The sequence below is a fragment of the Corynebacterium choanae genome (assembly GCF_003813965.1).
GTDB classification, from domain to species: Bacteria; Actinomycetota; Actinomycetes; order Mycobacteriales; family Mycobacteriaceae; genus Corynebacterium; species Corynebacterium choanae.
In genome coordinates, this window is sequence record NZ_CP033896.1 from 2,422,207 (window position 1) to 2,479,877 (window position 57,671).

Below are 57,671 nucleotides of genomic sequence, written 5' to 3' on the forward strand. Positions count from 1 at the left end.
TGAGATCAAAGAGTTCGTCACCGAATGCTATCTCCCCGATGCACTGGCGATTATGGGGGTCTATAAGGACTATTTCGATATTGGTGCCTCCAGTAATAGTTTCTTAGCTGTCGGCATGGCCGGCACCACCTATCGGGGCGCCCCGGACGGGATGGCTGTGTCGACGATGCACCGCGATATTCGCCCCGGCGTGATTTTGGATGGTGACTACACCACCTTGCACGATATTGACCCGGAGAAAATCAAGGAATATATCTCTTCGGCGTGGTACACCTATTCAGTCGGTGACGATGAAGGGCTGCATCCGCTAGCTGGGGAAACCACCGTCAACTACACAGGCCCCAAGCCGCCGTATGCGTGGCTCGCCGATAATGAGCGCTACACCTGGTCGAAGGCTCCCCGCTATGATGGTCGCGCTGTTCAGGTCGGCCCGGTTGCCCGAGTACTGCTTGCCTATCTACAAAATGAGCCGCGCACCCGAGAAATTGTCGACGGCGCCTTTGACAAGCTGGGGATTCGCGTCGAGCAGATGAATTCGACCGGTGGCCGCACCCTTGCCCGTGCGGTGGAATGTGTAACGAGTGCGGAAACACTTGTTGGGGATTTGCTGCCCCGGTTTGTGGCAGCGGTCAAGGGCGGCGACTATGACGTGTTTGATTCCTCAAAGTGGGAGCCCAAGACGTGGCCGAAGACCTGTGAAGGCTTCGCCATGATGGAGGTTGCCCGCGGCTGCCTGTCTCACTGGTGCACCATCGAGGATGGCAAAATCAAGAATTATCAGGCGGTGGTGCCCACCACGTGGCTTGCTGGTGGTCGCGACCCGAAGGGGCAGCTTGGCCCCTATGAGGAGGCGCTCGCTGGCAACCAGCAGCATCCGCTGGTGGATCCTACCCAGCCCCTGGAGCCGCTGCGCACCATCCACTCCTTTGACCCGTGCATGTCGTGTGCGGTGCATGTCACCGACATCGACGGCGACGATCTTGTGAAGGTTGTGACTCCATGAGTCGGCACACACTCCCCACTACGACCACAGCCAGCCGTCCCCGGCACCGGCTTACCGGCGGCGATGATCAACTCGTGGTCACCGTCAGTGAAACCTATTCGGCAAGGCGTTTAACGTCCGGGCGGCTGCTGGCAATGGCCGCGTGCACGCCAGCGGATTCTACTGATCCGGTCGATGAGGCGATTGTGGCCTCCCTTGCCACGAACCGTCCCGATATTGTGCGCATCCCGGTAGCAGCCGACAATTTTCACCCCGCCACCCCCGAGCGCCGCTATTCGCTGGCAAAAGTCACAGGTTTCTTAATCGACAAGAAACCACAGGACTTGATGGTGATGCGCGGCACGATTGATGCGGTGCTCGCACACGCCACTATTGACCGGGAAGAGAAAACCCCATTCTTAAAAACCGCCGAGTTTCTAGAGCGCACCGGTCTGCGCTGCCTGGCGGTTGCCAGCGCAGAAATCCTGCCTGATGGCACCCCCGGCGAATTCCATGTGGAAGGCTTTATCGCGCTGGCGCTCGAGAAGCTCTCCGATGCGCGCAAAGAGGTTGCCGGTAATCCGAATGCGTGGGTGCGAGTCAACCTGTGGTCGGCAACCTTGCGAGTCCAACACTGGGCAAACCTGGTGCTCATAGTTGCCCTGTCTATCACCGGCTACGTGATCATGGATCCGGGAATATTGCCGCAGCCGATGATCGACCCGGCAGGCCCCACCCCCTATCTCATGGGGACCATGCGGTTTATCCACTTTGTCTCCGGCTTCGGCTGGATTGTCCTGGCACTCACCCGCCTGTGGTTGGCTTTTGTTGCCCGCGACCGGCAGCTGCGCTGGCGCTCACTATGGCCGCTGAAAAGCAAAAAGGATGTGCAAGGGCTGATCGGCACCATCCGCTACTACCTATTTATCGATGCCCACGGTCCGGTGTATTTAGCCCACAACCCCCTTCAGCAGCTGGCCTACACCGCCATCTACGGGTTGTGCATTATCCAGATCTTCTCCGGGCTTGCGATCTATGGGCTCTACAACCACTACAACGGGTTCTGGCGGATACTGTCCGCACCAGCCGGGTGGATAGGTATCCCCAACATGCGCCTGATTCATGCGTTGATCATGTTTTTGATCTGGGTGTTTATCATCATCCACATTTATTTGGCGGTGCGCGCCGACTCTGTGGAACGCCACGGTGGAATCTCGTCGATGATCAACGGCGGCGTGTGGCTGCGCCGCGGCACCAAGCCGCTGGATGCACCGAAGGTCGGCTAGGAAACACAACACGCCAATCATGGTACGGCGCAGCAACAACGGTTGAAAAACCTCCGATACTCAACCCGGATTTCCACCGATCTCATCAAGTAGAAGCCTGGAGAATCACCATCAATCGTGGATACCATATTCAGTGTACAGATTTATCTCAACTTCGAAAAAACCTTCAAGGAGAGCACCGACACCATGAAGATAGGGGCTGTTTAATAATAGTTTAAACCACCCTGAATCACCCAGTTTCCCTGTGAATCCGGAGAAACGAAAAGACAATGATTCGTAAACTTTTTTAATACCTTTGCAGCTGTTTACTTAAGTATCAGCCTGGTGCTACACGGTGACGGATAAACATACCGTAACTTAAGGAAACAGCTCATGAGAAACCTCATCATTGCCAGCATAACGGTCTTTTTTATTCTTGGGCTCGTGATTGCTATCGCTGCCATCACGGGACATTTACGTTCGTTTCCGCCATCCTCCTCGAAACCAGGCGAACCCCATATGTTTGCTCTCTTCGAAGACGACTCCGATGCTGGTTCGTCGACGAAACCTGCTCCGGATCCAAAAGATATTCCGCCGATCGACACGCTTCAGCCACTGACTTCCACAATCCTCAGCCCGCAGGTCACCGCTACGACGGCCACGTATTCCGCAATGCAGCCAGCCAGCGGTCAGCAGGCAACCCTAGTCGAACCGATCGGCATCGAGTCAGCCGAGCATCTGCGACAACTTGCCTCCCCAATCGGAGCGGTGAAGTTTTATATCGATGGGGTGGCAGAGTTCCATAGCGCCGTATCGCACTGTGTCCGGGTCACCGACGACCAGGTCGATAGTGGCGCCATAGAACCCGAGCCGATCACCATGATCTCCCAGTTGATGATGGATCAACTCGGCAAAGACAAGTCCACTGATGGATGCTATGCCTCCTACGAGAACAACCGGCTCACCGTAGTCGTTGGTAACGGACGGCTGCCCCGATATACCGCGGTGCAGCTCGAGTTCAACCGCAGCCTGAAAAAGGGGAGCCTCTCCCCCTATGTGGAAACCTTCGGACTGCTGTTCACATCAGAGAAACAATAACTGCTGGAAACTTAGTCGACGCGCAAGTCCGTCGCGGGCAGCCCTACGTGGCTTTGCATCATTCACAGTAAGTCAAGCCACCCCTGGAGCTGCCCCGCATGAAGCAGCGATCTCAAGATGTAGTGGTCCAAACTCTGAAAACCCCAGGGCGGAACCCCGCAGATGCTCCAGCCGGCCATCGATTCGGTTCAACGGGACCGCCTGCATATCTCGTAGTCGAAGTCAGCCAGAATATCCTCACCGAACTTATTGGGCTCTCCGTTATTCGCTATCAGCAACGGATAGTTTGATCGCTCCTTGAGAATATTTTTCACTCATCGGCGATGATGAGCCGAGTAGATGTGCGCCATGAATGCACGGTGAGGAGTTGAGCTGGTGTTGCTCTGTTTTTGTTGACACCAAATAGGTGTAAATCTTCACCTGCCACGCTTACGTGGCTAACCGTGAGGGGTCCCCGTTTTTAGGTCCACTACGTTGTAGAGGATCTCACTATTTTTAAGCCAGCTTTGTTCATGCTAGCGAACTCCGCTGGGGTGCGATATCCCAGGGAAGAATGCCGGTGATAATGGTTGTGTTCCGCATGAAAATCAGCGATGAACACACGGTAGCTCCAACAATGATCCGAAATCATTTCTTACCAGGCATTCGTAGCGTCTACGGCGATGAAACAACTCGACCACACCGTTATTCCACGGAGTGCCTGGCGGGATAAACGCTTGTCCCCACACGGGTTCCACACAGCTGCTTCAACCATGAAAAGATACACCCCAAGGCCCGTTATCCATACGCAGCACCTCGGGTGTGCCACGGTGAGCGAAAACAATAGCTAGCTCCTGGCACAACCGGCCAGCTGTAATACACCGCTAAAACCAGGTCACACAGTGATGCGCGATTGAACTCACCTGTCATCGACGCGATTGTACAAGTCTTTCCATCGCTGGTTGTGTGGAACTTACAAATCGATACTCCACACCTGATTCGGTGCCGTGGGGCGGCCTGGTACCGGGGTAATCCCTTGGCCTAGACGACGTGTGATCCAACACTGGGGGCGTGTAAGTCCTTAACTAGCAACCACAACCGCCTCAACTTTCTTAATAGTGATGGCCATACCGCAGTCGTGTTTTCAGCCTGAGCCTGAGCACGTTTGAACCCATGACACGGGTGCTTGAGTGAATAGTCTCGAAGGATTCGGCGTAGATCCCTGATCTGGGTCATCAACGGTCTCTTTACGCTTGACCCGGCGAAACACACCCCGTGAGATCCCGACAATACTGCAGGCCAGCCGCTGTGAATAACCTTTTGCGTTGACCAAGTGTTCTACTACCCGGCGTTTGGAAACCGGGCTTAGAATTTTCCCTCCGCGACCTGCATGTTAAGCGTCGATCCGCAATATCTGTTCAGCGACGATCCGACCCAAGTGTTGCGTTTTCGTCGTTCAAGGGCCGTGCCGCTCCTGTCATAGCCTTTCGTGTCCATGCCGTTGTATTTTTTGCGCCAGTTGTACAGGGTTGCTTCCGATACACCCAGCTCGGCGGCGATCTCGACATTGCTCATCCCGGTAGAAGCCACCCCGCCTGTGCGCTGTCATTAGCGGACGATCTGTTTTACGGGGAACGGGTTTTACGGGTCGCGAGGTTCCCTTAGAGGGAGAGGGGTGATGAGGATTTTCGGTGATTGTAGTGCCGAAAAACCGGACGGTTCCGTACACGTTTCATGGCACCAAAAACGGGGTACCGGTCAACTGCAACAACCCTTAAAAACAGGGAGCCAGCAGACCGCAGCACAATCGTCAAGCAACCTTGATCGGGGGCGGCGCTTCGATTTTCTTTCACAGTAGAGCGCGAAAAATCAGCGACGGTACTAGGATGAAAAGCAGCGTAGCTTGATCTCGAAAATTTTGGCTTTCACGCGAAGTTTGCGCTGGCGCTCTCTGATCACCCTCGAACATCAGCGGCCTCCTGTGGCAATAATGAGCCTTCAAGATTAAGCCCTGAGCTACGGTCAAATAGTTCTCATAGAGTGGAATAATGGCAAAAAAAATTTTCTTAACTGTCGTTCTTACTTCTATAGCCATGATGGTTGGAACTGATATTTCTCATGCAGCGCCTGAGAAAACGGTTGAACCATTACCAACCTCAGCCATAGAGAGGGAAATCGCTAGCTTCTCTCCAGAACTCCCAGAGGATACCCTTGGGAATGTTGAAGACGGAGAAGAAATATTTAATGAGATAAAATATAGCGAGAATCCATGGCTGGACATTGAGCGGTTGAGTGATCGGGATGCATATTCACTTCTAGCTTATGTCAACACGCTTCCTACGCCACAAGGAAAGGTTCGATACCCTGGTGAAGGCAGCGACTTTTTCATGGCTCTCAACGAAAAGATCGCATGTGTTCGACAAGTAGGAGCACTGAACTGCTCGAAGGCCAATGCACTTGCCCAAAAAGCCCAAAGGGACGCGGATTATAGATTCCCTGGGCGCATGCACAATGGTGGACCGGGGGATGCGTTTCGGCATTGCTGGTGGAGCGCCTCAATGACCACCGATATCAGCGAGAGTGTGGCGAAGATTGTAGGCGACAATCACGAAAAGTATGTCTCTAAGGACTCTTACAGTCCCGAGGATAGAGAGATGGATCTTTTCAATAACGCACAGGGTCGGTGGGCAGCCGTCGCATCCAATTTTAAATGGCAAGAAGCCGTTGAACTGTGCGACAGTTGGACAAATAATGGAATTCTACGTGTAAATAACCCATAAAGTATTTTTGCCCGCTATCAGCTCGCCTATAAAGGGGTCGCTTTGCGTGATTTAAAAAAATTCCTCGTCTTGATGCTCGTTGGCCATATCTCATTAGTCTCGTGCAGCGATGATACCGATCTGTCCGATCGCCTCAAGGAAACCGCCCGCGAGTCACAAGAGTTCACGCTCAACGAGGCGCTTTCAATTAAGGTGAAGGAAGCCTACATTTTCTGCCCCTACACCGACTGGAAAGACGGAGTCGCAAAGGGCTTTTCTCGGGATCAGTTTTACTCGATCGACGACAATTATAAGGCGTGGGAGACCTACAGTGGGCTCGGGATAATTCCCGCAATCGGCGACGAGTCGAAAGTGCTGTGGTTTTCTCCGAGGGAACTGAACTTCTGTCCAACCGGGTATGAAGGGCTCACCCAGCTCGCAGGCAATGACGTCATCACCGTCTCTGTTGAAGAGAAAGAATTTGCCGACGGCACTACGAGCCCCGTGCGTGTCCTTCAACGCAAAGCCGCCTCCGCGCAATAGGTCGCTACGGGTTTACAGGACCTTCTGTCATTCACTATCCAGCAACGGATCTTGTGATCGCTTGTCAAGAATGTTTTCACCCATCGGCGATTTGGGGTCCAGGTAGCTGCACACCATGAATTGAACCTGTACTTGTTTTGGACACTCAGTGATAAGAGAAAATGAGAGACCACGACTCCGACACACAAAACCCCAGTCCAAAGGTAAAAAGGGCTCCATCCTAGAATCCAAAGACGATGCCGTGCGTATGGTCATCGAACTTGATAAAACCATCCAGGAAGTCGCGACCTCCCTGGAAGTGCACCCCTCACAGCCTCGGCCAATATGTGCGTGCCTGGCGGGCAGACCACCCAGAAGTGAAAACCCGGACCGATAAGCCCAGCCTAAAAGCAGCAGCAAAAGAGGTAACCGACCGGGAAAAAGACCATGAAACCGCCCGGCTACGGATGGAGAACAACTTTTAGAAAGAAGCAGCGAGCCTCGATGCCACGACGCACGATGAGATGAAAAATGCGAGCTTATCGCGGAACAAGCAAGGCAACTATCCACTATCGATGATGTGCCGGTTGCTCGGGAGTGCATCGATCCTCGTTCTACTACTTCAAGCAGCGTCGAGGTTGTTTGAACGCATATGCCCGCTACCGGCAAGAATTGTCGGGGAGAGTGCAAGAGATTTTCTATTCCCAACGGCAGTGTGGAGTTGAGAACCATCGTGGGCAGACCCCGGCGTGAGGGGATTGACATCTCTGATCGTCTGGTACGCGGCGATCATACAAGAATACAACCTGGTGACAGCCCCGTACCAGGGCTTTCCGGCGAACAACAGTGCGCGATAACCGTGCTGGTGTCGGTATCGCAGATAGTGTGCGGCAGCGCTTCGACCCAGAAAACTATTAGCTCGGCTGCCATCTGGGAGGAGACATTACTTATCTTAAAAGTAGGCGGCTCGTGGATGCATGTAGCGACTGTTATCGATTTGACTACCAGGAAAGTGGTCGGCTACGCAGTTGATAAGCACATGCGTGCAGACCTAGCGCTTCAAGTCCTGGTCAACGCGCCTGGTAACGGGATGCGGCAGGGGGCGGTGTTCCATTCCGATCGAGGTAGTCGATACACCTCACGACTGTTTGGTGTTGCTTGCCGTGATTTGGGTGTTACCCAGTCGATGGGGCGGGTGGCTACCTGCTATGACAATGCGGTCGCCGAGTCGTTTTTTCTCAATTAACATGCGAGCACTACTACCCGAACTCGTCGCCGAACAGGCTTGATGCCTACTGGCAGGTTGCCAGCTGGATTCAGCACTCCAACACGGTCAGGTATCACGGCAGTTCCGGGTATTGAACCCCGGATGAAGCCTGGCAGGAGAAAACCGGTGCCGGCTACGGGCTAGCCGCCTAATCAGGCAAGTAAACACTCTCCAAGGGTGATCCAATTGTTACAACCTCGATTGTCCAAAAACTTGCAAGCCCTTCAGGACCCCTCACCAACGCACACGGGGTGCTGTGTAGTTTTGTTTCATCACCGGGTAGTAGTCGGCGCCAGGTTCAACAGCAGGGACTCGACAGGTCCGCGGCGCTGTCGCCGCGACCACAGCAGGGCACAGGCCACAACAACAGCAAAATCAAGGGCAAACCACCAGGGTGCAGTACCCGGTCCTGCGGCTGCCGCGGACGGCAGTGCCGTAGCACGATAGTGATCCTGCGGTGTTGCCGGGTGGGCGAAGGTGTCGGCTACATCTTCCCGCCCGTGGTCACGCCAATACTGGGCAACCAGCTCGTCGAGTCGGCTACGTGTTGCTTGGTAAATAGTTGTTACTTCCGCGAGTGTTGTCGCAGCGCGTAATTGTGTCGCAGTCGCCGTGGCGAGAGCATCTACCCCGGGCACGCTTGAAAGATCTTCGGGCAGCGGCAGCTCACTGCTGTCAGTCCACGTCTGCGCCGTCGCGACTGTTCTGCCAGCAAGGGTTAACAGGACTGCCACATCAGTGGATTCAGCAGCCTCGAGGCGGGCATGCATGAGTGTCAGGAATTGTTCTTCCGCAGCCGGGGTCATCGGGTCGTCGAAATACCACTCTGTTTGAGGAGAAGTCCTGCTGGAGACTCGATCAAGCTCCCCGGCGGGGACGACAGCAAGTCCGACGGCGAGCATAACTGAATGCACCAGAAAAAGCGTGGCCACCATCGCTCCCATCTGTGCGAGCAGCCGTGAAACAGCCAGTGGCTCACGCCGGCCAGCCCCATCCGGAGGACACCCATCGCCTTGAGCGCTCCGACGGAGCCGTTGTAACCGCAGGCCAGCGTGGCGACCTTCTCCTTCAGGCGAAGCTCAGCGTTGATACCGTGTGTTCCCACGGGGACGCCAAACATGCCCGACGCGATCTCGATGTTGAGAGGATCTGCATAAAAGCCAATGATCGCGTTATTCGATTGCCTCAGCATTGACTGCGTATTCGGGGGTCACTCAATGCGACGCGCACAGCTGGCAGAGACAATCCAGCACAGAAAAAGCTCCCCTCGTTTGTATTGCTCGGGCTCTAGGGTTCTGAGATAGTTAGGGGCATGCCAACTTTCACCGATGCCCTCGAACAACTCCGAGACAACCAGCCGTCTGGGAAGTACGGAATCGCGTTCGAACGGTTGATGGTCAACTATTTCCGGACAGACCCCGTGCTCAGTAGCCAATACGACCAGGTCTGCCGCTGGGTTGACTGGGGCTATAACAACGGGAAAGCTGACACCGGCATTGATATGGTGGCCCGACGCATCGAGGATCACCGGTGGGTTGCAATCCAATGCAAGTTCTATAAGCCCATCACCTCGATCCAGAAATCCCACCTGGACTCGTTTTTCGAAGCCTCCGGCCACACGTTCACCACCGAGTATGGTGTGGAATCGTTTGCCCAGCGCATCATTATCTCCACCACGGACCGCTGGTCAAGCAATGCGGAAGCAATGCTCGATAGCCAGCTGATCCCAACGCACCGCATCGGTATGGCAGCTATTGCCGAGTCCCCTGTTGACTGGGATATCACCTTCCCCGGCTCGGAGATCGAGATACATCTCACCCAGCGCCGCACCTACGAGCCGCGACCCCACCAAAGTACTGCCATTGAGAAAACCCTGGCAGGCTTTGCTAACCACGACCGCGGCAAACTCATCATGGCTTGCGGTACAGGGAAAACGTTTACTGCCCTACGCTTGACTGAACAATACGCGGAGACACACGGCAACGTTGCTCGAGTCCTATTTCTGGTTCCCTCTATCTCGTTGCTGTCGCAAACCTTAAAGGAATGGACGGCACATGCCCGCCTAGATTTGAAGACGTTTGCGGTGTGCTCGGATGCGAAGGTCTCCAAAAAAGCTGAGGACATCGCCGCCTACGACTTGGAGGTACCTGTCTCTACCGATGGGGCAAGTATTGCCAAGCGGTTCGCCAGCGGAAAACATGCCGCAGGGTTGCAAGTAGTGTTTTCCACCTACCAGTCCTTGCCTGCTATTCACGATGCCCAAAATGCAACCAAACATGACATTCCACTGGCACCTTTTGATCTGATCATCTGCGATGAGGCGCACCGCACCACCGGTGTCACACTCGCCGGGGAGGATGCCTCGAATTTTGTTCGCATCCACGACGCGGACTACATCCAAGGGGCGAAACGGCTGTATATGACAGCCACACCCCGCCTGTTCGATGACACAGTGAAAAATCGTGCCATCGAACATTCAGCAGAGCTTGCATCCATGGACGATGAAGCCATCTACGGCCCAGAATTTCATCGCCTTGGCTTCGGGGAGGCTGTAGAAAAGGGACTGCTCACCGATTACAAAGTCCTGGTCATGACCGTGGATGAAGATGTCGCAGCCGATGCGCTGGCCCGGGGTAGCCAGGAGGTTAATCTCTCCCAGGCATCCGCGATGATCGGGGCGTGGACCGCATTGGCAAAACGGTCAGGGAAAAACCAGGGCAGCAAAGACGGGTTTGAGCATGGTGCTGCACCAATGCGCCGGACTGTGGCGTTCGCGAAAGACATTGCCACATCAAGAAGTATTGTCGCGGATTTCCCTGCCCTCATCGCACAGCATCAGCTGGCACTGGCCGAGGACATTGATGCTGATCACCACAATATTGATGTGCGCGTGGCTGCCCGGCACGTCGATGGTGGGATGAATGCCATGGTGCGCAACACCCACCTGTCCTGGCTTCAGTCCGACATTCCCGATGATGAAACTCGCATCCTCTGCAACGCCCGCTGCCTGTCTGAAGGTGTCGATGTTCCGGCTCTTGACGCGGTGGTGTTCTTCAACCCCCGCAATTCGATGGTCGATGTGGTCCAGTCGGTGGGCCGAGTCATGCGCAAATCAGAGGGCAAAGACTATGGCTACATTATTCTGCCGGTGGCTGTCCCACCGGGGAAATCACCATCGGAAGTGTTAAACGATAACCAGCGCTTCAAAGTGGTCTGGCAGATCCTCAACGCGCTGCGCGCACATGATGATCGTTTCAACGCGAAGGTCAACTCCATCGGACTGAACCAGTCCACCCCTGACACGTTGCCGATTGATGTGCAGCCCGTTAATCCAGTGAGACCCTGGGCGTCCCCAGACGCCGTGGAGATCGATATCGAGCGGCAGCTCGCCAACACGCTAGCCTTGTTCTCCCTTGAGGAATGGAAGGAGGCAATGTACGTCAAACTGGTCGACAAAGTCGGCACCCGCACCTACTGGGAAGACTGGGCTGATGATGTTGCCGACATCGCGGCTGCGCAAACCACTCGAATCAAAGCTCTGCTGGACGCCGCCGACGCTACACTCCATACCGAATTCGAGTCATTCGTGGAAGGGTTGCGCGGCAACCTCAACGAGTCGATCACAGCCGATGAGGCCATTGGGATGCTCTCGCAGCATCTCATCACTGCACCAGTGTTTAACGCCTTGTTCACTGAGCATGACTTTGCCTCCCACAACCCAGTATCCCGGGTGATGCAGCGCATGGTAGATGCGCTCGCTGACAAGCGTCTGGAATCGGAAACCGAATCCCTAGAAAAGTTCTACCAGTCGGTGCGTGTGCGCGCCTCTGAGGTCAGTAGTGCCGCCGGTAAGCAGCAGGTGGTCAAAGAGCTCTACGAACGGTTCTTCCGCAAAGCATTCAAAAAACAGTCTGAGGCACTGGGCATTGTCTACACCCCAGTTGAGATTGTGGATTTCATCCTGCGCGGTGCGGATCAGTTATCCCGGCAGCATTTCGGTCGAGGGTTGACCGATGAGGGTGTGCACGTATTGGACCCATTCACCGGCACAGGCACATTCATGGTGCGTCTGCTCCAGTCGGGGCTGATCAAACCCGAAGACTTAGCCCGCAAGTACGCCCAAGAACTGCACGCAACCGAGATCATGCTGCTGGCCTACTATGTCGCGGCGGTCAATATTGAGACCACGTACAACGCGATCATGGCCGACAGAGCCAAGCTCGACGCCGATGGCGATGGCGAGCATGAGTATGTGCCGTTTGGTGGTATCGCGCTGGCGGATACTTTCCAGGCCTATGAGGATGACGATACCCTCGATCTGGAGGTGTTCGTTGAGAATAATGAGGCGATCCAGCGTCAGAAGCGATCCCCGATCCATGTGATCATTGGCAACCCGCCGTACTCGGTGGGGCAAACGAGTGCGAATGATAACAATCAGAACGTGAAGTACCCGACCTTGGATGCGCGTATTGCCGAGACTTACGCGGCAAAGTCCACGGCGACGAACAAGAATTCGCTGTACGACTCATACCTGCGTGCCTTCCGCTGGGCGACGGACAGGATCGGGGATCAGGGTGTGGTCGCGTTTGTGTCGAATGGTGGCTGGATCGATGGGAACACTGGTGATGGTGTGCGCCTGTCGATGGCGGAGGACTTCACGGATGTGTACGTGTTCAACCTGAGGGGTAATCAGCGCACCGCTGGTGAGCTGTCGCGCCGTGAGGGCGGTAAGGTGTTCGGTTCGGGGAGTAGGAATACCGTAGCCATCACTTTCGGTATCAAGGATCCGCAGCGAACTGGGTTCACGCTCCACTACCGTGACATTGGTGACTACTTGTCGGCGGAGGAAAAGCTCAGCATCGTCGAGCGTTCTGATGTCTCATCTATCGGGTGGGAGACCATTGAGCCCAACCAGTATGGCGATTGGCTCAGCCAGCGCTCCGAAGAGTTTGAAACATGGCCGGTCTTGGGAAAGAAAAAGGAGGGCCAAGGCGCCATCGCCATCTTCCGTTCTCACTCTCATGGTCTTGGCACAAGTCGAGATGCCTGGGTGTACAGCTTCTCGGAGAGTAATTTGAGCCGCACTGTCGGCCGGCTCGTCAGCAACTATAATGAAGCCCTATCCTCATACCGTCAATGGATCGTTGATGGTGGGAGAACCAGCGATTCTGCCATCTCGACTTTCCTCGGCGATTTCCCCGAGTATAACGACGGTGAAAAGATTAAGTGGTCGTCAAGTCTCACCGGTACGCTGCGCAAGAGGATTGCAATCAGCACGGACTCTGGTGTCATCGTTGATAGCCTTTACCGACCCTTCTGTAAACAATACGTCTATTTCGACAGATATCTGAACCATCGCCAGGCGAAACTCCCGTCCATGTTCCCCACCCCGGAGCACGACAACAAAGGCTTCTACATCGTGAATCCAGGGAGTAGCAAGCCGTTTTCAATCCTAGCTACTGCAACGATTCCCGACTTGGCATTTTGGGGCTCGAACGCGGGACAGTTTTTCCCACGCTGGACATGGGAGAAGGTGGGCACCCCTAAGGGAGAACTCGACTTTGGAGCCTTCGACCTAGCCGTCAGCGCCGAGAAGGGTCTGGAAGGTGAGGTACTTGATGGCTACCGACGAGTCGACAACATCACTGACGAGATCCTCACCGAATATCGTGATGCCCTCGGGGAGGATGTGACCAAGGACGATATCTTCTACTTCGTCTACGGTCAGCTCCACGACCCCGACTACCGACAGAAGTATGCCGCAGACCTGAAAAAGATGCTGCCCCACATCGAAACCCCCGACTCCAGGGAACGCTTCGACCGTGTGGTGAGTGTTGGGCGCGAACTGATGGATCTACACATAGGCTACGAGGATGTGGAGCCCTACCCGCTGAACATTGAACTCAAGCGAGGCGCTTCAGAGGATGATCGGGAAACCTGGCGTGTGGCCAAGATGAAGTGGGCCAAGGTCAAGGATCCGGAGACAGGCAAGAACGTCAACGACGTCACCCGGATTATCTACAACAATAAGGTCACAATCAGCGGTATTCCGGCAGAGGCTGACGAGTACATGCTCGGATCGCGCTCCGCGTTGGCATGGGTGATCGACCGATACCAGGTAAAGAAGGATAAAGCCTCAGGCATCGTCAACGACCCGAATGATTGGGCCGATGAGGTGGGTAACCCACGCTACATCGTCGACTTGATCGGGAAGGTGACCCGGGTGGCCGTCGAGTCGGTGCGTATCGTGCAGCAGCTGTAGAGACAAGCCCCCGCACACAACCGCACCCTGCCACCGGAAGGCTTAACTCCAAGGGCAGGGTGTGGTTGTTTTTTCGCTTGCCGATGCTGGCTGGCATAGGTTGTGTGCCTAGCCCGTTCTGCCGGTGACCGCGTGGACGGTTTTCAACTTCCGGTAGGCGGCAGTAATAGGCTGCTTGTCGATCTCTGTTTCCACAGTGCGCATCGCATCCGAATACACAGCCTCACCATGGGCGTGCAGAAGCCCCACCCGCAAAGGATCGTTGACCAAGTTTTTCAAAGCAACAAACTGCTCCAACAGGGTCGTGTACACCACCACGGTGCCGGCAGCATTGCGACGAATACCAGAGAACATGGTTTCCACCAGCTCATCGAAGGTGACCACATCATGGATGAGTCGGAGCTGGTCGTCGACCTCAATGACACCATTTGGCAGTTTTCGATCCTCCAGCTCGTCGAGGATCTGAGAGAGCCGGCGGATCACATCGGTTGCCGTGTAAGGATCGTTCGTGCCAGGGCTTAACGCCCGCACAGCCACCTCCACCATTTGGCGTACCGCATAGGTGACATTGAGAGGTCCCCGTTTTTAGGTCCACTATGTTGTAGAGGATCTCACTGTTTTCAGCCAGCTTTGTTCATGCCAGCGAACTCCGCTGGGGTGCAATACCCCAGGAAAGAATGCCGGTGATAATGATTGTGTTCCGCATGAAAACCAGCGATGATCACACGGTAGCTCCAACAGTGATCCGAAATCGTTCCTGACCAGGCATTCGTAGGTTCTTAGACGATGAAACGACTCGACCACACCGTTATTCCACGGAGTGTATGGCGGGAAAAACGCCATACCTACAAGGGTTCCACACAACTGCATCAACCGCTGAGAGATACACCCCAAGGTCTCGACCGCCCGTAGCGTATCATCTATGTTTGTCAGGTTGCAGTGAGCCAAGTTACCAAATTTATTTAAGCCATGTTGCCATGGCGCAGGGATACTTCATCAGGGCATGTTTTAAACCTCCATGGCTCAGCTTTCTTTGACACGATCCGTACGTGGTGACCACCAGACTGTGGTGCTCGTATGCTGCAGCGATGACCTGGAACAACAAGTGAGTTCCCTGTGGTGTTACCCTCGTTTCGGCGACTACCCGGATCTATGGGGCACCGGAAAGCTTTGACCAGTTCAGGGGAATCGATCACCCGGTACCCGGTTTTAGGTTTTCCTAAAGATTCATGGCTGACAAACGGGGACCAGTCACGATTTTCGAAGACTGTTCATGAGAGTATCTGAATCGGGATTGGGGGTTCATGGGATTTGGGACTCCAAGCACCAAATCTCCTCAGACTGTGGGAATCTCAATCCCGACAGGAACCTTGAGCTGTGTAGCAATTGGGGTATAGAGATCCACGGCTTGCTTATTGGTTTGGAGGGAGACTAGCAATGAGTATCGAACCGGTAGATCTTGGCGATCTTTGTTTCTATTATTTTTCCACCAACCGCCTACGGGGTAGACGGCGATGTTGCTGCAATGAGCAAGCTCTACGCCCGGGCCGATCCACTCGTCTTGGTGCAGCGATCCAAGGTGCCGACCTCGCTCGCCCAAGAACCATCGTTGTGACTCATGCGAGCGTGATCCCACGTCTACACCCCGTGCTTCGCGGTTGACACGTCGAATGAAACTCGACTGATCCTCTGTTCGCCCTTGCAGATCAAATCGAAGACCGTGGGACGCGTACTGGTACTTGTTGCGCCATCCGCGTCGGGACGCGGATGGCTCCACGAAGTACGACAAGGTAATGCGGAGGCGCACTTCGGTCTCGCCGAGGCTCTGGAGTACATCTTTGGGCCACGGCAAGGGATGTAGGCGGAAAGAGCGAACAGAGTATTTGTTGCCACTGAACGGTACGAACTGGTCTTGAGTTATGAGTGTGACCGCGTTCAAAGCGGAGTTCAACACAGCATCTTCTGCTGGGACGCCCCATCCGAATTGGCGAAGGAGCTTCAGACGTCCATGCTTGGTACGCTCCGCACTGACCTGCTGTTTCATAGAGTCAGTCCACTCCGCTGAATGAGTAAGCAAGCCACGGACTGTCTCGGGCCAGTATGACGGGTACCGATCCCATACCAGAGCTGCCAATCGAGCGGCTTGGGCTGTGGCTGCGCTAGTCGCGTTAGCTGACGTTAATTCATTATCCGATCTGTGCCCAGTCGAGCGTAGCGATAACAAAGGCAGTCGATCTTCGAACATCGCTTCGCCGTCCCATAGGACGTTACCGCCTTCCATACAGATGTCCGGTTTAATAGGCCAAGGCGCGCCGAAGTCGACGGATGTTCTAGTGTGCGGTGAGATGTCTCCGGATTCCGCGACCACGTTCCAACCCGCATACTGTGGATGCGAGGGAATCTGAGTGAGTTCTGTGTAGGCACCGACGGTAAGCGCGTTCCACGCTTGGGCAGGATCCTGGATCGGTGATTCCATAGAGTTCTTGCGGTAATCAAACCTATAAACAGGCACATTTCCTGCCGCTACGACGAGGAGGCGGGTAGAGGCAAGATCAGGCTCTGATAGCAGCTGCAGTTCATCGCCCTCTCGGACGACGTTTGTGCCGACAGCCAGCGCGTCGACCGACGAAGACCAGAGGGTTGGTTCACCCGGCTTATCGGGGCTGGTGCTTAAAGTCAAGCAAAAAACGCGGGATCGCCTGGGCTGGTTAATCTCTGGCAGCGATACCGCTTCAGCTGTTGCCGGTCCGTAATCGAGAGGTGTCTTGGATTTCTCACCCCTGCCTGCCTTCATCCGCACGGATTCCAGTCGGTGGCGCAGAGTGACCCTATCCGTCCCAGTCAGTAATGGGTCGAGACTGCCGAACAAAGCGAGACCGGCCATCGCGGTACCGTGTCCAGAGGGGTGGACGTCAGCTCCCGACCCGCCGAAAATGGAGTACATGTCGTCAGACGACAATGAATCGGACAACAAAATGTGGGCACGAAATACCCCAGTATCTAGGAGGCACACGGTAGGCGTACTACCGGACCTTCGCTCTGCTGGAGCGTGTTCGACTCGATCTCTCAGATCCTCAACGTACTCAGCCTGGTCTTCTAGAGTTAGATCCTCAATTGTGTCGATGAACTGGGGTTCCCGAATTTCGGTGAGCGGAACAGAAATGAAAGGAAGTGTTTGTAAATCGTACCAGTTTGCTTTTACCCAGACGATTAGGCGATCTCTCAAACGGAATTGATTGGTTCTAACTTCGAGTTTGCTCCGAGCAATAAAGGTTTCCCAGTCAGCAAGGTGGGGACTATTCGCGTCAAGCCACAATTCCCACCACTTACATCCAGACTTGGGCGGTTCACCCTGAGACGTCCAAAGATCCTCGAGAACCACCGAACGTATGCGTGAGATATTCGCGACTAGTTCTTGATTCCTCGGCAGACCGTTTTTGGTTTTCTTCTCGTCGTTGAGGTAGTCCTCGAAGATTCTTAGAAAATGGTGGCGGAAGTCATCGGCCACCCAGACAGTCGCCGTCTCTGCTTTCTCGCCGGTGGATTCGCGAACCGATAGCAGGCACCACTTAGGTCTGCTTCCCCTTCCCCCAGTGTTGGCAGTTAGCGCCTCCAATTTTAGGGGGTGTGTGGAGTTCTCACCCTCGAGTACGATGATAGATCCCGTTGCCCGCAGTTCCTCATCGGAAAGGATTGCAGCCTCGTGTCGTTGTTTATCGTAAGTGACGAACGCCCGCTCGGTGGACTCTTTCAGTTTCGCCCCGTGATCAAACCGGTTAACGTGGCGTAGAGATCTTCCTTGGCCTCCACCTGCGCGATGAAAGTCTTTGGTTTCTACATGTCCTTGCACGGAAATATGGTCAAGGGTTCTGGTGAGTCTATCTGGATTGCGCTTGCATCAGTCAAAACTTGCTTGCCTCCGTGAGGAAAGTGCAATGATGAGATCGTCCCTATCTACTTGTTTTTCACCGCGCATAAGAACTGCTTTTGCCGCAGACTCTGCTGCCTTCACAAGCTCTGCATGGCTTAGCCCGGAAGTGTATTGTCCTAACCCAGCCATACTGGTGTTTCTAGCGAGTGTCCCGAGCCGAGCTTTCATGACGATGGTTGCCTGTCGTGCATCCGGCAACGAGTATGTGAGAACTGCATCAAATCGACGGAACAGTGCCCGGTCTAAGATCGAGCGATGGTTCGTTGCAGCGCACACAAGCGACTCAGAGCTTGTTTCCTCTAAAAACATTAGAAAAGAATTGAGGATCCTACGAGCTTCTCCGACATCGTTTCCCGAGCGATCAGCGCCCAAGGCATCAAACTCATCGAAGAGATACACTCCACGACGTCCGGCAACGGCATCAAAAACGAGGCGGAGCTTGCTGGCGGTTTCTCCCATGAATTTACTCAACAGACTGTCAAGTCTGACAGTGAACATAGGGACTGCCAGCTCGGTTGCAAGTACGGCAGCGGTCATTGTCTTACCCGTGCCGGGTGGGCCTTCCAAGAGCAATCGGTGAGCCGGAGTAAAGCCGTGCTCGAGAAGATTACTTCGTTGGCGCTGTTCAGCCAGTACTCGCTTAATCTGGGAGACGAGGTCAGTGGGTGCTACGAGTTCTCGCAGACGAACATCGGGATAGGTTGCTTGGACTAAATCAGCTAGTTCCCCACGAGGCTGCGCAAGCATGGTGATTTCTCTGACGGTTTTTTGTTCACGCGACGCATCGACTGCTTTCTTAATGTCGTTCGCAAGAACGTGATGACCGGCTTTCGCTTCGCGAGCGGCTACTTGGAGTGCAACTGAATAAAAGTTTGCGTCGTCACCAGCGGCATGACTGCGCACCATCGCTGCGACGTGCCGTCCGTTGCCGGCCATGGTGCACCTCCATGAGAGCTTCGTTCCGATGTGAAAAAGTGTGTGTATCTTAGGCAGACCGCTCACCTAAGCAACAACCAAATGAGCAAGAGCCATCGCGCATAGTCGAGGGGGTTTGTAGACGTGTTAAGGCTACCACGAGAATGAGAGGGATCTCGGCTTGATCACGAACCTGTTTTTTGGCTGCGAGCACAGGGTTTCGCGGTTCGTCACCGGGGTTGGGGGCACAAACTAGCTTCGGTTAGCTACCGAGGGTCCCCGTTTTTAGGTCCACAATGCGTGGCTGCGCACCGGCGCTGGACGTATGAAGTCGGATTACCGAACTTCCAATACCATCGTCTACAACAACTTTGTCTGGCCAAGAGCCGCCTCCCCAGAGCATACGACTGTTCCTGTGGAGGAACTTGTCAGCGATGAGCGGCGCGAAAATATTGAATCATGCGCACAGGCCGTGTTGGATGCTCGCGCCGCCTATGAGTGCGCAACTTTGGCGAGGACGAGACGAAAATCATCGCACACCTCTTCAACCTGTATTACCAGGTAACTTAGGCGGAAGGTCGGTCGTTCAACGCCGGAAGGATCGTCGCGGTACATCTGCGGGCGAGCGCGATTGGTCAAAGGCCTCAGGTGCAGTCGCACTGAGCGCTGCACAACGTTGGTCTACCACAGATACTTTGAGGGGTTCCACGGTGAGTGATCCTCCCAAGGGGAGTTGGATCAATCAAACCGTGGAACCCCTCACCGGCATAACATTGCTGACAGTGCCCGCAGTATTGCCGAGGTCGTTTGTTTGCCCGCTATTTCGCGCAGCCGAACCTCGGCGATTGTGCGTGGCGAAATAGTTGGGTGGGTCCTTCTAGCCCTTCACGGAACCGCTCATCAGCCCGCCGATAAAGTATTTACCCAATGCGATATACACCAACAGCGTCGGCAGCGAGGCAATAAGTGCCCCCGCCATCGAGGCGCCATAGTCTTGCATGATTGAGCCGTGTGCCAGCTCATTCAAGGCGAGGGTGACCGGGCCTTGCTGTGAGGAACCACCGAAGAACAACGCAAACAAAAAGTCATTCCAGGCACTGGTGAACTGCCAAATGAGCACCACCACAAACGATGGGATCGAGATTGGCAGCACCACAGAGAAATAGGTGCGCAGCATCCCGGCACCATCCACCCGCGCCGCCTCAATGAGGGAGGTAGGGATCGACTCGTAGTAGTTGCGGAAGATCAGGGTGGTGATCGGGATACCGTAGACGACGTGGAGGAAGATCAACACGCCGATGCCTTTATCAATCCCGAGGGTGACCATCATTTTCGTCATGGGAATCATCACTGCCTGGTAGGGGATAAACATACCGAACAGGATGAAGGTAAAGACGACATTCGCACCCGGGAACCGCCAGCGGGACAGCACAAAGCCGTTCATCGATCCTAAGATCGCCGAGATAATCGAGGCTGGAATGACCATCATCAACGACCGCCCCATGGCAGGGGCAAGATCGTGGAAGGCGTTCACCCAGTTGCTGAAATCGAGTGAGGTCGGCAGATACCAGGTGCGGGACGGGGAAACCTGGCTGGGATCTTTAAACGAGGTTACCAGCAGGACGTAGACCGGCATGAGCACGATCGCGAGAGAGAAAATGAGCAACGCATAGCGGATAGCGGTGCCAATACCGGTTGACCGGTGCTGCGCCGCACCACTGCCCCGACGTTTCGTGGCGGACTTTTTCGCCGTGGAAGATGCTGTTGAATTCGCTGCAGTGTGGGTGGTCATCGCCGATCCTCCCGCGAGTCATGGATGAGATAAGGAATCACCAGGGCAGCGACAATGACGAGCAGGATCGCGCCGACGGCCGCCGAGTTCGAGTAGTCAAGCACGTTCATGTAGGCGTACATATCCACCGCCGGAACGCGGGTCTGGAACCAATCTTTCGACGTGATCGAGATAATCAAGTCGAAGGACTTTAAGCTCATATGGCCGATAATGATGACCGCCGATAATGCAATCGGGGTAAGTTGCGGGAAGATAATGTGCTTATATAGCTGCCATTCGCTGGCACCATCGACTTTGGCGGCCTCCCGGAGTTCCTGCGGAATACCACGGAACCCTGCCAGGAACAGCGCCATCACATATCCGGCGAGCTGCCACACGGCGGGTACGACGATCGCAAGAATGCCGTACTTTAACGACTGTGTCCACTCGTTTTGGAGAAAGCCCAATCCCACCATCTGAAAGAGGCGGTTGAGACCAGTCGCCTGCTCCCCGGTGGAGGATGACAGCAACCAACGCCACACCACACCGGAGGCGATAAAGCTCACCGCCATGGGGAAGAGGAACACCGCACGGAAGAATCCTTCGCCCTTGATGGGTTTTTCCAACAGCCATGCCCATAAAAATCCCAGCAGCAGGGTGCCGCCAAGGAAGGCAAAGGTGAACACGATGAGGTGCCACAGGGAGGTTTGGAAGGCCGGGAGTCCGAAAAGATACACAAAGTTGTCGAAGCCGACAAAGTGGGATTCCTGCACCCCAGAGACCTGCGGGGCAGTATGTGTGTCAAGCATAGAGGTGTAAAAGTTCGCCCCAATGAGCCCATAGACGAAAATACCGACCAAGATCAACGAGGGGCTAATCAGGAGCAGCCCTGGACCCCAGTGTTTAATGCCGCCGGCTTTGCGCGGCCGGCGCTTGCCAGTTTGCGTAGCCATACTGTTTCTAAATACCTTTCTGGCTCGCCCAAGCAGCACACGTCCCGCCCGCAAGAAGCAACATTGTTCGCATGTGGTTGGGGGCGAGGATTTTTCCACCCCGCACACGTTCACGCGTCGATGACGTCATCTTCCCGGAAAAAAGTCCCACCTTGGTGACCTGACGGGTACCTCTCCTACCGCAACGGATCGATGCAGCAGAAGTGTTGGCGCTCTTTTCCCGGCCAACAAATCTGTCACCGCTAGCCGGTGAAAAGAAGCTACCGAGCGCACACCGGGAGTTCTCCGACAGGTGGAAGCAACACTGCAGGCTGGATCGTGCCCAGCTTGTTATTGGTTATTGTGTGCCAGCAAGACCACTGCTGGCACGTCTGTTCTCTACGCCCAGTGTAGTGCGCAGATCTGCAACTTTTTCACCTTTTCCGGAAGGAATTCCGCAATCCCGTATTGGTCATCTCTTTCGATCTGCTGACAGTGCCTTCATGAACCAATTGCGATAAGGGATGCTGCGACCCGGCCGCGAAGGGTGTCGGACAACCATCCACCAATGAACGAGGCTTCACCACGCTGACAAAAACGACCTTTGAACAAAACTGCAACCCCCGCATGCAGTCCAAAAAGCACTGCGCACCAACCGGTGACTGCTATGTCAGAATGCGGACACATTGTTAATAAGGTGCACTCACACACCTTGCAGATGACGCTCACACACCGTGCAGATTGCACTCACTCCTACCACCAACAGTGTGGTTATCGCGTTGTGTCGAACGACAGCACACCGCACTGCAACAGCGGGAGGACTGAAAGGCCAAAACGACGTCGCTGCGCTGCAAGCAATGAAAATGCTCACAGCGCAGCGACGTACTGCATTGTTAAGTTGTGCACTGCAGTTTTGCACCGCAGTACTGCTGTATGCCATGTAGCGAACTCGCAGAGTCGCTACCGGTTCATCCTGTTTTAGGCGGCAGCAGCGCTAGCGAATGCTTGCTGCAGACCTGCGATATCCAGCGCGCCGGAGTCGTACTGACCAAGCGCCGCCTTCATCTTCTCAGTGACAGGCAGCGGCAGGGCTGCACCGTGCGCAATCGAGGAAACGATGGTGTCCTTGCCGAAGTCTTTCATCGCGGACTGCTGATAGGCCGGGAATTCAGCGATCTCAGCATCGCTCAAGTCGGAGCGTGCCGGGATGGAACCCTTGACGGTGTTAAACGCAATCTGGCCTTCCTTGCTGGAGATCGTAGCCAACCACGCGTCGGTGCCTGCTGGGTGCTTGGCACCAACTGGCTTGGTAAAGGAGTCTGCGAGGAAGTCGAACACACCAACGGTGCCAGGGACTGGGAAGTAGACATAATCGGTGTCAGCTTTCTTGCCAGCCTCATCGAAGGCGGCCAAAGCCCAGTCGCCCATGACGTTGTAGGCAACACTGTCATCCTTGACCACACCAGCCATGGCAGGCTCCCAGTCTTGCGACCACAGACCCTTGTCGGTGAAGTTCATGATGGTGTCGAAATGCTCAAACGCCTTGGTGACCTTAGCGTCATCCCAGCTTAACGAGCCATCCATGAGCTTGTTGTAGTCGTCTGCACCAAGGTCAGCGATAAGGATGGTTTCCAGCAGCTGCAGCTGGGTCCAGGTGGAGCCAACAGAGATCGGCTGCTTGCCAGCATCCTTGATCTTTTCCATGTCGGCGATCCAGGCATCAATATCAGCAGCTGGAGTCTTGGGATCAAGCCCTGCTTCTTCGAGCACCTTCGTGTTTGCCCACACAACGTTCGCACGGTGCACGTTCGACGGCACGGAATAGATCTTGCCGTCCACGGTGAGACGCTCGACCAGGGAAGCTGGGAATGCTTCGTTTAGTCCCAACTCGTCATAGACACCGGAGACATCTTCTAGATAGCCTGCAGCAATATCGGAGCTCAGCTCCGCACCAGCGTGTGCCTGGTAGGTGTCTGGTGGCGTCTTAGCAGCGAGATCAGTCTGCAGCTTCTGCTTTGCCTGATCGCCGGAACCGCCAGAGATTGCCTGGTTGACGAACTCAATATCGGGGTTCTGCTCGTTAAACACCTTCACCAGTGCTTCGAGACCCTTTTTCTCTGAACCTGCCGACCACCAAGTCACCACATCGACTTCATTGGCAGCAGCAGCGCCGCTCTCCCCAGAAGAGGTGGTGGCCGAATCGTCGGATGAGCAAGCTACCAGCCCAGTCACCCCGAGGGTGGCGGCAGCCAGAATAGCAATAGTGCGTCGCATATGTACTCCTTATGCGCAAAGTGATGCCGGCGCGAGAATCACAAATAACGGTGGCACATGCTGCACCAAACGATCATCAGGCGCTCAACACTGAACACCCTTACCCTACCCGAGGCGGGTGCCCTCGTTGCTGGTTTTTCCTGAGAAATTCACCATTCGCACAAGTCATATATCGCAAATACCCCACCCGAGATCTTGCCCCCACATATGGGGATCCCACCTGCCCTTCCCCATTCCGTGTGGTCAACCAGTCATTTTACGATTAGATATCACCAATTGTGAAGGCAACCAGATACCTATTCACCGACCCGGCAACGTTGCCAATGCCACACCACCCACGCCCCAACCCGGTACTGACATGCGACTCCCCCTTAAGCATCGCAGCTGGGACGCTAGGCCATGCGCGGCAATGTGACAGACCAGAAGTGTTGGCCTGTGAAACCTCCACGAACCCGTGCAGTACAAGCACCCGGAAACTTGCCGTGTTCCAACGCAAATGACCCACATATGGCCATAGAAAAGGACGCCCACAACGTGCACTTCTTCCCCCCCCACTGCGCAGCCCGCTTACCGATGATCGCACCGACCACACCCAGCGGCCAGTAGGTGATGGGCGAGGGAAATAGCAGACCCCAGCATCGACAATCGTGTGAGGCCACAGTTCGACCTCCAGTGACTCCGGGATAGCCAATAGCCTCACAAAATGAAGTCATCGACTCACTGCAACACTTGCCGGCAACCGCGGTGGACAATGAAAAAAAGCCTGACCCATATTGCGGGATCGCTCCGCTCTACCGGGCAACGCTCCGGCGATGTTCCTGCACCGGAGGGTTCATGCATTCCCGGCCACCTGGCGGGTTGGCATCGGGCTTTCCCATCGCGACAACGCAGCCATCCGCCAGTCGAAAGTAAAAGTGATCCATAGACCCCAAGTCTGGGCCTTAAGAATCTTCCCTCCGAGTAGCGTTCCGCGATATCGTACATAGCAGCAGACACGTGCCGACGACACCCACAAAGAAAGCCGTTTCCCCATGACCGCTTGCACCAAACCATATCCAATTCTGGTGATAGGAATCGGCAACCCGATTATGGGCGACGACGGTATTGGTCTTGCCCTTCTTCGTCGACTGATGACTGTGGTGGAAAGCGGCGATCCAGCGACAGTGACACACTGCAACGAGGATGAAGACATTGCGCGTTGGCAACCAACCTGCAAACCAGGGGCAATCGACGAGGTAGCACACCCGGGTCTGCTGCAAGCAACCATGATTGACGGCGTGGGTTTTCTTGACGGTGGTACTGCTGGTCTTGAACTCGTCGACGCAATCGCCGACGCAGAGAAACTGCTAGTCCTGGATGCAGTCACCGGCCCTGGGGATACCGGTGACATTGTTGAACTGCATGGGGATCAACTGCCCCGGCTGCTCAAGACGAAACTCTCCCCGCACCAAGTCGGCCTGCTCGATCTGCTCGCCACAACCAGCCTTCTTGGTGCCACCCCCAGCGAAGTGGCAGTCGTCGGTATTGTTGCAGCGAACGCCGAGTTAGGGGTGGGACTCGACCCGCTGGTACAACAAGCACTGCCAAGGGCAACCCAGCGCGCATTCACACTCATTCGAAAGTGGCAGGCAGCCACGCAGTAATCACCTGTGATAAGGAGTCATCGCACCCCACTGTGCAACAACTCAAATGCTGCTGCCAGCTATTTCCGCCTCGGCTCGCCGCCACCTGCAATGCCCTGGTGTGGAAATTCGCCAATGCCAGTTGAGTTGTTTCGAATCTCGCAGTGCGGGTACTGCGTGTACACCAGCGTGTGTCTTCGACAACTCAATGCCGACGGTAATACGAAGATCATGTCCGCTGCTACCCCGCGACAAGCGTGGAAGGAGCACGCTTTGAACGCACTGCCACACCCCGAAGCGCGCAATCATAGCCTTCAGCAACAGTGAAAATAACCCTAGTCACAAGTGCTTTTGCGTCGCTCCCCACCGGCCAGTGGCCAACTGCACCACCCTTTGGCTCCGTTTTCGACCCCGTGGCTCACTCCGAGTTCCCGCTCAGCTCCTTGGCACTGCAGGGGCAAAGTGATTGTTGGGTCCATCTGTTTTGTTCCGGGTTTTTCCTTTTTCTGACGATCGTCAATCTTGCGGACTATCCGGCGTTTCCACGTCGATACTGCTGACTGTAAATTCCCTTCCCTGCCGCAAATCTGCCGTAGGCGTGTCACAAACCGGACAGGTAAGTGCAAAATATTCATCAATCGCTTGCAGCTGGGCACACTTCGGACACCAAACAGCCGCCTGATGATAATGCACCTGCAATGTTGCATCCGCACACACACCCCGGCGCGCCAGTGGCCAGGCTGCATGTAAGGATTCCACCACCACCCCGGCGAGGCTTCCAACTTCGAGGTGTACTGCGGTGACAGTCCGGCCGGCGGCGGCGTGTTCCACAGCGCCAACAACCCCGGTGAGCAGCCCTAGTTCATGCATACCGCTATTCAATCATGCCGTCTGTATCCTTGGAAGACTTCTGGGCAGGTGTGGGGTGAGTGTTTCGACCGCTGGACTGTGACAGTGCTCTACTGGGTGGGGCTTAGGTGGCGTGCGACGCACAGTAGCGGGGGTGTTCCCCGTTGCTGTGTGTGGCTTCTTCTTTCCTTGTACCTGGTGTTCTGCGGGTTGCACAGCTTGCTTGTACGAAGCTGTTGTGCTGCTTGGCCCCTTTGCCGTGCTGTATTGATGTCGTTGATGCCTCCTGCCAATGCTTTGGTTGCTCACACTCGTGGTTGCGTTGCAGGGAAGGTGTTGGTTCCTGCTGCGGTTTACGCGGGAAAACCAAGATCTCCGCAAAGCTACGGTGTTAGACTGCAGCAAGAAAGATGCCCTGCTCACGGCACCGATATTGGGCGATACCGGATCTTAGGGACTGCTCCTACTCTCCAGCGACCGGCATGGTATGTGTCGACTGCTAGCAGGCATGGGCGTTGCGACACACAGGCTTGTGTCCTGCAGAATGTGAAAGGATTCGCCATGGCTGCCACCACGTTGCACTTGGACGAATTCGTCGATCCCCATGAGGCGACTGTGGTGGTCACGCACGATGAGCAGGGAATGCCGCAGGTACGGTTCGACTTGTCTGTGTTGCCGAGGCTGGATCACCAATTGGTTGGTCAGCCGGTTACGGCTGTGCCGGATCTGGTGAAGCATTTATGTGGGATCTGCCCGATCGCCCATCATTTGGCTGGTGTCCAAGCCCTCGAGCGCTTGCTCGGCTATCATCATCTTCCGCCCACAGCGCTCCTCGTCCGGCGGCTGCTGGCTGCTGCCAGCCAATGTGAACAGCTTGCCCGACATGTGCTCAGTCACGATCCCGCACTTGCTCGCCGTCTCATTACTGTCGGAAAACTGGTGAAAACCGCGGCCGGTTGTGCCGGGCATTTCCCCGATGTGGCTATTCCCGGTGGGGTGCGGAATCCTGCTGAACCTGCGGCCTGTGAAGCTGCGCTTGCTGAAGTCACTGCTGTCCAACCACTGCTTTGCCAGGCTGCGGCTGCTGCAAGCAGTGGCGACACCCCTGATCCGATGCTGCGTTTTGGTGCCAGTATCAGACTGGTTGATAACCATGGCCATCGTGATCCGCTAGGTGAGGTTGCTGCTATTACCTTCCCCGGCGCGCCGACCCAGCACCTACCGGCTGCAGCGTTGGCTGATCATCTGCAAGAAACCTACCCTGGCCAACCGGCACCACGTCCAACCGTGGCACTGACCGGATATGAGCCAAGCCTGTACCGGGTAGGTCCCACCGCCCAATATCCTGATTCCCCAACCGCGCAGCATGCACTGTTCGCTGCGTTGGAAGACGCACTGGCAACAGCGGCAGCGATTTTGCAACACCCACAGCTCCTTGAAGGGGAACTACACGCCCCACCGTCACAGCCACCCGCGTCACGCGGGGTGGGGGTCGTCGACGGTCCGCGTGGATTACTGCTGCACGTCTACACTATTGCACCAGTAGACACCATCACCGAAGCTCAACAGGCGGTGCTCACACAGTGTCAGATCCTCACCCCCACTGCCCAAAACGAGCCTTGGCTCGCCTGGATGCTGACCACCAGCTACCAGCAGCACACCGCCGCCAAGGGTGATTCCGCAGCACACACCACCAACACTCCAAACAAGACAAACACCGCAGCGGCATCGTGCACATCGGCCGCATCAGCTACCACGGCCAGTAACACTGCCACCATCTTTGAGGCTGGAATTCGTACCGCCGACCCGTGCCTGCCCTGTACCGCCGCCCCACCGGGGGCTATGGGGGTGCGGGTCACATCCGCACCCCCAGGCAAGCCGGAAACCCCATAACATCTCAACCATCGCTGGTGGCAGCTACACCGGCTCGAGCAACCCGCCGACCGATCACGGCCGAATACGAAGAACGTTTGCTGTTCATTTTCCTCTACGAATTGCATTGTTGATACAGAATCGAGCATCCCATGTGCGTCGGAGTTCCTGGAAAAATCCTTTCCCTCACCGCCACGGATTCACCACTGCCTATGGCGATCATCGACATGGCCGGCACGACGCGGCAATGCTGTATCGCCTACACCCCGGAGGTCACCGTCGGCGACTGGGTACTGATACAAAATGGGTTTGCCCATTCGGTGTTAAGTGAACAAGACGCCGCACAAGCACTCACCGCCATCGCCGAACTTCGCCTGCTCGAACAGGGAAACCCTGCCCCACAGCAACCAGCCGCGCCACCACCGACTGGGATAAACACCGCCCTATCGGAGCGCCTGTGAATAGCACTCCCATACGTGAGCATCAGCAGCAACAATTGAACGTGTTACGACACAGCATTTACCAAGCACACACTGATCCTTGCCTGCTGCTGACTATCGCGGCACAGCACTGAGTACGGTGCACACCCCACCGTATTCCTAGTGTTTCTTGCTTATCTGATTACGCAATCACCAAAGCGCTTCCACCGAGCAACAACAATTCGCACACGAAGTAAAGACGTTCTTACACAAAAAGCCAGAACAGAAAAGGATAGACCCCATGTGTCTTGGAGTTCCCGCCAATATTGTGGAGATCCCCGAACCCGGCCGGGCGAAAGTCTCTATTGCTGGAGTGCTGCGCCAAGTCTCCACAGAGCTCATTGTCGAACCGTTGAAACCCGGCGACTGGGTGCTGATTCACGTCGGCTTTGCTCTTTCGGTGATTGACGCCGAGGAGGCAGCAACCACACTGCAACAGTTGCAACAACTCGGTGGTGACACCTTCGAAGACGAAGTAGCACAATTCTCGTCGAGCAAAATTGAATAACCCCTACAGCAACTCTTTGCTTGCTTTCCTTCCCCTGATATTGCACCTACTACGACTGCGAACACATCATGCAATATGTTGACGAATTCCGTGATCCCCAACTCGCGAAAAAACTCATTGCCCGCATCACCCGGGATGCCGCCGAACTTGACCGGCCGCTGAAGTTTATGGAGGTCTGTGGCGGCCACACCCACACCATCTACCGCTACGGGCTGGAAAACCTGCTCCCCGACAATATTGAATTCCTGCACGGGCCTGGCTGCCCGGTGTGTGTGATCCCCATGGGCCGGGTTGATGACGCCATGTGGCTGGCCGAACAAGACGATGTGCTGCTGACCACTTTCGGCGACATGATGCGGGTACCAGGATCGAAAGATTCCCTGCTGCACGCCCGTGCCCAAGGTGCGAATATTCAATTTGTCTACTCGCCGCTTGACGCATTAAAACTGGCGCAAGACAATCCCGACAAAAAGGTTGTCTTTTTCGCCGTCGGGTTTGAAACCACAGCCCCGTCGACCGCTGTCACCTTAGCCACCGCGAAAGCCAAGGGGGTGAAGAACTTTTATGTGTTCTCGAATCACGTCACCATCCAGCCGCCGTTGGAAGCAATTGTCAACGGTGGGGAAACTGCTGTCGACGGATTTATCGGCCCTGGACATGTGTCCACCATTGTTGGCACCGTGGCCTTCGACTTTTTAGCTGAACAATATAACCTGCCGGTCGCGGTTGCCGGCTTTGAGCCGCTCGATATTTTGCAAGCCGTCGATATGCTCATCCAGCAATACACCTCCGGTGCAGTGGCGGCAGGCAAAGCCCGAGTTGATAACCAATATGCCCGGGTGGTGCGCGATAGCGGCAACGATGCTGCGCTGCAACTCCTCGATGAGGTCTTTACTATCCGTGACACGTTTGAGTGGCGTGGCCTGGGCTGGTTGCCGAATTCTGGGTTGGGCATCAGCGAAGCCTACGCCGAATTTGATGCCGAACGAGTCTTTGCCATTCCTGGCGCCCGGGTGCCTGATCCGAAAGCTTGCGAATGTGGTTCGGTGCTCACCGGCCGTATCAAGCCTTGGCAATGTCGTGTGTTCGGCACAGCCTGTACCCCGGCCACCCCGATTGGGACGTGTATGGTCTCCCCGGAGGGGGCATGTGCCGCCTACTACAACTTTGGCCGTATTGACCGGGAAGCAACAGCCAACCTGTCACAGCAAGTCGCCAAGTAACACCACCGCTGGAACACCGGCGGGCAGCTCTTCCCCAGGATGTGTGGTCACCCGAATAGATTTGCTGTGCAGGGTGCCAACGAGGTGATTCGTTCCCCGCAATACGTGGTGTTGAGTGCCGCCGGGTGACGCACATGGCCTGCCCTCATCCGCCGAATGGCTGTTATTGTTGAATGTTGATCATTCCGGAAGATGTTGTCGCATCATGTTGTCGCAAACCTTCCGGGGAAGCAACCATCTGTGGCGCTGCACCGGCACCGACGATGCCGAATAGCTGGTGCCCCGAGACGAAACGAGTACTGTTGTTGACTCAGAAATCTGCACACTCTTCTGTTCTGCGGCTGCCTGCTGCCGCCGCCGCACTCGCACCGCTAGCGCTCATCGCCGCCGGTTGTGCCGCATCTGATGGGGACTACACCGATTTTGGGCATGGTATCTGCAATATCGATGGGGCTGTGGAAAACACTGGCACCTACAGCGATGGCACCTATACCCAGGAAGGCACCTATCAAACCCACGTCACCGAAGAGACCTTTACAGCCACAGTGACCTTAGAAGATGGGATTGTTACCGCGGTGGAGTCTTCCGCGGACAGCCCCAATCAGCGCTCCTTAGGTTTGCAGAAAGCATTCGCCGGCGCGTTGCCCGCGAAAATTGTTGGCTGCCCGGTGGAGTCGGTGAAGATTAATGTCGTCGGTGGTGCGTCGCTGACCAGTGCTGAATTTAACAACATGATGGATGCCATCCGCGACGAAGCGAAAGCCTAACCACTGCTGCAACCAGCACCCCGCCCACTTGCCACCAGCACCCCGCCCACTTGCCACCAGCACCCCGCCCACTTGCCACCAGCACCCCGCAACAGGTGTTGGCAGGTGGGCGCATCAGTGCTTTTTTCGTTGACGATGCCTGAAACACCCCGCCTGGACAGGAACACCGTTGGGAAGGATGATCACTGTTGGCGCAGCCATTCCATGTTGTTTTCCCGGCACTCGGCACAGCATTCGAGGTGGCGGTAGGCCCTTCTGCCACGATGGGCGGCAGTATGGCGCATCACAAACCAACACATCCGGATGCGCTCACCGGGGTTGCCCGCCACTGTTTTCACCGCATCATCGGAATCCTCGACGAGCTGGTGCGGGATCTGTCACGCTGGTATCCCCAATCGACAGTCTCTCAGCTGGCAATCACCGGTGGCCAGTTCACAGTGCCAGACTATGCCCGGCCGATGTTTGCCGCCTATAAGACAGCCGCAGACATCACCGGCGGTGAAGTCCATCCTCTCATCGGGGCAACGCTCCGCGCCCGCGGATTCCACTCAGATGATCACACCCCACTTGCAGCACCGCCGCACCCAACGCCAGCGCTGACCGCTTCAACCAGCATTGCATCCCCTGCAGATATCCCACAGCTGACAACAGATCAGCACAACCAGTTTTTTGCCACCCTTCCCACGATCGCACTCGCCCCCGGTCAAGTCATTGATATCGGTGCGGCGGGTAAAGGACTGGCAGTGGATCTGATCACCGAGGCGCTGATTGAGGAACTGCCAATAGATAGTGACGACACGCTGCTGGTCAACGGCTCCGGGGATCTGCGAGTCGTGGGCGGCCCGATCACGATCGGCCTAGAGAACCCCTACAACCCGGCAGAGATCCTCGGAGTGATCACCCTTACTGAAGGAAGTTTTGCCGCTTCCTCCCCGGCGCGCCGCACCCATGGCAAGTGGCATCATCTTATCGGGGAGATCAGCGGCAATCCGGCAACACTTGTCGATGGCGCATTTGTGGTTGCCCCCACCGCCATGCTGGCAGATCTGGCGGCCACCTGCTGTTTCTTTACCCATCCCGAGAACCTCACCGCATTAGGTGTCACCCAGTGGGCGGTGGCAGCCCAAGAAATGCTGTACTCGAGTCCGGATTTTCCGGTGGTAGAAGCTCCCCGAACAGCTGACCAAGGCCAGCACCCCTAAACGATTCCGCCAGTCGGCCATTGGAGCACTCTCCCCCCACCAGTCGGTTGTCCCAGCACTTTCCCGATAAAGCAGCCGATACCCGATATGGCTCTTTGCGCGCAACACACACGATGTGTGTGAACCTGCGGAAGGCTGGAAAAAACAGCTGTTCCTTCGGCCACCGCCGCGCAGAGCTTATGCCTGAATACGGCTGCGTTACCAGGGCAAGTTTGTTCCTTCGTGAGACACAGGCGAGGGGCTAGTCGTCTTCCTCCTCGTCGGGCAGGAACTCGAGTAGTGCTTCCACCGATGGGCACACATACCAGGCGCCGGTGACAGCCTCCGAGAAATAGGTGAGCGCGTCACGCGGCCCGCCGTCAAGCCCTAACATGCGGCGCAGCATCTCTTCGGTGCGCCACTGGTCGAAGGAGAATCCCACAAACACAGTGCCGTGATGCTGCAGTCCACCATAGGCAGTGTTGTGGCGGAAAATCGACAGTTCTTCCCCCTCGACTTCCACCACCGTGCGGGCAGCATGCGCCGAATCGGGTTTCACATCATCATCTAACTCTTCCGAGTCGTCTTTCGTACGACCGATAATGTCTTCTTGTTCTTTTTCGCTTAAGTCATCCCACTGCGTCGCCAAATGCTGCCACAGCTGGTAGAGCAGCACTGAGCTGCCAGCACCGGGTTCCCCGTCGGGGATGGCCACAATACCGGGGGCTTCCAAAGCGCCCGGATTTTCGGTGCCGTCTTCAAATCCGGTGAGATCCCGATTGTTTTGATACACCCAGCCGTCGGTCTCTGAGGCGAGCGTCATCGCAGGCGACCACAGGGTAATAATTTCTTTGCCTGCCTGGAACACGTGGGAGCGATGGGGGCCTGCGATCCACACCCACACATCATGCTGGGTGGCGGCCATCTCATAGCCATCAGCGGCCACCATTGGTTCGGCAAAGTCGTGCACATTGTGTGGCACATGTGCAGCAGGGGCAAGCTCTTGCCACAGTGATGGCCGCACCCCGATTACGATGTTCACTCCCATGGTGGTCGGCGGGTTCGCTACCCGGGCGAGCAGTTTACGCACCTGGTCATGATTGGTGGTGTTGGCAAGATCAAATTCCAGGTACAGATGATCACTGGTGCCCTGGGCGGTAATTGCTGGTTGATAGGTCATAGTGGAAAGTGTGCCATATTGTGCGCACAGCCAACGGATTGCCCAGGATATGTCCCTGCAACAGCAGGATTTTTACCAAGGATCGCCACTGTCCAAACGGTGTTTGCCAGTGGCAACAGGCAGGTTGCTGCGCTGGCTGCACGCTGTCCGTGGGGTGGCTGCTGTTGCTGTGTTTTTCGATCGCGGAAGGCTGATTGGATCGTGGTGGCACGCAATGGTGCAGGGGTAGCATTGGTATGACCAGCAAGGCTGCTCCGCACGGTGGGGTGCCTTGTTCTTCGAAAGACAGGAAGCAACCATGTCCAATATTTTGGTGTATGGGGAAGCGTTAGTGGATATCGTCCCAACCGAGCAGCAGCCGCTTGCGCCGCTGCTTCCAGCCCTTGGCGGCGGGCCGTTTAATGCGGCGATTGCAGCCAGTCGCTTAGGTGGCGCGGTGGGGTTTGTGTCTTGTGTGAGCAACGATCATTTTGGGGTGTTGCTGCATCATGCGCTGGTCGACAATGGGGTGGATGTGTCCGGGGTGACCCGCAGTGATCTGCCAACGTCCCTGGCGGTGACCTCGCTCGATAAACAGGGTGCCGCCAGCTACACCTTCTATGTGGAAGGCACTGCTGATCGCACCGCCACCCCTGTTGTGCCCACTGCCCTGCCACGGGTTGCCGCTGTTGGTACATTGTCGCTGGCGTTACCGCCGGCGGCACAACGCTATATTGACTGCGCAAAAAGCCTGCACGAGCAGGGCACACTACTGGTTCTTGATCCTAATCTGCGGCATATTACTCGCACCCGTGAACATCATGACCGGCTGGCGGCACTGCTGCCAAGTGTCGATGTCATCAAACTCAGCGACGAAGAGCTCGACTTTTTTACCCCGGAGGAATTAGCACAGGTTCCCATCACTGTGGTGACCCGTGGCGGGGCAGGTCTGCTGGTGCAAACACCCCATTTCACCACCAGTGTGACCGCCCCATCGATTACCGTGGCGGACACGATTGGGGCGGGTGACACCGTCATGGGGAGTCTGCTGGTAGCTTTCGACACGCTGCTCGCCGGGGGACTCCAGGTGACGGATCTTACCGAGCAACACTGGCACACTGTGCTGAATTTTGCGGCGAGTGCAGCAGCAGTAACCTGCACGAGACATGGCGCCCAGCCACCGTATCGAAAGGAAGTGGCTGAGACCTGGCAGCAGGTGGCGGCACTGGTGTAGCACCCCGGCGTGGGAATACTGCCGCGTGTGAAGCGTTGCAGGAACTATGACTCATACTGTGCTGATTACCGGCGCTAGCGGCTATATCGGCTCCCATACGGCAGCCAACCTCGCGCACCACCACCCAGAGATTGCCTTGCGGAAACTCTCCCGGGCGGCGAAGGATGACCCCACCTGGTTTCAGGGGGATTTCGCTGATCCGGCGAGTTTAACCGCCGCCATGGAGGGGGTTGATGTGCTGTTTTTGGTTTCTGCGACGGAAAGCGCTGACCGCCAACAGTTACATGAACACGCGGTGGATGCGGCTGTTGCCGCCGGGGTTGGTCATATTGTGTATTTGTCGTTTATTGGTGCAGATCCGCAAGCGACGTTTACCCATGCCCGCCTGCATTATGCAACAGAGGAATATATTCGCCGCAGCGGGGTGACGTACACCATGTTGCGGGACAATTTCTATACCGAAGCCACTGCCGCATTTATTAGTGATGATCGGATTGCCGGCCCGGCCGGTGACGGCGCAGCCGCGTTTGTTGCCCGCGATGATGTTGCCCGTGCCGCGGCGGCAGTCCTGGCGCAACCTGCTAAGCATCGCAATGCGATCTATCAACTCACCGGCCCTGCGGCGGTCACATTTTCGGAAGTTGCCGCAATTGCCAGCAAATATCGTGAAACCCCGGTGACCTATCACCAGGAAACGATCGACGAAGCCTATGCCAGCAGGTCCTGCTATGGGGCACCCGCCTGGGAGGTGGATGCGTGGGTGAGTACCTATACAGCAATCGCCGCCGGCGACTATAGCGAAGTCACCGGCGACGTTGCACGCTTAACAGGCCATGAGCCCCTTAGCGTTGCACAGTGGTGGCAGCAGCACCATCCGCAGCAGCAGTAGCCGATTTCGGATCCACAATAAGTAGCGGGTCACCGGCAGTGATTGCGGCCGGCATATCCCCGGCAGAGGGACGCACCGGTCCGGTTTTCCGATAGTTACTCACCACCACCGGGGTGGTCACCGGGTAGCCCGCATCCGTGATAGCAGCAATATCGAATTCGCACAGCACATCACCAACTGTGACGCTGTCGCCCTGCGCGACCCGGGGCTGGAACCCTGCCCCGCGCAGATTCACAGTGTCAAAACCGATATGCATCAGCACCTCCACCGGTTCACCGGTGGCAAGCGTGCCACGCACCGCAAAAGCGTGACCGGTGTCAAAAGCCACAATGACTGTGCCCGAGATAGGGCTCGTCAACACGCCCTTGGTGGGATTGATGGCCACCCCGTGGCCGAGTTTCCCAGCCGCAAACATCGGATCACTCACCTGATCAAGCGCAATCACTTCGCCGGTCAATGGTGCGGCAATCGACAACGCCCCCGGTGCGGCCGCCGTGGCTGCCCCACTCACCTTCGCGGCATCACCAGCCGCAGCAGCCGGCACCGGGGTGCTGGTCGCATCCGGATCAATGGTTCCATTGCGCTGAAGTAAATATTTGCCGTAGGCAAACGCGGCAGCAAACGCAATAATAAACGTCACCACAGCACACACAATGAACTGGCCATAGTCTTGCGCCCGCATTGAGACGATACCGATAAACCCGGCAGCCCCCAGGGCGACTGCTTTCACATCAAAAATCGCAATAAGTGTGGAGCCAATTGCCGCAGCGCCAATGCCGATATAAAACGGCCAGCGCAGCCGCAGGTTCACACCGAAGATCGCAGGCTCAGTAATGCCGAAGACCGCCGACACGCCTGAGGCACCGGCCAGCCCTTTCAGCTTTTCGCTGCGGGCTAGGAAGAACACTGCCAAACACACGGCACCTTGAGCGATATTCGCCACCGAGGCGGTAGCGAAAATAAACGATCCGCCCTGTGACCAGAGCAGTGTTTCAATCGGTGGGAACGACTGGTGTAGGCCGGTGATCACAATTGGTGAGTAGATTAGGCCGAAAATGAACCCGCCGATCGGGCCGCCTAACTCGTAGAGCCGGGCAAGCGAGAACGCCAACCAGTCCCCGAGCCAGCGCATCGCCGGACCTACCGCGATAAAGGTTAAGAACCCTGTAATCAGCAGCGTCAACACTGGGGTGACCAGGAAATCGACTGTGCCTTTGAAATGACGGTGGAAGAACTTTTCAATCGTCGCCAAAATATAGGAAACCACGAGCACCGGCAGCACCGTACCCTGATAGCCGGCTTGGGCGACCTGCAGGCCAAAGAGATTCCAATAGCTCATCTCCCCGGCGGCGATCGTTTCGGCAACCTGATAGCCGTTGACCAGGGACGGCATCACCATTGCCATCGCAATACCGGCGCCCAAGAACTCGTTGCCGCCAAAGCGTTTCGTGGCGGTAAACCCGACCAGCACCGGAAGGAAGGCAAACGGTGCCGCCGACAGCAGATTGATCATCGCCGAGAAGTCAGCAATGGCGGGGAATTGTTCAATCAGCGGGTCTGATCCAAACAGATCCGGGGAGACCAGCACATTGTTCAGCGCCATCAGCAGACCGCCCCCGACGAGAATCGGGATCAGGGGCACGAAAATATCGGCCAGTGCCTTAATAGCGCGGGTCAGCCAGTTGCCACCTTGAGTGGCGACTTCCTTGAGCTCTTCGGTGGTCACCGCAATATTTTTCGCGGTTTGTTTATCCAGCTCCGCAAAAACCGTATTCACATCACCCGGGCCGACAATGATTTGGAACATGCCGCCGGTTTCAAAGGTGCCCTTTAAATCCGGATCACTATCCAATGCCTGCACATCGATACGTTTCGTATCTTTTAACACCATCCGCAGCCGGGTGGCACAGTGTGCCGCGGCCACAATGTTTTCTTCTCCACCGACTGCGGTAAGAACCCGCGCGGCGACTGCATGATGATCCATGCGCTCTCCTTGGTTGATGGTGTCAACACCACACGCAATCACCCCACCTTGCGGTGACGCTCGCCACAGGAGCAGTTGCATTGTGGTTGGTAACACCTTTTTGCTTTATGGCCATTCAACCAACGAAGTACATCCAAATGCAATCTCGTCAGCTCCCCCGTGAACCAAACCGTCACCATACGCCCCCACACAAGCCGCGGACCGTTCACCAAGTTGCGTTGAAAACACTGTTCCCTAGTAAAAGAACCCCCTGCTACCGACGGTCGTCATCGCCTCAAAAGCGCACCTTCCACGGCCGTTATTTTCCACCTCGGCAGACGGAACAACTAGCAATGATCCCAGCAGCCCGCGCCCACCCCTGGGGCTAGCGTGGGGTAGCACCGGACAACACCCCAGAACCGCGGGAAGACTCCTTCCCGCCACATCGAAGCCGTTCCATCAGCCAGGATCGAATACCCACCAGCACATCCCGACCCCCCTGTGGTGTGGGCGAGCGGTGATGCCTGGTGAGCCAGCGCCGAGTTCACAGCGCGAAAAAGGCTACTCCTGCCACGTGGTGTGATGGGCAAGCAGGGTGAAACTCTCCCGCCCACCATCAACCAAAATTTCAATAGCAGGACCGTCCACAAGCATCTCAACCGCGGCGTCGGTCGTACGGGCTACGGTGCGGACATCGGTGTCATATTCACATGCGATCTGTGTTTCGGTGACCGTCACCGTCACCGGATTGCCGATGCCCACTGTGAGCCTGGTTGGACAAGCACCAATCGTTAACAGCGCACAGGCAGGAGTGTCGATCTTGACGTGGTGCTGCGTATCTGCAGCGGTCACTGTAATGCCATTGCGGTGCAGGTGTTCTGCCGCTGGCGCCGCCACATGGGAATCATTGATCGTGAGCACTGGCACATCCGGCGGCAGTAGCCACGACTGCACAAGGCTGCCGTCGACGAGCTTCAGCCTGCGGACACAGGTCAACGCGTGCAGCCACCCCTCCTGCTCGAACAGCGGGGACTCATCAGCGCCCGGCAATCCCATCCAACCGATCATCCAGCAGCTCTCACTACAAGCCAACGTGGGCTGGATACCAGACGGTGCTGCTGCAAGCTCTTGCTCCCCTACACCGATGAACTGTGGGGCATAGAAGTGGTGCCCAAGATCGATCTCCCGGAAGCCGTGCATCACCTGAAACGTGGTGCCGTCAAGCTTGCCGACAAGATATCCGCACTGGTCGGAGCTGGCAAAGTGGGTCCGACTCTGGCCGTTCACCGGGTCAAGGCCCTGCGGGCAGATCACCAGCACATCGCACTGCTGCCCGCTTGCTTGATCGGTAAGCGTCAACAGGTTCGGGCATTCCCACATATAGCCGCCGGGAACGATGGCTGGGGTGTGCTGTACGGTATTCGCATCGATGGCAAATGTCAGCTCACCGGCAAAGTCCCAGGTGTACAAATCATCGCTGGTGTACATGACCACTGCCGGGTTACCTGCGGTGGTTGCCGCACCAATCACCATCCGGAAGCGTTCCGGGTTCGCAGGATCACGGGTAATCATCGGATCCCGATAATCATTGCTAAAACCGGGGGCAGGACCATCGAGCAGCGGATTGTGTTCTGATTTGGTGTAGCGACCACCAGACTTGCGGCCCAATCCGGCTACTTCAACAAGGTTTTGGGTAGCGTGACGCTTGCCGTCGTGTTTGACATTGCCGGTATAGAACAGACGAACCGCACCAGCGTCGTCGATAACAGCCCCACCGGAGTAGCAGCCTTGCGCATCGTAGTCCTGATCAGGAAAGAGTGCTTGGGGATGATGCTGCCAATAGAACCGGTCGCTGCCGGTTATTGGCGCTGACGCATGCCCCCAACCGGTCTGCTTTGGCTGTTGCGGATAGCTCGGATCGAGCTGATAGAACACCTGCAAATGGCCGTCCACAATGCAGAGCCCATTCGGATCATTTAGCCGTCCGGCAGGTGGAGTGAGGTGGATGCGGGGTCGAAGCTGCACGTGCGCCATAGTCCCCATTGTGACTTAACCAGGATAAAGTTGCGAATAGACGCGAAAACGCCGCCACGACTTGTGTGTCGCAGCGGCGTTGTGCGCAGGCTTACTGCTTTCGTCAGCAGACTGAGAACAGTTTTCAGCGGTTCACAGCAGCCTTAATCGTTGCTCGATTAGCTGTTGTTTTCAGCCTTCTTGAACGGGAAGCCCAGTTCACGAAGCAGGGCGCGGCCTTCTTCGTTGTTGGTGGCAGTGGTCACTACGGTGATGTCCATACCACGTGGGCGGTCAACCTTGTCCACGTCGATTTCGTAGAACATGGTCTGTTCGGTAAGGCCGAAGGTGTAGTTGCCGTGGCCGTCGAACTGCTGGTCGGAAAGACCACGGAAGTCACGAATACGGGGCAGAGCCACAGTCAGCAGACGGTCAAGGAATTCCCACATGCGGTCGCCACGCAGGGTAACGCGGGCACCGATCGGCATACCTTCACGCAGTTTGAAGTTAGCGATGGACTTCTTCGAACGACGGATCTGAGCTTTCTGACCGGTGATCAGTGCGAGGTCTTCCAGTGCACCGTTGATCAGCTTTGCGTCGCGGGCAGCGTCGCCAACACCCATGTTGACAACAACCTTGGTAATGCCCGGGATCTGCATGACATTGTGGTACTCGAACTCTTCCGACAGCGTCTTGCGAATTTCTTCGCGGTAGCGGGTCTTCAGGCGAGGAGTGTAGTTTTCGCTCATCGTTAGATGTCCTTCCCGGTCTTGCGGGAGATGCGAACGCGCTTGCCGTTCTCATCCGTGCGGTAACCGATACGAGTCGGGTTGCCGTCCGCATCGATGATCATCACGTTGGAAACGTGAATCGGAGCTTCCTGGGTGACGATGCCCTCAGACTGGGCACCGCGTTCACCGGTCGGATCAGCAACATGCTTCTTGATCCGGTTCACGCCTTCAACCAGTACTTTGTCGCGCTTCGGGAAAGCCTGAATGACCTTGCCGCGAGCACCCTTGTCTGGACCTGCAATGACGATAACGTTGTCGCCCTTATGGATCTTCATTAGATTACCTCCGGTGCCAACGAAACGATCTTCATGAACTTCTTTTCACGGAGTTCACGAGCAACTGGCCCGAAGATACGGGTACCCTTTGGCTCGTTGTCGTTCTTGATGAGCACGGCAGCGTTTTCGTCGAAACGAATGTAGGAGCCGTCCGGACGACGGGTTTCCTTCTTCGCACGAACCACTACAGCCTTGACGATCTCGCCAGCTTTGACGTTGCCGCCGGGAGTTGCTTCCTTCACGGTTGCAACAATTACGTCGCCGATACCAGCGAAGCGTCGGGTCGAACCGCCGAGCACGCGGATGCACAGGATTTCCCGTGCACCGGTGTTATCGGCGACCCGCAGACGCGATTCTTGCTGAATCACTATGGGTCTCCTGACCTGGATTGATATGCAGACACGAATTTCCGACCCGTGTCCGCGCGGTCTTGTTGTACATCGGTTGCTCGACGTTGCGAATCTCGCAGCGCAAGTGTTCTTGCCGGGTTCGCAGGTCATCACGAATACCGTACAAGTGCGCCACACGGAGTTGTTGTTACACAACAGTGACAACAACCTGTGAACGCGGCATCGTGGGGTTTCGACAACAGTTCGGAAAGCACTGGTTGTCGACCAAGACGAGCAACCCGAACATTGAACCATATGCCCGACCCCTTTGCAAGATGAGCAACCTACGATGCCCGGCCATATTTTCCACGCTGCCCGCCTGCTGCCGCATTGCCATCACTGCCACTACACAGTCGCGAGTGATCCTTATCGCCAGCGATCCTTACCAGCCGCGATTGCCGGAATCCCCCAATCGGCGGATGCTCAAGCTTGGGACAGACCCTGACCGCTACCTGCCTTAGCGGACGGCCACCGGCTGTAATATGCCAGTTGACTGGCATGGTCATTTGCGCACAGAACGACGCACATTGCAGCAATAGTGACATATTTCATATATCCGTGACCGCGATCGGGGCATCACATCCCCCCTGCGCGACAATCACTTTCGCCACATTCACCCCAACAGCATCCCCGCCTCCAACCATCATTGCAGGTTGCAACATGTATTACTGATGTGGCATCACGAATTTTTTACCATGCCACCTCCCGGTTTTTCCTACAGTCACCCACCCGGCAAAAGGACACTGGAACCAATATTTGGTCAGCCCCAACCATTTTTCCCATCCCCGCAGCACAACCATAGTCAGGCCCCTCTTGACGAAGAAGGCAGCAGGCAATACTATCGCTGTTTCTTACCCCGCAACACTGGGTAGGCACGAATCATTGGTACGTCCCCAGGATTACCGCCAATGATTTTGTGAATTCATAGTTACCGTGACCAACCTGTTGGAGCGTTTCACCGTTTCAGATCTGTTTTTGCAAGGAGCAGCCCCATGAATGCACATTTCCGCCTGATTACTAATGCCCTGGCCGGGATCGCGGTGGTGACTGCCCTTGCAGGTTTTGCCGGATACGCTACTGCTGACGCATCCGACTCTGCAGCAACCACAACTGTTGCCACGGCTCAGGAGTAACGACGAAGTTTTACCGCCGGGTACTTGTTGTTCTTGCCGCGTCGAAACAGTAGCGCGTGTTGTTTTCACACCACTGCTATTCGGCGCGTGTGTGCTATTCGCTAGCATCATCAGAGGGATTACAGCCTGATATTGGTGGAAGGACGACAGCATGGCACACAGCAAACCGAAGGGATGGCTGCGCGCGGCCGGACTCGTTATCCGGCTATTGTCGGCAGCAGTCATTGTGTGTCTGATCTTCTGGATTGGTCTTTCTGTGGCGGGGAAGTTTTTTACCGTCGGTATCAGTGAGGAAGATCTTCTCGCCAACCATCCTGCCGCGGTCATGATTCACGATCCGAGCAATTCGGCGTGGCCGATGACAGTTGCGACCGTGCACGGCGATGTGGTGGTGCATGAACGCCCCGGGAAAGCTGTGGCGTTAACTACCGACGCGGCGGATAATCTTGTCGCCTTAGAACTCACCCCTAGTGGTATCCCGGATCTTTCCGCCCACACTGCCACCGGTGCAGCGATCACCCCGTGGCTGAGTGAAGGATTGTCGATTCAAAAACCGGAACTCCTCGAACTCGAGGGGGACACCCTGCCCTATGACCAGATCGCATCCCTCGACCCGGGAGCTATTTTCGCCACCGGCTCTAATCTGCGGGAAGACCAATTCCGCACACTCAGCCGCATTGCCCCGACTATTGATGTTCCAGTGGGCAACAAGCAACCCGCCTGGGAGCAGTCGGTGCAGGTAGTGGGCACCGTGATGGGGGCACCGAAACAAGTAGCCCGCAAGCTGGACGAAACTGAGCATCTGTTGGCAAACGTCCGCGACGAAGAGACTTCGTTTCGGGGCACGACAACCGTCATCGTCGATATCAGCCATCAAAACTCGTTGATGCTGCGCTACGGATCCTCCCCTACCGCGCAACTGCTAGAAGCCTTCGGTTTCACTGTCGTGGGCGCTCCTACCGATGATCAAGAGGGATTTTTCACCAATACCCGACCGACCACTTGGGAGGAGATCACGATGCTCAATCCCGATCTGGTGGTGGTGTTTTACGAGTCGGATTCGCAACGGGCAGAGACGGAAAGTAATCCGATTTATGCCACCATTCCGGCGGTGCACGGCGGCCATGTGGTGGGTTTGCAGAATGCGGACATGATCATGGCGCTGCGACATCCGACTGTGTTGAGCATTCCGTGGACTGTGAACACGGTAGTGCCTTTGTTGCGTGCCGGTGTGGTTGGCCGTGATGCACCTGCCCCGGAAGGTCCTCGACCGGATCTGGTGCCCCGGCTGTAGTAAGTGCAACGCTGCGAGCGTTGGTGTCGCGTTGAGCACGCGGAGCATATTGTCCAGCTACTGCCGCCAGGTGAATATCTTGTAGTCCTTGGTGGTTGGTGGTTGCCTGAGCCTGGGGTGGTTCGGGGTGAGCGGGTTGTGTTTCGCTGTGGGTGGGTTTGCTTTTTCTGATTTGTGCGGGCTTTGTTGTTTTGTGTGCTTGGGGTGTTTGCCCATGGTGCATGGCTCCTACAGCCGCGCGCAGTAGGTATTTGATGCCGTTTAGTGGGGGTGGTTCCGGCTGGGTTGATGGCAGTTGCGCCGGCGTGTGCAGCGTGCCTGTTGCCACCGGTGTTGTTGAGGTGGCACCAGGGTTGTGCCGATTTCGCTTCGCCAGGGGCGCTCCCCGGAGTAGGGTATGGTTCGTTTCTTTTCGATTTGTGCATCACACAAAAGGGGATGTTGGTGAGTGCTTTCGATGTGTCCACCGATTCCGGCGGACTGGTGGTTGCATCCGCCCCGGTGACGGCCGCACAACGCGCCGTTGCGGCGCATTGTGTGCACCGCTACGGGCAGTTGCCCGCCCCCGGTCAACTCGTCGCTGTCGGCAGCTGGGCTGTGCTGGCGGCGCTGACGGCCGGGATCGCCGGTCTGCTGGGGCTTGCCTGGCAGTCGATTGCGGCGCTAGTGGCCTGTGGTGCATCCCTCGGCGTGGCAGGATTGCTGCTGCATGCCCACACCCGGCTCAAGGTGGCTGACGCAGGTATTTTCGGCATTGGCCCGGTCGCGGCAGGGATGATCACCGTCGCCGGGGTGTCTAACCCGGTGGCGCGGGTGATCGTTGGTATCGCCGGGGCGGCAGTGGCCACCTGGTTGTTGTATCGGCTGTTTTTAATTCCGCGTCGACATACTCACCGGCTGACGGTGGTGGTCGGCGGACTGTTGATCGGCATCACTTCTACTTCCCTGCTGGGGGTGGTGGCGGTCGCCGCATTGCACGATCCACGGCAGGTGTTAACTGCACAGGTCGGAATGGTGCCGGCTGCATCGTCGCTCGCCGCCTGGCTGACCCTGGCATGCTGTTTGGTGGTGGTAGCAGCCCTCGTGTGGCATTCGACGAATTTGAACGTGTTTTACACCGGTCAGGTTGCCTGCACCGTGTTTGGGGTGTCGGTGTCCCGCATCGCACTGCTCACATTTTGCGCCACAGTGCTGCTGGTCGGTATTTCGGCTGCCACTTCCGGACCGCTGGTTGGGGTGGGAATGTTGGCGGTGATTGTGGTGCGCCGGGTCACCATGTTTGATATTCGCTTGCTGCTGCCGGCGACAGCTGCCGCTGGTGTGCTGGTGGTGCTGCTGGCAGCTATCGCCCAACAGCTCACCGGGGTACCGGCGGGGGCACTTGTTGCCGGAGTGTCGTGTGCTGTGGTGTTGTGGTGGCTGACGAAGGGCACCTTATGATCCGCTACGCGTTTTCCCCTCCTCCCCAGGACAACTCCCGCCGCCGCCCCTGGCAGCGGCTGTGGCATATCCGTCCCACCACTGTCCCGGCGCGCCCCCGCCTTCAGATTGGCCCGCTGCAAGTGGCGTGGCATCCGCAATGGTGGCTGGTCACGGTGGTCACCACTGCAATACTGCTGCTACTTAGCTGGGTGTCGCTGGTGGTAACCGATGCCACCTTGTCCCCACAGATGTTCACAGCAGCACCGTTAACGGATGCGATTCACCCCTCCTTCCCGGCGACAATACCGCATCAGGTGTGGCGTCCTGCGGCGGCAATCTTGGCGGGCATGCTGCTCGGGCTTTCCGGGGCGTTGACGCAAACAGTGACCGGGAAAACTCATGCCAGTGCCGATGTCACCGGCGGGGTGGGGGCTGGTGCTGCCGCAGCTGCTGCTGTGGCATTGGTGCCGCATCTTCCCGGCGTGACTGTAGTGCAATGGGTTGCCGCCTGGGTGGTGGGTGCTGCAGTGTTTCGGCAAGTGTGGCGGCTGGCCCGCCGCCACCGGGCAACCGGGGTGGGGAGTTTGCTTGGGGGGATTGTGATCACTCTGCTGGCGCAGGCGATCGCTTTTGCGGTCGCCGACCACACCGCCAATGTTGCCCTGCTGACCACCGCAGTGTTTGGTGCCTGCGACTATGCCACCGCCGAAGAGATCCTGCTGGCTGCAGCGGTGCTCGTCGTCTGCGGCGGGTTTACTGCTAGTCATCAAGCCCAGTTTTATCGGGCCGGAATAGGTCGCGGCCTGGGCGAACTCACCGGCCTGCGGCTATCCGGGGTGCGCGGCACGATGACGGTGGCGACCTGTGCCGCGGCCGCCGCAACAGTGTTGGCAGGCCCGCTGCTATTTGTCGCGTTCTTAAGCCCAATTGCTGCCCGGAAACTCGTCAATTCCGGCACCGGCATATTGCTCCCCGCCACCCTGCTTGGGGCTACTGCCACTTTGGCCTGCGATATTGTGGCGCAACTCTTGCCAGGCCCGGTGCCCTGCGGCATGCTCACCGCCGGCTGCGGGGCAGTGGCCACCATGATTATTCTTACCCGCATCACCACCAGGAGCAGTCTATGAGCCGCCGTCCAACCCGAATCAAGGTTCGCTCGCTTGCTGCTGGCGGCAGCAGCACCACTCCGGCGATCGCCGAGATCAACCTCACCATTCCCGCTGACAGTCTCACCATCATTGTCGGCGCGAACAGTAGCGGTAAATCGGTGCTGCTGGCCGCCCTCGGCGGCCGGATCCGCGCCACCCGCGGATCAGTCGTAATCGACGGCACCTCAGTGGAACGGTTGAAACGCAAAGACCGCAGCGAACGTATCGCGCTGGTGCCGCAGCATCCTTCCGCCCCGGAAGGAATGAAAATCTCCGATCTCATCGCCGCCGCCCGCAGCCCCCACTCGCGCTTCTTCATCCCCTACACCCCCGCCGACGAGCACACCGTCGCCCAAGCACTCAACGTCACCGGTGCCGGCGCCTATGCCACCGCCGACTATGACGAACTCGCCGCCCACCAGCGGCGCCGCGTCTGGTTGGCGGCTGCACTTGCCCGCAACACCCCCATCTTGCTGCTCGACGAACCCACCCACTCCTTGGACTTGGCCCGCACCCAAGAGATGATGAACCTCATCCACCGGCGCACCCGGGAACATCACACCACCGTGGTGATGACCACCCGTGATCTGCCGATGGCGCTGCGCTACGCCGACCAGCTGGTCATTTTGGATGAAGGCCGGGTCGCGGCCGCCGGCGCCCCCAGCATCATCACCAAAGAACTCCTCGCCCATGTGTTCCATATCGATGCCGATATTGTCACCGATCCGGCAACCGGCGGACCGTTGATCATTCCCGCCGCCCCACCCCACATCCGCATCCAGCAGGCCACCCACCCCAGTCCGGCGGCCAACAATCCAGCAAGCCACCCCACCGACAAGCAACCCACCGCCGATGCCGCCGGTGCACACCCCGCCAGCAATCCGGCACAACCTCACCCCGCAACCGACACCACCGGCAACACAGCCGCCCCCACCCCGCCAGCGCAGCCAACACCCGAACCAGCAGGTGCCACCAATATCCCCACTACAGCACGCCCGAGCAGCACCCGCATCGGTGGCGCTGCGGCGCCGAACAGTGCCACCAGTAGCAATCCCACCAATAATGCCACCAACACTGCCAGTGACAGTGTTACCGCAGCACAACAACACGTCGCAGCCTGCAAAGCAACCGTCGAACAGTGCCGTAAACAACTCGAGGAATGTCAACACCAAGCCAAACAGGCCGCCACGAAAGCCCGCCGCCTGCAGGCGAAAGCACAAAAATTCGAAACAGAACTCGACGAACTCGACGCGGCTGATCCCCAAGTAGACACGCTGCGTGCCCTCACCGCGCAAGCACTCGCCGACGCCCACAGTGCCCAGGAAGAAGCAACCGCCTTACAGGAGGCACTCACCGCAGCGAAAGAAGCGGTCACCGATGCGGAAGCCGACGTGCATCAAGCCAAACATGCGCTACGCCACATCGATTAACTTGCCCCGATCAAGCGCTGCACCAGCGTATCCCCCACACACCTGTGCTGCACAACACCACCCCTCACTGCAGCGGCTCGCCGACAGCCAGCACCGCCCCAAACACCACACCCGCTGAAGTTTCCCAGTGCAGATACTGGTGAAACTCCAGCGGGTGCACACCTGCCACCCCACCTAGGCCTCATCGATATCCTGCATGAGATCAGGACATTACTGCTACTGCTCAGTGTCCTGCTGCGGGAAAAACGCTTCCCGATACTGGGTGGCCATCGCCCGGATTACCCCAACAGTTGGAAACAGCCACGCCTTCAACTGATCATCAGTGGCGCCACGGGCAACAAACACCGGAATATCGATGCTCAACACTTTGCCATGCTCGGCGCCATAGTCAGCAAAGGAAATCTGGGCAAAATCCGCGGTCTCATTCGCATACGTCAACCAGGCCAGCACATTATCTTCCCGTCCCTCTGGGATCGGATGGTTGGGCAGCTGAGTTGAAACCGTCAACAACACTTGCGCCTGGGCACAGTCAATCCGCACCGGGATATCGTCGATCAACATCACCAGCCATTGCGGATTCTCTGGGAGTTCCACCAGCTCGATGTCGATCGTCCGGAACACGTTTTTCACCCGTTCCGCGGTGACCGGCAAAATCACATTATTGAGCTCCATGGCCGCGTGCCTCCATTTCTCGTTGGCGTTCTTCCTCGGTAGGCACATGCATCAAATCGCCGAAACGATCAGCAAGCGTCACAGCCGTATCATCCATAGCTTTCATCACTAGCTGCACCAGCGCAGTGAGCTGCTCATCCGACATACCGCCGGTCACCCAATGCGAATAGCGCAGCTGAATGCCGCCCATAGCCTGCGAACACACCAACTTCGGCACCAGCTGTGTGGCGGTGTATTCGTTGATTTTCGCAGCAACCTGCTTCATCGACTCGGTGTCGTTAAACACCCGATTCCACACCCCGGCGATCTGCAGATGATCTTCGACAATGCGAATCTCATACAGCACATCCCGAATAATGAGCCGAACCGGATCAGCCGGCTGCTCATGGACTGTGGACAGCCCCATATCGGTGAGGATCGCGTTGACTCGCGATTGCGTCACCGGCGAAAGATTACTCATTGACTGCTACTTTCCTTCCTGGGGTGCTTCCGGTGGAGTGACCGGCTGCAGCGAGAAATGCTCAAACACCTGCTTGCCGAATTCGAGCACAGCCTGCAACGCCACCTCGATCGCCAGCCGCAGCTGCATGTCGCTCATGCCCTTCGGGCACAAAAATGGTGCATCAGCCGACAGCACCAATTCACCGGAGTCCTCTTTCACCACATAGGCGTGGGTGAAAAACGTATTGAAGTTGAATTCGTTGACGAACTTCACCAGCTCTTGATACTGCGCAGCAGGGAAATGATGCTGGAACAGATACATGTTCACCATGCCGGTCAACGGCAGATTCGTCGCATCAAAGCGCACCGGATATTCGTTGATAAACGTATAAAACTGGGTGCCCTGCTGGTTGCCGGTAAATTCCAGATCCTTGAGCACCGCCATAAACCGGTCGGTGGTAACTTCACGAACCTCGTTGGTCTGTGCACTACTCACTTGGATGCGCCCTCCTGCCCGGGAATCATGTGGGCAAATTTTTCGTCGAGCTTTTCGATCTGCTGCAGCATCGCAGCCATCACTGTGCCCAGGATGCCGTCGAGCTGTTCATCGGTGAGCCCTAAATCGACAAGATGGGCATACTCCAGGGCAAGCAGCTTATTTTTGTCCACCACATAGGCTTTCGGCACCACATTTTGCCGATTCATGTCGTTGGCATGCTGGCGCAGCATTTGCATATCCAACTCGCTGTCCGCGCGACCCCGCCACACGCCGATCGCGCGCAGCCGAGGCCCGTTGAGCTGAATAGAAACTACCGCGTTACGAAACGGAATATACAGCTCGGAATCGTTGTTCCAGCTAAAACTTAAATTGTTGTTCTTCGCCCAGGCGCCCAGGCGTTCGGTGGTTAGCGGTTGAGGTTCCATACGTTTTGCCGCACACCGTCCTTTCTTACCGCATCTTGCATCGCTTATAAGCCCCTGCCGCGGCGCGGGCACCAGGGTAGTTTCCCGCCAGCGATCCACCCTGCGGTGGGACTTAGTGGGACACGATGATGGTTGTTCACTGCTGCACCTTGCCTGGCTTCATCGCAGCAAGTACCTCGGTATCGCCTTGATCGATGTTGCGTCAGCGGCAGCAGGCATGTGCTATTAACGATACAGTTCTCTTGCGGTCGGTGTGACCGGCAGGGGCACGAGATTCGCTCACAGCAGACGCACCCCACCCGGATTCGCCACACCAGGCCACCAATCCTTCGACCACTTCCGGTATGAGCTGATCTATCACCGTAGGCTACTGTTAGGTGTCATGATTGACGTACTGCAGGCAGCAGCGGCTGATCCTAATCCCGCTGCTCAAGTAACGGAAACCATTAAACACATCACGTGGACTGGGGTGGGCTGGGGCTGTGTAATCCTCGCAGTCGCTATTGCCATCGGCATGCTGGTGCGACACACCCTCACCTGGGTTCTTCTCAACTGGGTGAAACGCAGCGAATCATCGGCCCGCGTGTTAGGGAAACTCGCCCAGGCGGCGGTGATTGTGCTTGGGGTGGGTGCCGCATTGGCCTATGTGTTCCCATCGATTAAGCCGGTCAACCTGGTCGGCGGTTTGGGTGTGGTATCGATCGCCGCCGGTATCGCTTTCCAAACAGTGCTCGGCAACATGTTCGCTGGACTGGTGATTTTGTGGCGACAAACCCCGGTGGTTGGGGATCAAATCTCGGTGGAAGGCGTTTCCGGCACCATCACCACCATCACCCTGTCGCACACCACTGTCCATACCTTCGACGGCCGGCAGGTATTGATCCCTAACGGGGTGTTGCACAAGTCGATGGTGACAGTGCAAACCGAACATCCGTGGATTCGTAGCTCGTTCACTATCAAAATTCGCAATCCGGAACAGTTCCGTCGGGCACGGGAGGTGGCAATTGCCGCGCTCGGCCCTGTCCCACAAGTGTTGGATAATCCCCCACCGGTGGCAGTACTGCGCCAAGTTGCTGACGGCATGGCGACCATGGAAGTCCGTTTCTGGTCTGGGTCGCAACAATTCGAGACCGTGACCGCCTTGGATCTAGCGATTTTGGCGGTGCTCGACGCGCTGCGCGCCGAGTCGATCGCCTTCGGCCCCGATAATGTGGTCGTCCTGTCCGACGGGGGCGAATAACTAGCCATCTGGCGCAGCATTGTTCCCTGATCCTTTCCCCGGCTTGTGCCACAAGTACAATGCCAAAAGCATGTTTTCAACTCAGTGACAGCCTTCGCATTCCGTATTGCTGTCGGCTGTTCCTTGTTTAAGAAAGACCTCTTGTGACCCGTACCCACCACAGTGATGATTCGGTAGCCGATCCGGCTGGTTCACCGACCCCCGAAACCCCAGCTGCGACCAACCGCCCCGACCAGCCGCCGCTGCCGGAATTTTTCACCAGCCCAGACAAGATTGATATTTGGCTTTTTATCTATCTTGGCGTCAACACTCTTTTCAACCTGGCAATCATTCCGCTGCGGGTGTGGCTCATGAACCGACCGGTGATCTATGCGTTGATGGTTGGTGGATATACTTCCGCGATTTTAGGTGGCGCCCAGTCAAGCCTGGGAGGGACGGCCGCCTGGATTGTGGTGGTGTGTGCACTTGTTGGGGCACTGAAGGGTGTTCCGCTGTGGTGGCTTATTGGCCACAAGTGGGGCATGGAGTACATCGAGATGCTCGCCGGGCAGTCGAAAAGTATGCGCAAATGGTTACCGCGGCTGCAAAATTTGTCGCCTCGACTGCTGCTCGGGGTAACGCTACTGTCCTATATTCCGTTTATGCCCACACTGCTTGTGGCGAATCTTCTCTCTGGGGTGCGCGGTATTCGTTTCTCGGTGGTGATGGCAGTCAACGCCTTAGGGGTGTTGATTCGCAACAGTATCTTTGCCTATCTCGGGATCCGCTACGGTGAGGCGGTGATCGGAGTCGTCGACGAGATCAACAAATACGCTACTTGGATTACGCTGGTGCTCATAGCGGTGGCGATCTATTCGGCAACCAAATCAGCGAAACACCAGCGGCCTGCTAAATCTGCATAGATGCCAAGCGTAACCTCCAAGCGCTGGGCATTCTTCAGCTCACGCCCTTTCCGTGTCCTGCCCTCGTGGTCGGACCGTGGAAAGGGCGTTTTTGATTGTTCCTTTACAGCTACGCAGGCGAATCCAAGCACGGTCTTACCAAGTGCATGCTGTCAGGTATGGTGCCCCAATTGGAGGTGTGGCACACTGGCCGATGCTGGCAGACGAAAGGAAAGGGCAGCACACGCCCTAGTTCATCAATCGGTATAACAACCAGCGTGGCGTCAGTCGCCTGCCGCTTTCCCCATTTTGGGCGCAGTATCGATCCGGTTCTTCCCCATTTAGGGAGCGTCGGCAGTACCGAATCGGTGACCACGGTGCGCAGCGAAGAAGCGCTGCACGGTGCTGCTGTCTATACAGGGGTGGTTGTGCCGCAGCAGCGAAAAAAATAAAGCAGTACATTGCACCGATGCAGGTGGTAGCAGGACGTAATACATAGAGGAAAAGCACCACCGCCTACTGCACGAGGTGCAATAGGCGGTGATGCTTGTAGCAAGGCATGAACTGTTGTTGCAGCCTTGGTCTGCCGAAGATCGTAGAACAATCTGGCCTGGAAAGACTTGGGTTTAGCGAGCCTTTTCAGCGATTTCTACGAGACGGTAGTGCTTGTCCTTGGACAGCGGACGGCATTCTTCGATGATCACGCGGTCGCCGACGCCGGCGATTTCGTTTTCATCGTGAGCCTTCACCTTAGTATTGGTGCGGATCGTCTTGCCGTAGAGAGCGTGCTGCTTGCGGTCCTCAAGTTCGACGACGATGGTCTTCTGCATCTTGGTGGACACAACATAGCCGGTGCGGCGCTTGCGGGCACCTTGTTCTTTTTGTTCACTCATGGGTTACACCTCCGCTCCGGGGACTTCAGACAGGCCAAGTTCGCGTTCACGGATGACCGTGTAGATGCGAGCGATGTCGCGCTTGACGACACGCAGGCGACGGTTGTTGGTCAGCTGACCGGTTGCCATCTGGAAGCGCAGGTTGAAAAGCTCTTCCTTGGCTTCTTTGAGGCGCTTATCGAGCTCTTCTCCGGTGAGTTCACGGAGCTCATGGGCGGGAATTCCTTGTGCCATTTTAGAGCTGATCCTCCTTCCTGATGATGCGGACCTTGCAAGGCAGCTTCTGGGCTGCGCGACGGAGTGCTTCGAAAGCAATCTCTTCGTTCGGGTAGCTCATCTCGAAGAGGACACGCCCTGGGCGGACGTTAGCAACCCACTTTTCGACCGGACCTTTACCGGAACCCATACGCACGCCGAGCGGCTTCTGGGTGAGCGGACGATCCGGGAAGATGGTGATCCACACTTTGCCACCACGCTTGACGTGGCGGTTGATGGCGATACGAGCGGATTCGATCTGCCGGTTGGTGATGTAGGCCGGCTCAAGAGCCTGGATGCCGTATTCACCGAAGGTGACCTTGTTTCCACCCTTGGACACGCCACGACGGTGTGGACGGTGCTGGCGGCGATACTTTACGCGCTTAGGGATAAGCATTGGTTGTTAGCCCTCCTGCTTGTGCTCGGCGCGCTGGCGACGCTGGCCGCCACGGCGCGGACGCTCACGGCGGTCGCCGCGGCCGCGACGATCACCTTGAACGAGATCGGACTCGCGCTTGCCGCCAACAACGTCACCCTTGTAGATCCACACCTTCACGCCAATGCGGCCGAAGGTGGTGTGAGCTTCATAGGTGCCGTAGTCGATTTCGGCGCGCAGGGTGTGCAGCGGGACACGGCCCTCGTGGTAGCGCTCGACGCGGGACATTTCAGCCCCGCCGAGACGACCGGCGCACACAACCTTAATACCCTTGACGTGCGGCTGACGCATAGCAGACTGGATAGCCTTGCGCATTGCGCGACGGAATGCCACGCGGTTGGTCAGCTGCTCGGCGATGGACTGTGCCACCAGCTGGGCATTGGCGTCAATGTTCTTGACTTCGATGATGTTCAGCGCGACCTGCTTGCCGGTGAGCTTTTCCAGCTCGCCGCGGATACGGTCGGCTTCTGCACCACGACGACCAATCACAATACCCGGACGGGCGGTGTGAATGTCGACGCGAACCCGGTCGCGGGTGCGTTCGATTACAACGTCGGCGATGCCGGCGCGGTCGAGACCCTTGGACAGGAATTCACGAATTTTGATGTCTTCGGCGACATAGTCGGCGTAGTTCTTGTCGGCGTACCAGCGCGACTTCCAGTCAGCGGTGATGCCGAGTCGGAGGCCGTGGGGATGAATCTTCTGGCCCACTAGTTGTCACTTCCCTTCTCGGTGACCACAACAGTGATGTGGCTGGTGCGCTTACGGATCTGGAATGCACGACCCTGGGCGCGAGGACGGATACGACGCATGGTCGGACCCTCATCTGCATATGCTTCGCTGATAACCAGCTTGGAGCGGTTGAGACCGAAGTTGTTCTCGGCGTTAGCAGCAGCGGAAGCCACTACCTTCGCAACCGGCTCGGAAGCAGCCTGCGGAGCATACTTCAAAATCGCGAGCGCTTCGGCTACGTCCTTACCGCGGACGAGGTCGATCACGCGGCGAGCCTTCATCGGGGACACCCGAACGAAGCGGGCCTGGGCGCGGGCGGAGGTGATGTTCTCAGCCATCTGCTATCGCCTACCCTTCTTCTTATCTTCCTTGACGTGACCCTTGAAGGTCTTGGTCGGGGCGAATTCGCCCAGTTTGTGGCCGACCATCGAATCGTCGACGAACACCGGCACATGCTTACGACCGTCGTGGACGGCGAAGGTGTGACCAATGAAGTCAGGCAAAATCGTGGAACGGCGGGACCAGGTCTTGATGACCTGCTTGGTGCCTTTTTCGTTTTGAGCGTCTACCTTAGCGAGGAGGTGCTCATCGACGAAGGGGCCTTTTTTCAGACTGCGTGGCATTTGCTAATCCCTCCTCTAGCGCTTCTTAGACTTGTTGGAACGACGGCGACGAACAATGAGCTTGTCGCTTGGCCGGTTCGGCTTGCGGGTACGGCCTTCTGGGGTGCCCCACGGGGAAACCGGGTGACGACCACCGGAGGTCTTACCTTCACCACCACCGTGTGGGTGATCGACCGGGTTCATCACGACACCACGGACGGTCGGGCGGACGCCCTTCCAGCGCATACGGCCGGCTTTACCCCACCGAATGTTGGCCTGGTCAGCGTTGCCGACTTCACCAACGGTGGCGCGGCAGCGGATGTCCACGCGGCGGATTTCGGAGGAAGGCATACGCAGGATAGCGTAGCGACCCTCTTTACCGAGCAGCTGAATGGAAGCACCAGCGGAACGAGCCATCTTAGCCCCACCGCCAGGACGCAGTTCCACACAGTGAATGGTGGCACCGGCTGGGATGTTGCGCAGTGGCAGGTTGTTACCTGGTTTGATGTCGGCATTTGGGCCGGCTTCAACCATTGCACCCTGCTTCAGGTTCTTCGGCGCGATGATGTAGCGCTTTTCGCCATCGACATAGTGCAGCAGCGCAATATTCGCGGTACGGTTCGGGTCATACTCGATGTGAGCAACCTTCGCCGGGATACCGTCCTTGTCGTAGCGACGGAAGTCGATAAGACGGTACTTGCGCTTGTGGCCACCACCCTTGTGACGGGTGGTGATGTGACCGTGGACGTTACGGCCACCGGTCTTGTGCAGTGGACGCAGCAGGGACTTTTCCGGCGTTGAACGAGTGATTTCCTCGAACATCGACACGGAAGAGGCGCGGCGACCTGGGGTTGTCGGCTTATATTTCCTAATAGCCATAGTTAATCTTTGTCTCCCTTAATCGGCTTGGGCATTGCGGTAACTAGTTGTCTTGGAACAAGTGACCGTTACCGGATACTTGCCAGGAGTTGCTGTCTTTCTCAAATCCCGGGGTGTTGGCGAAGCAGATCTTCCAAGCGGAAGATCCTGGCCGCGAGCTTTGCTCCCACCCACTCCTTAACAGACGAATCCATAACAGTCAGGATGAATGAGCCGCTCTTGCTTATGGCTGCCGTATTGGCACAGGTGCTGGTGTTGGCGAAGCAGGAACGAAATCCTTACCCAAAACCAGCAGTGGCAACAGTGCACGGCCTGCAACCAAGAACAAGAGAGGGTTCCCGCAGCGAGCAGTCTTGCTGTTCATGTTCGGGCGATCCCTGGTAACAGAAGTTGCGTTCAGCGCCATGTCATCGAAACTGACTGGATCGTTATGAAGTTGATGTGTGGTTTGCTCAACCGGGATTGGCAGCAACGGTTACGCAGCGCCGCCGAAAATGTCGATCGATTCGCCGGCAGCCAAGGTGACAAATGCACGCTTGGTAGCCTTACGGCGACCGAAACCAGTGCGGGAGCGCTTGCGCTTGCCCTGCCGGTTTGCGGTGTTAACGGAATCAACCTTCACGCCGAAGATTTCTTCCACAGCGATCTTGATTTGGGTTTTGTGGGCGTCCGGCCGGACGTAGAAGACATAAGTCCCCTGTTCGATGAGACCGTAGGCCTTCTCGGACACGACTGGCGCGATGATGATGTCACGGGCGTTGTCGCTCATTTACTTCTCCTCTTTGCCGGTCGCGCGGGCGATGAAGGTGTTCAACGCGGCCACAGAGAACACCACGTCGTCGCTCTTGAGCACGTCGTAGGTGTTGAGCTGATCCTCAGGAAGGATTGCAACCCCAGGAAGGTTGCGGGCGCTCTTCCAGCTGGTGACATCTTCACGTGGCAGCACCAGCAGGATGTTGCGACGAGTCGAGATCTTCTCCAGGAAGGACTTTGCAGCCTTGGTGGAAGGAGTCTGGCCGGAGACCAGCTCTTCGATCACGTGGATGCGCTCGTTACGAACCCGGTCGGTGAGGGCACCGCGCAGGGCAGCAGCCTTCATCTTCTTCGGGGTGCGCTGTTCATAGTTGCGTGGCTGTGGGCCGTGCGAAATACCACCACCGGTGAAGTGTGGTGCGCGGATTGAACCCTGACGGGCGCGACCGGTACCCTTCTGGCGGAATGGCTTGCGGCCACCACCGGAGACCATGGCACGAGTCTTCGTGGCATGGGTGCCCTGGCGCTTGGCAGCCAGCTGCGCGGTAACAACCTGGTGCATCAACGCAATGGATGCTTCCCGGTCGAACACCTCTGCAGGCAGTTCAACAGTGCCGTTGGTTTTACCGTCGGCGGTAAGGACGTCAAGTGTCAGATTGCTCATGCGTGTGCACCGCCCTTCACTGCGGTCTTCACCGTGACGAGGCCGCCGCGCACACCAGGGATAGCTCCCTTGATGAGCAGCAGGTTCGACTCGGCATCGATCTTCTGAATCTTCAGGTTCTGGGTGGTCACGCGATCGCTACCCATGCGGCCTGCCATCCGGGTGCCCTTGAAGACACGACCTGGAGTAGCACAAGCACCAATACCACCAACGCGGCGGTGAGCTGCCTGGTTACCGTGGGCGGCACCCTGGCCAGCAAAGCCGTGACGCTTCATAGCGCCGGCAAAGCCCTTACCCTTCGAGGTGCCGGTAACGTCGACAAATTCGATACCTTCGAAAATTTCGACGGTAACATCCTGGCCGACCTCGTATTCGCTGACATCATCCATACGGATTTCAGCGCTGTGACGGCGCGGGGTAACACCCGCAGCCTTGAAGTGACCCGTCTGCGGCTTGGTAACCTTGCGCGGGTCGATATCGCCAAATGCGATTTGGATAGCCGAGTAGCCATCCTTCTCAGGGGTGCGAATCTGGGTAACAACGCACGGCCCAGCTTCCACGACAGTCACCGGAACAACCCGGTTATCTGCGTCGAAGATCTGAGTCATGCCGAGCTTTTTGCCCAGAATGCCCTTGATCTTAGTTTCACTCATTAGTTATTCTCCGCTGCCTAAAAGCCAAGGTGGCTCAAAGTTTCAAAG

The 57,671-nt window shown here is 56.7% G+C and carries 54 protein-coding genes and 2 pseudogenes (1 of these 56 running past the window's edge); 26 read left to right on the top strand and 30 right to left on the bottom strand.

Going from position 1 to position 57,671, the window contains the following annotated elements; translation table 11 throughout:
• The 3 genes from CCHOA_RS08755 to CCHOA_RS08765 form a co-directional block, all read left to right on the top strand.
• Positions 1-1,003, top strand: the 3' portion of a protein-coding gene (locus CCHOA_RS08755) for a nickel-dependent hydrogenase large subunit (RefSeq protein WP_123929562.1). The gene continues 746 nt to the left of window position 1, outside the view; 1,003 of the gene's 1,749 nt are visible here — the last part of the coding sequence; the start codon falls outside the window, past its left edge; it ends in the stop codon at positions 1,001-1,003.
• The gene (gene cybH, locus CCHOA_RS08760; RefSeq protein ID WP_123929565.1) at positions 1,000-2,268 is read left to right on the top strand and encodes a Ni/Fe-hydrogenase, b-type cytochrome subunit; all 1,269 of its coding nucleotides are present in this window, start codon (positions 1,000-1,002) and stop codon (positions 2,266-2,268) included. The genes CCHOA_RS08755 and cybH overlap by 4 nt, the downstream gene beginning before the upstream one ends.
• Before the next feature lie 372 nt (positions 2,269-2,640).
• Positions 2,641-3,345 (top strand): hypothetical protein, encoded by a 705-nt coding sequence (locus tag CCHOA_RS08765; RefSeq protein ID WP_123929568.1) that lies wholly within the window; start codon positions 2,641-2,643, stop codon positions 3,343-3,345.
• Positions 3,346-3,932: 587 nt separating this feature from the next.
• Here the strand turns inward: CCHOA_RS08765 and CCHOA_RS11220 are convergent.
• Both CCHOA_RS11220 and CCHOA_RS08780 read right to left on the bottom strand, forming a co-directional pair.
• Entirely contained in the window at positions 3,933-4,082 is a 150-nt protein-coding gene (locus tag CCHOA_RS11220) for an integrase core domain-containing protein (protein WP_123929571.1), read from the bottom strand.
• Between the two features lie 607 nt (positions 4,083-4,689).
• Positions 4,690-4,899, bottom strand: coding sequence for a transposase (locus CCHOA_RS08780; protein ID WP_123929574.1), 210 nt, complete (start codon positions 4,897-4,899; stop codon positions 4,690-4,692).
• Positions 4,900-5,372: 473 nt separating this feature from the next.
• Here CCHOA_RS08780 and CCHOA_RS08785 point away from each other — a divergent pair, with 473 nt between their 5' ends.
• From CCHOA_RS08785 to CCHOA_RS11075, 3 genes are all read left to right on the top strand, one after another.
• A complete protein-coding gene (locus tag CCHOA_RS08785) occupies positions 5,373-6,104 on the top strand; it encodes a DUF6973 domain-containing protein (protein ID WP_123929577.1) in 732 nt (243 codons plus the stop codon).
• 42 nt (positions 6,105-6,146) lie between these two features.
• Positions 6,147-6,626: a hypothetical protein gene (locus tag CCHOA_RS08790; protein ID WP_123929580.1), complete on the top strand. Its 480-nt coding sequence runs from the start codon at positions 6,147-6,149 to the stop codon at positions 6,624-6,626.
• Positions 6,627-7,257: 631 nt separating this feature from the next.
• The gene (locus CCHOA_RS11075) at positions 7,258-7,851 is read left to right on the top strand and encodes a DDE-type integrase/transposase/recombinase (RefSeq protein ID WP_123929583.1); all 594 of its coding nucleotides are present in this window, start codon (positions 7,258-7,260) and stop codon (positions 7,849-7,851) included.
• Positions 7,852-8,144: 293 nt separating this feature from the next.
• Here the strand turns inward: CCHOA_RS11075 and CCHOA_RS08800 are convergent, their stop codons facing one another.
• Entirely contained in the window at positions 8,145-8,786 is a 642-nt protein-coding gene (locus CCHOA_RS08800; protein WP_164472450.1) for a hypothetical protein, read from the bottom strand.
• A 398-nt stretch (positions 8,787-9,184) separates the two neighbouring features.
• Here CCHOA_RS08800 and CCHOA_RS08810 point away from each other — a divergent pair, with 398 nt between their 5' ends.
• Positions 9,185-14,134, top strand: a complete 4,950-nt coding sequence (locus tag CCHOA_RS08810; RefSeq protein ID WP_123929593.1) for a DEAD/DEAH box helicase — start codon at positions 9,185-9,187, stop codon at positions 14,132-14,134.
• Between the two features lie 108 nt (positions 14,135-14,242).
• Here CCHOA_RS08810 and CCHOA_RS08815 read toward each other — a convergent pair whose 3' ends face one another.
• Positions 14,243-14,680 (bottom strand): DUF2254 family protein, encoded by a 438-nt coding sequence (locus CCHOA_RS08815; RefSeq protein WP_123929596.1) that lies wholly within the window; start codon positions 14,678-14,680, stop codon positions 14,243-14,245.
• A 913-nt stretch (positions 14,681-15,593) separates the two neighbouring features.
• On the opposite strand from CCHOA_RS08815, the gene CCHOA_RS10960 reads away from it, so the two are divergent.
• Positions 15,594-15,749: a hypothetical protein gene (locus CCHOA_RS10960; protein WP_245992309.1), complete on the top strand. Its 156-nt coding sequence runs from the start codon at positions 15,594-15,596 to the stop codon at positions 15,747-15,749.
• Between the two features lie 417 nt (positions 15,750-16,166).
• On the opposite strand, the pseudogene CCHOA_RS11135 reads toward CCHOA_RS10960, so the two are convergent.
• Positions 16,167-17,984 (bottom strand): annotated as a pseudogene (locus CCHOA_RS11135) (S8 family peptidase); the annotation flags it as partial.
• A gap of 48 nt (positions 17,985-18,032) precedes the next feature.
• Positions 18,033-19,001: an AAA family ATPase gene (locus CCHOA_RS08825; protein ID WP_123929599.1), complete on the bottom strand. Its 969-nt coding sequence runs from the start codon at positions 18,999-19,001 to the stop codon at positions 18,033-18,035.
• A gap of 280 nt (positions 19,002-19,281) precedes the next feature.
• Here CCHOA_RS08825 and CCHOA_RS11140 point away from each other — a divergent pair.
• Positions 19,282-19,545: pseudogene (locus tag CCHOA_RS11140) on the top strand (type IIL restriction-modification enzyme MmeI); the annotation flags it as partial.
• A gap of 312 nt (positions 19,546-19,857) precedes the next feature.
• Here CCHOA_RS11140 and CCHOA_RS08830 read toward each other — a convergent pair.
• The 3 genes from CCHOA_RS08830 to CCHOA_RS08840 form a co-directional block, all read right to left on the bottom strand.
• Positions 19,858-20,772 carry a carbohydrate ABC transporter permease gene (locus tag CCHOA_RS08830; RefSeq protein WP_123929603.1) on the bottom strand — a complete coding sequence of 305 codons (915 nt, stop codon included), beginning with the start codon at positions 20,770-20,772 and terminating at the stop codon, positions 19,858-19,860.
• Positions 20,769-21,704 (bottom strand): carbohydrate ABC transporter permease, encoded by a 936-nt coding sequence (locus CCHOA_RS08835; RefSeq protein WP_123929606.1) that lies wholly within the window; start codon positions 21,702-21,704, stop codon positions 20,769-20,771. Before CCHOA_RS08835 ends, CCHOA_RS08830 begins: the two co-directional genes overlap by 4 nt.
• A 957-nt stretch (positions 21,705-22,661) precedes the next feature.
• Positions 22,662-23,957 (bottom strand): ABC transporter substrate-binding protein, encoded by a 1,296-nt coding sequence (locus tag CCHOA_RS08840; RefSeq protein ID WP_123929609.1) that lies wholly within the window; start codon positions 23,955-23,957, stop codon positions 22,662-22,664.
• Positions 23,958-24,988: 1,031 nt separating this feature from the next.
• Here CCHOA_RS08840 and CCHOA_RS08845 point away from each other — a divergent pair.
• Positions 24,989-25,600, top strand: a complete 612-nt coding sequence (locus tag CCHOA_RS08845; protein WP_123929612.1) for a hydrogenase maturation protease — start codon at positions 24,989-24,991, stop codon at positions 25,598-25,600.
• A gap of 495 nt (positions 25,601-26,095) precedes the next feature.
• On the opposite strand, the gene CCHOA_RS08850 is transcribed toward CCHOA_RS08845, so the two are convergent.
• Positions 26,096-26,449 (bottom strand): hydrogenase maturation nickel metallochaperone HypA/HybF, encoded by a 354-nt coding sequence (locus tag CCHOA_RS08850; RefSeq protein WP_123929615.1) that lies wholly within the window; start codon positions 26,447-26,449, stop codon positions 26,096-26,098.
• A gap of 540 nt (positions 26,450-26,989) precedes the next feature.
• Between CCHOA_RS08850 and CCHOA_RS08855 the strand changes: the two genes are divergently transcribed.
• From CCHOA_RS08855 to CCHOA_RS08880, 6 genes are all read left to right on the top strand, one after another.
• Entirely contained in the window at positions 26,990-28,321 is a 1,332-nt protein-coding gene (locus CCHOA_RS08855; RefSeq protein ID WP_123929618.1) for a reducing hydrogenase subunit alpha, read from the top strand.
• 131 nt (positions 28,322-28,452) lie between these two features.
• Positions 28,453-28,761: a HypC/HybG/HupF family hydrogenase formation chaperone gene (locus CCHOA_RS08860; RefSeq protein WP_123929621.1), complete on the top strand. Its 309-nt coding sequence runs from the start codon at positions 28,453-28,455 to the stop codon at positions 28,759-28,761.
• A 259-nt stretch (positions 28,762-29,020) separates the two neighbouring features.
• Complete coding sequence (locus tag CCHOA_RS08865; protein ID WP_123929625.1) at positions 29,021-29,287, top strand: HypC/HybG/HupF family hydrogenase formation chaperone; 267 nt, start codon at positions 29,021-29,023, stop codon at positions 29,285-29,287.
• A gap of 68 nt (positions 29,288-29,355) precedes the next feature.
• Positions 29,356-30,510 carry a hydrogenase formation protein HypD gene (hypD, locus tag CCHOA_RS08870; protein ID WP_123929628.1) on the top strand — a complete coding sequence of 385 codons (1,155 nt, stop codon included), beginning with the start codon at positions 29,356-29,358 and terminating at the stop codon, positions 30,508-30,510.
• A 173-nt stretch (positions 30,511-30,683) separates the two neighbouring features.
• The gene (locus CCHOA_RS08875; RefSeq protein WP_123929631.1) at positions 30,684-31,277 is read left to right on the top strand and encodes a hypothetical protein; all 594 of its coding nucleotides are present in this window, start codon (positions 30,684-30,686) and stop codon (positions 31,275-31,277) included.
• Positions 31,278-31,465: 188 nt separating this feature from the next.
• Positions 31,466-32,479 carry an FAD:protein FMN transferase gene (locus CCHOA_RS08880; RefSeq protein WP_123929634.1) on the top strand — a complete coding sequence of 338 codons (1,014 nt, stop codon included), beginning with the start codon at positions 31,466-31,468 and terminating at the stop codon, positions 32,477-32,479.
• A 241-nt stretch (positions 32,480-32,720) separates the two neighbouring features.
• Here the strand turns inward: CCHOA_RS08880 and CCHOA_RS08885 are convergent, their stop codons facing one another.
• Positions 32,721-33,638, bottom strand: a complete 918-nt coding sequence (locus tag CCHOA_RS08885) for a Dyp-type peroxidase (RefSeq protein ID WP_123929637.1) — start codon at positions 33,636-33,638, stop codon at positions 32,721-32,723.
• Between the two features lie 298 nt (positions 33,639-33,936).
• On the opposite strand from CCHOA_RS08885, the gene CCHOA_RS08890 reads away from it, so the two are divergent.
• Positions 33,937-34,851 (top strand): carbohydrate kinase family protein, encoded by a 915-nt coding sequence (locus tag CCHOA_RS08890; protein WP_123929640.1) that lies wholly within the window; start codon positions 33,937-33,939, stop codon positions 34,849-34,851.
• A 46-nt stretch (positions 34,852-34,897) separates the two neighbouring features.
• Positions 34,898-35,740: an NAD(P)H-binding protein gene (locus tag CCHOA_RS08895; RefSeq protein WP_123929643.1), complete on the top strand. Its 843-nt coding sequence runs from the start codon at positions 34,898-34,900 to the stop codon at positions 35,738-35,740.
• Here the strand turns inward: CCHOA_RS08895 and CCHOA_RS08900 are convergent.
• The 5 genes from CCHOA_RS08900 to rplN form a co-directional block, all read right to left on the bottom strand.
• Complete coding sequence (locus CCHOA_RS08900; protein ID WP_123929646.1) at positions 35,694-37,724, bottom strand: sucrose-specific PTS transporter subunit IIBC; 2,031 nt, start codon at positions 37,722-37,724, stop codon at positions 35,694-35,696. The two genes, CCHOA_RS08895 and CCHOA_RS08900, sit on opposite strands and share 47 nt — an antisense overlap.
• Positions 37,725-38,264: 540 nt before the next feature.
• Positions 38,265-39,737 carry a glycoside hydrolase family 32 protein gene (locus CCHOA_RS08905; RefSeq protein WP_164472451.1) on the bottom strand — a complete coding sequence of 491 codons (1,473 nt, stop codon included), beginning with the start codon at positions 39,735-39,737 and terminating at the stop codon, positions 38,265-38,267.
• A 158-nt stretch (positions 39,738-39,895) separates the two neighbouring features.
• A complete protein-coding gene (rplE, locus tag CCHOA_RS08910) occupies positions 39,896-40,465 on the bottom strand; it encodes a 50S ribosomal protein L5 (RefSeq protein WP_123929651.1) in 570 nt (189 codons plus the stop codon).
• Between the two features lie 2 nt (positions 40,466-40,467).
• Positions 40,468-40,782 carry a 50S ribosomal protein L24 gene (gene rplX, locus CCHOA_RS08915; RefSeq protein WP_123929654.1) on the bottom strand — a complete coding sequence of 105 codons (315 nt, stop codon included), beginning with the start codon at positions 40,780-40,782 and terminating at the stop codon, positions 40,468-40,470.
• Entirely contained in the window at positions 40,782-41,150 is a 369-nt protein-coding gene (gene rplN / locus CCHOA_RS08920) for a 50S ribosomal protein L14 (RefSeq protein WP_123929657.1), read from the bottom strand. Before rplN ends, rplX begins: the two co-directional genes overlap by 1 nt.
• A gap of 1,013 nt (positions 41,151-42,163) precedes the next feature.
• Here rplN and CCHOA_RS10730 point away from each other — a divergent pair.
• The 5 genes from CCHOA_RS10730 to CCHOA_RS08940 all read left to right on the top strand — a co-directional run bounded on the left by CCHOA_RS10730 (position 42,164) and on the right by CCHOA_RS08940 (position 47,598).
• On the top strand, positions 42,164-42,304 hold the full coding sequence (locus CCHOA_RS10730) for a hypothetical protein (RefSeq protein ID WP_164472452.1): 141 nt from the start codon (positions 42,164-42,166) through the stop codon (positions 42,302-42,304).
• Between the two features lie 151 nt (positions 42,305-42,455).
• Positions 42,456-43,598, top strand: a complete 1,143-nt coding sequence (locus tag CCHOA_RS08925; RefSeq protein WP_123929661.1) for an ABC transporter substrate-binding protein — start codon at positions 42,456-42,458, stop codon at positions 43,596-43,598.
• Positions 43,599-44,036: 438 nt separating this feature from the next.
• Positions 44,037-45,038, top strand: coding sequence for an iron chelate uptake ABC transporter family permease subunit (locus CCHOA_RS08930; RefSeq protein WP_206425787.1), 1,002 nt, complete (start codon positions 44,037-44,039; stop codon positions 45,036-45,038).
• A complete protein-coding gene (locus CCHOA_RS08935) occupies positions 45,014-46,147 on the top strand; it encodes an iron chelate uptake ABC transporter family permease subunit (protein ID WP_123929667.1) in 1,134 nt (377 codons plus the stop codon). The genes CCHOA_RS08930 and CCHOA_RS08935 overlap by 25 nt, the downstream gene beginning before the upstream one ends.
• A complete protein-coding gene (locus CCHOA_RS08940) occupies positions 46,144-47,598 on the top strand; it encodes an ABC transporter ATP-binding protein (protein WP_123929670.1) in 1,455 nt (484 codons plus the stop codon). The genes CCHOA_RS08935 and CCHOA_RS08940 overlap by 4 nt, the downstream gene beginning before the upstream one ends.
• 216 nt (positions 47,599-47,814) lie before the next feature.
• Here CCHOA_RS08940 and CCHOA_RS08945 read toward each other — a convergent pair whose 3' ends face one another.
• The 4 genes from CCHOA_RS08945 to CCHOA_RS08960 are packed head-to-tail and all read right to left on the bottom strand — an operon-like array spanning position 47,815 to position 49,635.
• Positions 47,815-48,270: a hypothetical protein gene (locus CCHOA_RS08945; RefSeq protein WP_123929673.1), complete on the bottom strand. Its 456-nt coding sequence runs from the start codon at positions 48,268-48,270 to the stop codon at positions 47,815-47,817.
• On the bottom strand, positions 48,257-48,730 hold the full coding sequence (locus CCHOA_RS08950; protein WP_123929676.1) for a YbjN domain-containing protein: 474 nt from the start codon (positions 48,728-48,730) through the stop codon (positions 48,257-48,259). Before CCHOA_RS08950 ends, CCHOA_RS08945 begins: the two co-directional genes overlap by 14 nt.
• A 6-nt stretch (positions 48,731-48,736) precedes the next feature.
• Complete coding sequence (locus CCHOA_RS08955) at positions 48,737-49,207, bottom strand: YbjN domain-containing protein (protein ID WP_123929679.1); 471 nt, start codon at positions 49,205-49,207, stop codon at positions 48,737-48,739.
• A complete protein-coding gene (locus CCHOA_RS08960) occupies positions 49,204-49,635 on the bottom strand; it encodes a YbjN domain-containing protein (RefSeq protein WP_123929682.1) in 432 nt (143 codons plus the stop codon). The genes CCHOA_RS08955 and CCHOA_RS08960 overlap by 4 nt, the downstream gene beginning before the upstream one ends.
• 382 nt (positions 49,636-50,017) lie before the next feature.
• Here CCHOA_RS08960 and CCHOA_RS08965 point away from each other — a divergent pair, with 382 nt between their 5' ends.
• From CCHOA_RS08965 to CCHOA_RS10735, 3 genes are all read left to right on the top strand, one after another.
• Complete coding sequence (locus tag CCHOA_RS08965; RefSeq protein WP_123929685.1) at positions 50,018-50,875, top strand: mechanosensitive ion channel family protein; 858 nt, start codon at positions 50,018-50,020, stop codon at positions 50,873-50,875.
• A 143-nt stretch (positions 50,876-51,018) separates the two neighbouring features.
• Positions 51,019-51,777 carry a DedA family protein gene (locus CCHOA_RS08970; protein WP_123929688.1) on the top strand — a complete coding sequence of 253 codons (759 nt, stop codon included), beginning with the start codon at positions 51,019-51,021 and terminating at the stop codon, positions 51,775-51,777.
• 257 nt (positions 51,778-52,034) lie between these two features.
• Positions 52,035-52,208: a hypothetical protein gene (locus tag CCHOA_RS10735; protein ID WP_164472454.1), complete on the top strand. Its 174-nt coding sequence runs from the start codon at positions 52,035-52,037 to the stop codon at positions 52,206-52,208.
• 174 nt (positions 52,209-52,382) lie between these two features.
• Here the strand turns inward: CCHOA_RS10735 and rpsQ are convergent, their stop codons facing one another.
• The 10 genes from rpsQ to rplC all read right to left on the bottom strand — a co-directional run bounded on the left by rpsQ (position 52,383) and on the right by rplC (position 57,623).
• Positions 52,383-52,649 carry a 30S ribosomal protein S17 gene (gene rpsQ, locus CCHOA_RS08975; RefSeq protein ID WP_123929692.1) on the bottom strand — a complete coding sequence of 89 codons (267 nt, stop codon included), beginning with the start codon at positions 52,647-52,649 and terminating at the stop codon, positions 52,383-52,385.
• A 3-nt stretch (positions 52,650-52,652) separates the two neighbouring features.
• Positions 52,653-52,883: a 50S ribosomal protein L29 gene (gene rpmC, locus CCHOA_RS08980; protein WP_123929695.1), complete on the bottom strand. Its 231-nt coding sequence runs from the start codon at positions 52,881-52,883 to the stop codon at positions 52,653-52,655.
• A gap of 1 nt (position 52,884) precedes the next feature.
• On the bottom strand, positions 52,885-53,301 hold the full coding sequence (gene rplP / locus CCHOA_RS08985; protein WP_123929698.1) for a 50S ribosomal protein L16: 417 nt from the start codon (positions 53,299-53,301) through the stop codon (positions 52,885-52,887).
• Positions 53,302-53,307: 6 nt separating this feature from the next.
• Positions 53,308-54,051 (bottom strand): 30S ribosomal protein S3, encoded by a 744-nt coding sequence (gene rpsC, locus CCHOA_RS08990; RefSeq protein WP_123929701.1) that lies wholly within the window; start codon positions 54,049-54,051, stop codon positions 53,308-53,310.
• A complete protein-coding gene (gene rplV, locus CCHOA_RS08995) occupies positions 54,051-54,410 on the bottom strand; it encodes a 50S ribosomal protein L22 (protein WP_123929704.1) in 360 nt (119 codons plus the stop codon). Before rplV ends, rpsC begins: the two co-directional genes overlap by 1 nt.
• Positions 54,411-54,413: 3 nt before the next feature.
• Positions 54,414-54,695, bottom strand: coding sequence for a 30S ribosomal protein S19 (rpsS, locus tag CCHOA_RS09000; RefSeq protein WP_123929707.1), 282 nt, complete (start codon positions 54,693-54,695; stop codon positions 54,414-54,416).
• Positions 54,696-54,710: 15 nt separating this feature from the next.
• Entirely contained in the window at positions 54,711-55,553 is an 843-nt protein-coding gene (rplB, locus tag CCHOA_RS09005; RefSeq protein ID WP_123929710.1) for a 50S ribosomal protein L2, read from the bottom strand.
• Between the two features lie 475 nt (positions 55,554-56,028).
• Entirely contained in the window at positions 56,029-56,322 is a 294-nt protein-coding gene (gene rplW / locus CCHOA_RS09010; protein ID WP_123929713.1) for a 50S ribosomal protein L23, read from the bottom strand.
• The gene (gene rplD, locus CCHOA_RS09015; RefSeq protein WP_123929716.1) at positions 56,323-56,970 is read right to left on the bottom strand and encodes a 50S ribosomal protein L4; all 648 of its coding nucleotides are present in this window, start codon (positions 56,968-56,970) and stop codon (positions 56,323-56,325) included.
• A complete protein-coding gene (gene rplC / locus CCHOA_RS09020) occupies positions 56,967-57,623 on the bottom strand; it encodes a 50S ribosomal protein L3 (RefSeq protein ID WP_123929719.1) in 657 nt (218 codons plus the stop codon). Before rplC ends, rplD begins: the two co-directional genes overlap by 4 nt.
• Positions 57,624-57,671: the final 48 nt, after the last annotated feature.

Bases quoted from the DNA above. Each gene is read 5' to 3' on its own strand.
- cybH (WP_123929565.1), top strand. From the start codon at position 1,000: ATGAGTCGGCACACACTCCCCACTACGACCACAGCCAGCCGTCCCCGG.
- CCHOA_RS08765 (WP_123929568.1), top strand. From the start codon at position 2,641: ATGAGAAACCTCATCATTGCCAGCATAACGGTCTTTTTTATTCTTGGG.
- CCHOA_RS08780 (WP_123929574.1), bottom strand. From the start codon at position 4,899: ATGAGCAATGTCGAGATCGCCGCCGAGCTGGGTGTATCGGAAGCAACC.
- CCHOA_RS08785 (WP_123929577.1), top strand. From the start codon at position 5,373: ATGGCAAAAAAAATTTTCTTAACTGTCGTTCTTACTTCTATAGCCATG.
- CCHOA_RS11075 (WP_123929583.1), top strand. From the start codon at position 7,258: ATGCCCGCTACCGGCAAGAATTGTCGGGGAGAGTGCAAGAGATTTTCT.
- CCHOA_RS08810 (WP_123929593.1), top strand. From the start codon at position 9,185: ATGCCAACTTTCACCGATGCCCTCGAACAACTCCGAGACAACCAGCCG.
- CCHOA_RS08815 (WP_123929596.1), bottom strand. From the start codon at position 14,680: ATGGTGGAGGTGGCTGTGCGGGCGTTAAGCCCTGGCACGAACGATCCT.
- CCHOA_RS08825 (WP_123929599.1), bottom strand. From the start codon at position 19,001: ATGGCCGGCAACGGACGGCACGTCGCAGCGATGGTGCGCAGTCATGCC.
- CCHOA_RS08830 (WP_123929603.1), bottom strand. From the start codon at position 20,772: ATGACCACCCACACTGCAGCGAATTCAACAGCATCTTCCACGGCGAAA.
- CCHOA_RS08835 (WP_123929606.1), bottom strand. From the start codon at position 21,704: ATGGCTACGCAAACTGGCAAGCGCCGGCCGCGCAAAGCCGGCGGCATT.
- CCHOA_RS08840 (WP_123929609.1), bottom strand. From the start codon at position 23,957: ATGCGACGCACTATTGCTATTCTGGCTGCCGCCACCCTCGGGGTGACT.
- CCHOA_RS08845 (WP_123929612.1), top strand. From the start codon at position 24,989: ATGACCGCTTGCACCAAACCATATCCAATTCTGGTGATAGGAATCGGC.
- CCHOA_RS08850 (WP_123929615.1), bottom strand. From the start codon at position 26,449: ATGCATGAACTAGGGCTGCTCACCGGGGTTGTTGGCGCTGTGGAACAC.
- CCHOA_RS08855 (WP_123929618.1), top strand. From the start codon at position 26,990: ATGGCTGCCACCACGTTGCACTTGGACGAATTCGTCGATCCCCATGAG.
- CCHOA_RS08860 (WP_123929621.1), top strand. From the start codon at position 28,453: ATGTGCGTCGGAGTTCCTGGAAAAATCCTTTCCCTCACCGCCACGGAT.
- CCHOA_RS08865 (WP_123929625.1), top strand. From the start codon at position 29,021: ATGTGTCTTGGAGTTCCCGCCAATATTGTGGAGATCCCCGAACCCGGC.
- hypD (WP_123929628.1), top strand. From the start codon at position 29,356: ATGCAATATGTTGACGAATTCCGTGATCCCCAACTCGCGAAAAAACTC.
- CCHOA_RS08875 (WP_123929631.1), top strand. From the start codon at position 30,684: ATGTTGATCATTCCGGAAGATGTTGTCGCATCATGTTGTCGCAAACCT.
- CCHOA_RS08885 (WP_123929637.1), bottom strand. From the start codon at position 33,638: ATGACCTATCAACCAGCAATTACCGCCCAGGGCACCAGTGATCATCTG.
- CCHOA_RS08890 (WP_123929640.1), top strand. From the start codon at position 33,937: ATGTCCAATATTTTGGTGTATGGGGAAGCGTTAGTGGATATCGTCCCA.
- CCHOA_RS08895 (WP_123929643.1), top strand. From the start codon at position 34,898: ATGACTCATACTGTGCTGATTACCGGCGCTAGCGGCTATATCGGCTCC.
- CCHOA_RS08900 (WP_123929646.1), bottom strand. From the start codon at position 37,724: ATGGATCATCATGCAGTCGCCGCGCGGGTTCTTACCGCAGTCGGTGGA.
- CCHOA_RS08905 (WP_164472451.1), bottom strand. From the start codon at position 39,737: ATGGCGCACGTGCAGCTTCGACCCCGCATCCACCTCACTCCACCTGCC.
- rplE (WP_123929651.1), bottom strand. From the start codon at position 40,465: ATGAGCGAAAACTACACTCCTCGCCTGAAGACCCGCTACCGCGAAGAA.
- rplX (WP_123929654.1), bottom strand. From the start codon at position 40,782: ATGAAGATCCATAAGGGCGACAACGTTATCGTCATTGCAGGTCCAGAC.
- CCHOA_RS10730 (WP_164472452.1), top strand. From the start codon at position 42,164: ATGAATGCACATTTCCGCCTGATTACTAATGCCCTGGCCGGGATCGCG.
- CCHOA_RS08925 (WP_123929661.1), top strand. From the start codon at position 42,456: ATGGCACACAGCAAACCGAAGGGATGGCTGCGCGCGGCCGGACTCGTT.
- CCHOA_RS08930 (WP_206425787.1), top strand. From the start codon at position 44,037: ATGTTGGTGAGTGCTTTCGATGTGTCCACCGATTCCGGCGGACTGGTG.
- CCHOA_RS08940 (WP_123929670.1), top strand. From the start codon at position 46,144: ATGAGCCGCCGTCCAACCCGAATCAAGGTTCGCTCGCTTGCTGCTGGC.
- CCHOA_RS08945 (WP_123929673.1), bottom strand. From the start codon at position 48,270: ATGGAGCTCAATAATGTGATTTTGCCGGTCACCGCGGAACGGGTGAAA.
- CCHOA_RS08950 (WP_123929676.1), bottom strand. From the start codon at position 48,730: ATGAGTAATCTTTCGCCGGTGACGCAATCGCGAGTCAACGCGATCCTC.
- CCHOA_RS08960 (WP_123929682.1), bottom strand. From the start codon at position 49,635: ATGGAACCTCAACCGCTAACCACCGAACGCCTGGGCGCCTGGGCGAAG.
- CCHOA_RS08965 (WP_123929685.1), top strand. From the start codon at position 50,018: ATGATTGACGTACTGCAGGCAGCAGCGGCTGATCCTAATCCCGCTGCT.
- rpsQ (WP_123929692.1), bottom strand. From the start codon at position 52,649: ATGAGTGAACAAAAAGAACAAGGTGCCCGCAAGCGCCGCACCGGCTAT.
- rpmC (WP_123929695.1), bottom strand. From the start codon at position 52,883: ATGGCACAAGGAATTCCCGCCCATGAGCTCCGTGAACTCACCGGAGAA.
- rplP (WP_123929698.1), bottom strand. From the start codon at position 53,301: ATGCTTATCCCTAAGCGCGTAAAGTATCGCCGCCAGCACCGTCCACAC.
- rplV (WP_123929704.1), bottom strand. From the start codon at position 54,410: ATGGCTGAGAACATCACCTCCGCCCGCGCCCAGGCCCGCTTCGTTCGG.
- rpsS (WP_123929707.1), bottom strand. From the start codon at position 54,695: ATGCCACGCAGTCTGAAAAAAGGCCCCTTCGTCGATGAGCACCTCCTC.
- rplB (WP_123929710.1), bottom strand. From the start codon at position 55,553: ATGGCTATTAGGAAATATAAGCCGACAACCCCAGGTCGCCGCGCCTCT.
- rplW (WP_123929713.1), bottom strand. From the start codon at position 56,322: ATGAGCGACAACGCCCGTGACATCATCATCGCGCCAGTCGTGTCCGAG.
- rplD (WP_123929716.1), bottom strand. From the start codon at position 56,970: ATGAGCAATCTGACACTTGACGTCCTTACCGCCGACGGTAAAACCAAC.
- rplC (WP_123929719.1), bottom strand. From the start codon at position 57,623: ATGAGTGAAACTAAGATCAAGGGCATTCTGGGCAAAAAGCTCGGCATG.